The organism is Hyphomicrobiales bacterium, from assembly GCA_039973685.1.
Lineage (GTDB): Bacteria > Pseudomonadota > Alphaproteobacteria > Rhizobiales > JACESI01 > JACESI01.
In genome coordinates, this window is the sequence record JBDWKL010000019.1 from 1 (window position 1) to 57,671 (window position 57,671).

52 protein-coding genes, 1 tRNA gene and 1 other RNA gene (1 of these 54 running past the window's edge) are annotated in these 57,671 nt (G+C 47.2%); 24 read left to right on the plus strand and 30 right to left on the minus strand.

The features are described 5' to 3' along the window. From ABJO30_05545 to ABJO30_05560, 4 genes are all read right to left on the minus strand, one after another. Positions 1–481 (minus strand): Ldh family oxidoreductase (locus tag ABJO30_05545; protein MEP3232272.1); only part of this gene is annotated, 481 nt, incomplete at its 3' end. Continuing rightward, positions 481–1,698 (minus strand): FAD-binding oxidoreductase, encoded by a 1,218-nt coding sequence (locus ABJO30_05550; protein MEP3232273.1) that lies wholly within the window; start codon positions 1,696–1,698, stop codon positions 481–483. The genes ABJO30_05545 and ABJO30_05550, both read right to left, overlap by 1 nt. Positions 1,699–1,818: 120 nt before the next feature. Continuing rightward, complete coding sequence (locus ABJO30_05555) at positions 1,819–3,198, minus strand: hypothetical protein (protein MEP3232274.1); 1,380 nt, start codon at positions 3,196–3,198, stop codon at positions 1,819–1,821. 174 nt (positions 3,199–3,372) lie between these two features. Further along, positions 3,373–4,353 carry a diguanylate cyclase gene (locus tag ABJO30_05560; GenBank protein ID MEP3232275.1) on the minus strand — a complete coding sequence of 327 codons (981 nt, stop codon included), beginning with the start codon at positions 4,351–4,353 and terminating at the stop codon, positions 3,373–3,375. 355 nt (positions 4,354–4,708) lie between these two features. Here ABJO30_05560 and ABJO30_05565 point away from each other — a divergent pair, with 355 nt between their 5' ends. Further along, positions 4,709–5,422: a LuxR C-terminal-related transcriptional regulator gene (locus ABJO30_05565; GenBank protein ID MEP3232276.1), complete on the plus strand. Its 714-nt coding sequence runs from the start codon at positions 4,709–4,711 to the stop codon at positions 5,420–5,422. 150 nt (positions 5,423–5,572) lie between these two features. Here the strand turns inward: ABJO30_05565 and ABJO30_05570 are convergent, their stop codons facing one another. Both ABJO30_05570 and ABJO30_05575 read right to left on the minus strand, forming a co-directional pair. Continuing rightward, on the minus strand, positions 5,573–6,769 hold the full coding sequence (locus ABJO30_05570; protein ID MEP3232277.1) for a VanZ family protein: 1,197 nt from the start codon (positions 6,767–6,769) through the stop codon (positions 5,573–5,575). Between the two features lie 240 nt (positions 6,770–7,009). Beyond that, a complete protein-coding gene (locus ABJO30_05575; GenBank protein ID MEP3232278.1) occupies positions 7,010–7,888 on the minus strand; it encodes a hypothetical protein in 879 nt (292 codons plus the stop codon). A 640-nt stretch (positions 7,889–8,528) separates the two neighbouring features. Between ABJO30_05575 and rfbD the strand changes: the two genes are divergently transcribed. Beyond that, the gene (rfbD, locus tag ABJO30_05580) at positions 8,529–9,446 is read left to right on the plus strand and encodes a dTDP-4-dehydrorhamnose reductase (GenBank protein MEP3232279.1); all 918 of its coding nucleotides are present in this window, start codon (positions 8,529–8,531) and stop codon (positions 9,444–9,446) included. A gap of 64 nt (positions 9,447–9,510) precedes the next feature. Here the strand turns inward: rfbD and ABJO30_05585 are convergent, their stop codons facing one another. Genes ABJO30_05585 through ABJO30_05595 form a run of 3 tightly spaced genes read right to left on the minus strand, consistent with a single transcriptional unit; the run spans position 9,511 to position 11,794 of the window. Further along, positions 9,511–10,080 (minus strand): TetR/AcrR family transcriptional regulator, encoded by a 570-nt coding sequence (locus tag ABJO30_05585; protein ID MEP3232280.1) that lies wholly within the window; start codon positions 10,078–10,080, stop codon positions 9,511–9,513. A 36-nt stretch (positions 10,081–10,116) separates the two neighbouring features. After that, positions 10,117–10,785 carry a cupin domain-containing protein gene (locus ABJO30_05590; protein MEP3232281.1) on the minus strand — a complete coding sequence of 223 codons (669 nt, stop codon included), beginning with the start codon at positions 10,783–10,785 and terminating at the stop codon, positions 10,117–10,119. A gap of 52 nt (positions 10,786–10,837) precedes the next feature. After that, on the minus strand, positions 10,838–11,794 hold the full coding sequence (locus ABJO30_05595) for a pyridoxamine 5'-phosphate oxidase family protein (protein ID MEP3232282.1): 957 nt from the start codon (positions 11,792–11,794) through the stop codon (positions 10,838–10,840). A 170-nt stretch (positions 11,795–11,964) separates the two neighbouring features. Here ABJO30_05595 and ABJO30_05600 point away from each other — a divergent pair, with 170 nt between their 5' ends. The 3 genes from ABJO30_05600 to ABJO30_05610 all read left to right on the plus strand — a co-directional run bounded on the left by ABJO30_05600 (position 11,965) and on the right by ABJO30_05610 (position 13,728). Beyond that, positions 11,965–12,612: a glutathione S-transferase gene (locus tag ABJO30_05600; protein ID MEP3232283.1), complete on the plus strand. Its 648-nt coding sequence runs from the start codon at positions 11,965–11,967 to the stop codon at positions 12,610–12,612. Next, complete coding sequence (locus ABJO30_05605) at positions 12,612–13,250, plus strand: MSMEG_1061 family FMN-dependent PPOX-type flavoprotein (protein ID MEP3232284.1); 639 nt, start codon at positions 12,612–12,614, stop codon at positions 13,248–13,250. The genes ABJO30_05600 and ABJO30_05605 overlap by 1 nt, the downstream gene beginning before the upstream one ends. A 115-nt stretch (positions 13,251–13,365) precedes the next feature. Then, the gene (locus ABJO30_05610; protein ID MEP3232285.1) at positions 13,366–13,728 is read left to right on the plus strand and encodes a VOC family protein; all 363 of its coding nucleotides are present in this window, start codon (positions 13,366–13,368) and stop codon (positions 13,726–13,728) included. Positions 13,729–13,889: 161 nt separating this feature from the next. Here the strand turns inward: ABJO30_05610 and ABJO30_05615 are convergent, their stop codons facing one another. Next, positions 13,890–15,041, minus strand: coding sequence for a CoA transferase (locus ABJO30_05615; GenBank protein ID MEP3232286.1), 1,152 nt, complete (start codon positions 15,039–15,041; stop codon positions 13,890–13,892). Between the two features lie 135 nt (positions 15,042–15,176). Beyond that, a complete protein-coding gene (locus ABJO30_05620) occupies positions 15,177–16,127 on the minus strand; it encodes an MBL fold metallo-hydrolase (protein ID MEP3232287.1) in 951 nt (316 codons plus the stop codon). Between the two features lie 102 nt (positions 16,128–16,229). Here ABJO30_05620 and ABJO30_05625 point away from each other — a divergent pair, with 102 nt between their 5' ends. After that, a complete protein-coding gene (locus ABJO30_05625; protein ID MEP3232288.1) occupies positions 16,230–16,805 on the plus strand; it encodes a TetR family transcriptional regulator in 576 nt (191 codons plus the stop codon). 47 nt (positions 16,806–16,852) lie between these two features. On the opposite strand, the gene ABJO30_05630 is transcribed toward ABJO30_05625, so the two are convergent. Beyond that, a complete protein-coding gene (locus tag ABJO30_05630) occupies positions 16,853–18,109 on the minus strand; it encodes an alpha/beta hydrolase (GenBank protein MEP3232289.1) in 1,257 nt (418 codons plus the stop codon). 420 nt (positions 18,110–18,529) lie between these two features. On the opposite strand from ABJO30_05630, the gene ABJO30_05635 reads away from it, so the two are divergent. The 7 genes from ABJO30_05635 (at position 18,530) to ABJO30_05665 (ending at position 25,931) form a co-directional block, all read left to right on the plus strand. After that, complete coding sequence (locus tag ABJO30_05635) at positions 18,530–19,747, plus strand: sodium:proton antiporter (protein ID MEP3232290.1); 1,218 nt, start codon at positions 18,530–18,532, stop codon at positions 19,745–19,747. An 89-nt stretch (positions 19,748–19,836) separates the two neighbouring features. Continuing rightward, positions 19,837–21,447, plus strand: coding sequence for a glutamate synthase-related protein (locus ABJO30_05640; protein ID MEP3232291.1), 1,611 nt, complete (start codon positions 19,837–19,839; stop codon positions 21,445–21,447). Then, positions 21,444–21,833, plus strand: a complete 390-nt coding sequence (locus tag ABJO30_05645) for a hypothetical protein (protein ID MEP3232292.1) — start codon at positions 21,444–21,446, stop codon at positions 21,831–21,833. The genes ABJO30_05640 and ABJO30_05645 overlap by 4 nt, the downstream gene beginning before the upstream one ends. Beyond that, positions 21,830–22,888: a Rieske 2Fe-2S domain-containing protein gene (locus ABJO30_05650; GenBank protein ID MEP3232293.1), complete on the plus strand. Its 1,059-nt coding sequence runs from the start codon at positions 21,830–21,832 to the stop codon at positions 22,886–22,888. Before ABJO30_05645 ends, ABJO30_05650 begins: the two co-directional genes overlap by 4 nt. Next, positions 22,888–23,649: a hypothetical protein gene (locus ABJO30_05655; protein MEP3232294.1), complete on the plus strand. Its 762-nt coding sequence runs from the start codon at positions 22,888–22,890 to the stop codon at positions 23,647–23,649. Before ABJO30_05650 ends, ABJO30_05655 begins: the two co-directional genes overlap by 1 nt. Further along, positions 23,646–23,903, plus strand: a complete 258-nt coding sequence (locus ABJO30_05660) for a hypothetical protein (protein MEP3232295.1) — start codon at positions 23,646–23,648, stop codon at positions 23,901–23,903. Before ABJO30_05655 ends, ABJO30_05660 begins: the two co-directional genes overlap by 4 nt. A 51-nt stretch (positions 23,904–23,954) precedes the next feature. Then, positions 23,955–25,931 carry a thiamine pyrophosphate-binding protein gene (locus ABJO30_05665; protein MEP3232296.1) on the plus strand — a complete coding sequence of 659 codons (1,977 nt, stop codon included), beginning with the start codon at positions 23,955–23,957 and terminating at the stop codon, positions 25,929–25,931. A gap of 93 nt (positions 25,932–26,024) precedes the next feature. On the opposite strand, the gene ABJO30_05670 is transcribed toward ABJO30_05665, so the two are convergent. Continuing rightward, a tRNA-Thr gene (locus tag ABJO30_05670) sits at positions 26,025–26,099 on the minus strand. A 141-nt stretch (positions 26,100–26,240) separates the two neighbouring features. Here ABJO30_05670 and ABJO30_05675 point away from each other — a divergent pair. The 3 genes from ABJO30_05675 (at position 26,241) to ABJO30_05685 (ending at position 29,130) form a co-directional block, all read left to right on the plus strand. After that, on the plus strand, positions 26,241–26,408 hold the full coding sequence (locus ABJO30_05675) for a hypothetical protein (protein MEP3232297.1): 168 nt from the start codon (positions 26,241–26,243) through the stop codon (positions 26,406–26,408). Between the two features lie 146 nt (positions 26,409–26,554). Continuing rightward, positions 26,555–27,850, plus strand: a complete 1,296-nt coding sequence (murA, locus tag ABJO30_05680) for a UDP-N-acetylglucosamine 1-carboxyvinyltransferase (protein ID MEP3232298.1) — start codon at positions 26,555–26,557, stop codon at positions 27,848–27,850. A 1,130-nt stretch (positions 27,851–28,980) separates the two neighbouring features. Beyond that, a complete protein-coding gene (locus ABJO30_05685) occupies positions 28,981–29,130 on the plus strand; it encodes a hypothetical protein (GenBank protein ID MEP3232299.1) in 150 nt (49 codons plus the stop codon). A 17-nt stretch (positions 29,131–29,147) separates the two neighbouring features. On the opposite strand, the gene ABJO30_05690 is transcribed toward ABJO30_05685, so the two are convergent. From ABJO30_05690 to ABJO30_05700, 3 genes are read right to left on the minus strand one after another with little or no spacing between them, the layout of a single operon-like run. Then, a complete protein-coding gene (locus ABJO30_05690) occupies positions 29,148–29,912 on the minus strand; it encodes an SDR family oxidoreductase (protein ID MEP3232300.1) in 765 nt (254 codons plus the stop codon). Beyond that, complete coding sequence (gene hisD / locus ABJO30_05695) at positions 29,909–31,216, minus strand: histidinol dehydrogenase (protein MEP3232301.1); 1,308 nt, start codon at positions 31,214–31,216, stop codon at positions 29,909–29,911. Before hisD ends, ABJO30_05690 begins: the two co-directional genes overlap by 4 nt. A gap of 29 nt (positions 31,217–31,245) precedes the next feature. Beyond that, entirely contained in the window at positions 31,246–31,698 is a 453-nt protein-coding gene (locus tag ABJO30_05700) for an isoprenylcysteine carboxylmethyltransferase family protein (protein MEP3232302.1), read from the minus strand. 113 nt (positions 31,699–31,811) lie between these two features. Here ABJO30_05700 and ABJO30_05705 point away from each other — a divergent pair, with 113 nt between their 5' ends. Continuing rightward, positions 31,812–32,804: an aldo/keto reductase gene (locus ABJO30_05705; GenBank protein MEP3232303.1), complete on the plus strand. Its 993-nt coding sequence runs from the start codon at positions 31,812–31,814 to the stop codon at positions 32,802–32,804. Between the two features lie 160 nt (positions 32,805–32,964). Further along, positions 32,965–36,801: an AsmA family protein gene (locus ABJO30_05710; GenBank protein MEP3232304.1), complete on the plus strand. Its 3,837-nt coding sequence runs from the start codon at positions 32,965–32,967 to the stop codon at positions 36,799–36,801. Here ABJO30_05710 and ABJO30_05715 read toward each other — a convergent pair. The 4 genes from ABJO30_05715 to ssrA all read right to left on the minus strand — a co-directional run bounded on the left by ABJO30_05715 (position 36,798) and on the right by ssrA (position 38,333). Further along, the gene (locus ABJO30_05715) at positions 36,798–37,031 is read right to left on the minus strand and encodes a ribbon-helix-helix domain-containing protein (GenBank protein MEP3232305.1); all 234 of its coding nucleotides are present in this window, start codon (positions 37,029–37,031) and stop codon (positions 36,798–36,800) included. The two genes, ABJO30_05710 and ABJO30_05715, sit on opposite strands and share 4 nt — an antisense overlap. A 12-nt stretch (positions 37,032–37,043) precedes the next feature. Beyond that, positions 37,044–37,238 (minus strand): DUF4169 family protein, encoded by a 195-nt coding sequence (locus ABJO30_05720; GenBank protein ID MEP3232306.1) that lies wholly within the window; start codon positions 37,236–37,238, stop codon positions 37,044–37,046. Positions 37,239–37,250: 12 nt separating this feature from the next. Beyond that, positions 37,251–37,868 (minus strand): ClpXP protease specificity-enhancing factor SspB, encoded by a 618-nt coding sequence (locus ABJO30_05725; protein ID MEP3232307.1) that lies wholly within the window; start codon positions 37,866–37,868, stop codon positions 37,251–37,253. 102 nt (positions 37,869–37,970) lie between these two features. After that, positions 37,971–38,333, minus strand: a transfer-messenger RNA (tmRNA) gene (gene ssrA, locus ABJO30_05730). 432 nt (positions 38,334–38,765) lie between these two features. Between ssrA and ABJO30_05735 the strand changes: the two genes are divergently transcribed. Together ABJO30_05735 and ABJO30_05740 are read left to right on the plus strand one after the other, a co-directional pair. Next, entirely contained in the window at positions 38,766–39,590 is an 825-nt protein-coding gene (locus ABJO30_05735) for an MBL fold metallo-hydrolase (protein ID MEP3232308.1), read from the plus strand. A gap of 105 nt (positions 39,591–39,695) precedes the next feature. Next, a complete protein-coding gene (locus tag ABJO30_05740; protein ID MEP3232309.1) occupies positions 39,696–40,415 on the plus strand; it encodes a DUF2161 family putative PD-(D/E)XK-type phosphodiesterase in 720 nt (239 codons plus the stop codon). On the opposite strand, the gene ABJO30_05745 is transcribed toward ABJO30_05740, so the two are convergent. From ABJO30_05745 to ABJO30_05760, 4 genes are read right to left on the minus strand one after another with little or no spacing between them, the layout of a single operon-like run. Continuing rightward, the gene (locus ABJO30_05745; GenBank protein ID MEP3232310.1) at positions 40,412–41,290 is read right to left on the minus strand and encodes a glycine reductase; all 879 of its coding nucleotides are present in this window, start codon (positions 41,288–41,290) and stop codon (positions 40,412–40,414) included. The genes ABJO30_05740 and ABJO30_05745 overlap by 4 nt on opposite strands. 37 nt (positions 41,291–41,327) lie before the next feature. Beyond that, on the minus strand, positions 41,328–42,845 hold the full coding sequence (locus tag ABJO30_05750; protein ID MEP3232311.1) for a hypothetical protein: 1,518 nt from the start codon (positions 42,843–42,845) through the stop codon (positions 41,328–41,330). Next, positions 42,842–43,954 carry a glycosyltransferase family 4 protein gene (locus ABJO30_05755; protein ID MEP3232312.1) on the minus strand — a complete coding sequence of 371 codons (1,113 nt, stop codon included), beginning with the start codon at positions 43,952–43,954 and terminating at the stop codon, positions 42,842–42,844. Before ABJO30_05755 ends, ABJO30_05750 begins: the two co-directional genes overlap by 4 nt. After that, positions 43,951–45,480 carry a hypothetical protein gene (locus tag ABJO30_05760; protein ID MEP3232313.1) on the minus strand — a complete coding sequence of 510 codons (1,530 nt, stop codon included), beginning with the start codon at positions 45,478–45,480 and terminating at the stop codon, positions 43,951–43,953. The genes ABJO30_05755 and ABJO30_05760 overlap by 4 nt, the downstream gene beginning before the upstream one ends. A gap of 239 nt (positions 45,481–45,719) precedes the next feature. Here ABJO30_05760 and ABJO30_05765 point away from each other — a divergent pair, with 239 nt between their 5' ends. The 4 genes from ABJO30_05765 (at position 45,720) to ABJO30_05780 (ending at position 51,314) form a co-directional block, all read left to right on the plus strand. Further along, complete coding sequence (locus ABJO30_05765) at positions 45,720–48,062, plus strand: exopolysaccharide transport family protein (GenBank protein MEP3232314.1); 2,343 nt, start codon at positions 45,720–45,722, stop codon at positions 48,060–48,062. A 164-nt stretch (positions 48,063–48,226) separates the two neighbouring features. After that, the gene (locus tag ABJO30_05770) at positions 48,227–48,985 is read left to right on the plus strand and encodes a WecB/TagA/CpsF family glycosyltransferase (protein MEP3232315.1); all 759 of its coding nucleotides are present in this window, start codon (positions 48,227–48,229) and stop codon (positions 48,983–48,985) included. 26 nt (positions 48,986–49,011) lie between these two features. Continuing rightward, entirely contained in the window at positions 49,012–50,184 is a 1,173-nt protein-coding gene (locus ABJO30_05775) for a cellulase family glycosylhydrolase (protein MEP3232316.1), read from the plus strand. Positions 50,185–50,195: 11 nt separating this feature from the next. Beyond that, positions 50,196–51,314 carry a GNAT family N-acetyltransferase gene (locus tag ABJO30_05780; protein ID MEP3232317.1) on the plus strand — a complete coding sequence of 373 codons (1,119 nt, stop codon included), beginning with the start codon at positions 50,196–50,198 and terminating at the stop codon, positions 51,312–51,314. Between the two features lie 94 nt (positions 51,315–51,408). On the opposite strand, the gene ABJO30_05785 is transcribed toward ABJO30_05780, so the two are convergent. The 6 genes from ABJO30_05785 to ABJO30_05810 form a co-directional block, all read right to left on the minus strand. Next, entirely contained in the window at positions 51,409–52,353 is a 945-nt protein-coding gene (locus tag ABJO30_05785; GenBank protein ID MEP3232318.1) for a hypothetical protein, read from the minus strand. A gap of 148 nt (positions 52,354–52,501) precedes the next feature. Further along, positions 52,502–53,245 carry a sulfite exporter TauE/SafE family protein gene (locus ABJO30_05790; protein ID MEP3232319.1) on the minus strand — a complete coding sequence of 248 codons (744 nt, stop codon included), beginning with the start codon at positions 53,243–53,245 and terminating at the stop codon, positions 52,502–52,504. Positions 53,246–53,271: 26 nt separating this feature from the next. Then, positions 53,272–54,588, minus strand: a complete 1,317-nt coding sequence (locus tag ABJO30_05795) for a TRAP transporter large permease (protein MEP3232320.1) — start codon at positions 54,586–54,588, stop codon at positions 53,272–53,274. Positions 54,589–54,590: 2 nt separating this feature from the next. Then, positions 54,591–55,130, minus strand: a complete 540-nt coding sequence (locus tag ABJO30_05800) for a TRAP transporter small permease (GenBank protein ID MEP3232321.1) — start codon at positions 55,128–55,130, stop codon at positions 54,591–54,593. Positions 55,131–55,206: 76 nt separating this feature from the next. Continuing rightward, positions 55,207–56,238, minus strand: a complete 1,032-nt coding sequence (locus ABJO30_05805) for a TRAP transporter substrate-binding protein (protein ID MEP3232322.1) — start codon at positions 56,236–56,238, stop codon at positions 55,207–55,209. A gap of 156 nt (positions 56,239–56,394) precedes the next feature. Next, positions 56,395–57,671: the 3' portion of a SulP family inorganic anion transporter gene (locus ABJO30_05810; GenBank protein MEP3232323.1), read on the minus strand. Its footprint extends 949 nt past the window's final position; only the last 1,277 of its 2,226 coding nucleotides appear in the window; its start codon lies beyond the right edge, outside the window — the gene reads right to left on this strand; it ends in the stop codon at positions 56,395–56,397.

Below are 57,671 nucleotides of genomic sequence, written 5' to 3' on the forward strand. Positions count from 1 at the left end.
GATTGGTGCCAAACAGAGGTTTGATCCCGCCGCTTGGGGCAACGTAAGGGTAGGCAGATGTAACGGCGATGGCGCACAGGCCTTCATAGGCAAGCCGTTCCACCTCTGGCCACATGGCGGCGATGTGAAACATATTGGTGAAGCCAAGCACCGCAATGCCGTTTTGTTTGGCGCAATCAACAAGCGGTTGATGGGCAATTTTCTGGCCCAATGGTGCATAACCATTATCGCCATCAACGCGAATGGCAGCGGGTGCAAGCTGCTCCACAGTGGGCTTTGCTGAGCCATTAACACGGCCAGATTTCACGCCGTTGGCGTACCATGGCAAACGAAACAGACCATGCGAATGGCACGCATCGCGCTCTGCTTCAATCATCCGATCTGCAATTGCCTGACTGTTCGTTTCGTCACATCCATTATGAGTGAGGCAACGAAGAGCCAACGCGTGGGCTTCGTCTAGGCTGAGCGGAACGTTTGTCATTATATCACTGCTTTTTCTAAGAATGGTGTGCCGGTTTCAATGCGGTCATAATGGAAAGGTGTCAGGTCTAGCGTTCTAAATTCGCCATACGTCAAAAGCTCGGACATGCCGCGCCCCAAAGCAGGGGATTGCTGGAAGCCATGGCCAGAAAATCCATTGATGAAGAAGAAGTTTTCAACCTTAGTGTGTGGACCTACAATCGCGTTTTGATCAAACGTATTAAACGCATAATGCCCCGCCCAAGAATTCACCAATTTAATTGCTTCAAATTGCGGAATGCGGTTAGCGATGGCAGGCCATGCCTTTTCTTCCCATACGCGATGGTCTTCGACGTAATCATCATAATCAACAGGCACGTCATCCTCATCAAAGGGCGGGCAACCGGCCAAATAATAAGTGCCGTCTGTGCGCATATGAACGCCGGATGGATCTATGGTGAGTGGCAGGTCGCGGTCTAGCGGTTTGGCAGCATCAAAGATGAAGGTATAGCGCTTGCGCGGTTCCACGGGAATTTCGATGCCTGCCATGCGTGAGGTCAGCACTGCACGCGGGCCAGAAGCATTGACCACCTTGCCGCAGGAAACCACATCACCCGTTTTGAGTGTTATGCTCTCAACAGCGGTGCCTGCCGCGTTTAGGGTCATGTCGGTTACTTCGTTCGTGCAATATTCAACGCCTTTTTCACGGGCTGAACGCTTCCACCAATCAAACAGTGTGTTGCCGTCGAAATAGCCTTCGTCCTTAAGGTTATGGTTCGCGCCTATAATGCCATCAAGATTATAAAACGGATAATCACGGGCAATATCGTCGGCGGTCATGAATTTGGTGCCCGCACCGAGGTCTTGCTGGATTTTCTGGCTTTCGCGCAATGTATCTGCAAAACCCTGGTTGTCGGCCATATACATATAGCCATAGCTTTGCAGAACCACATCAGGCACGCGCTCATCATTGCCCATGAATTTTCGGAAGTTTTTGATGAACTCCGCACCAAATTGAGAAATGCGCACATTAATCTCGTTGGAGAATTGCTGGCGAATGCAGCTGTTCGTGTGGGATGTTGAGCAAGCCTCATAAGTTGGGTCACGTTCGACAACCAAGATAGAACCATCAAAGTCTGGATTGTTGGCTGTGAACCAAGAAACAGCCGAGCCATACATAGCGCCACCAACAATGACGATGTCATAATTTTTTTGTTTTGGCGTTTGAAAATCAACCACGAAGCTGCCCTCCTAAGCAACACAGAACCATGGGTTCTTTTGAAACGCTACTCTCTCAGAAATTCAAGCAGATGCAAGACTAGTTTTGAGCTTTTAACGGAGCAGATACGGGCTGGGTTACTACCAAGCAGAAAGCATTAAATCTGCACGGCGATCATAAAGCGTTGCTGCCTGTGTGTTGCCTGCAAGTTCTGCGGCCTTTGCACGGTCTCGCAATAGCCATGACACATTGGGAGCAGCGCGCAACTTTTCGTCTAAAAAAGCGCCAGCTTTAGCGTGGTTACTTGTGGCAATGAGGGCTGAGGAATAAGAGCGCTCAACAATTTGTCGTTGCACGATAGAGCCGCCCAAGCGTTGGAATGTTGGTAGCAAAGGTTCGAAAGCAGCCTGCGCTTTTTGCTTATCTTGCGGGTAAAGGCGAATGGCGTCGACCAGCGGGCGTACAACTGTGCGGAAGATATCGCCGACCTCGTGATCGCTATCTTGGTGCGCTGATTTTAGCGTGTCGAAGAAGCGCGTTGAGGCTTCTTTATCGGGGGTCGATGCAAAGGCGAGGGCTGCGTGCATATCGAGGAACGGGTTGGAATGGGTTTCAGCATAAGCTGCCCATTTGTCTGCTTCTGCGCTCCAACGATTGCCCACATCAACGCCACTAAGCTGCAATCGCCATAAGAGCGAGGTGCTGTCTGTTAGGCGAAACTGATTGTTGGCTGGAATATGGGCCAGCTCTTCATCAAAAAGCTCAAGTGCCGCATCAAACTCTTGCGCTTCCACAAGCCGCAGCGCCATGTGCCACCAGATATGTGCGTTGAGTAAATTTTGCTCTTTCCAAATTGGTTGATTGGCTTTGAGAAGACCCATCCCGTCTTGGTGTCGGTTTTGGCTTTCAAAAACATGGGCAAGACAATGCATAGACCAGCAATCTTCCGGCTCTAAACTCAAGCCCAAGCGTCCATAAGCTTCCGCGTCTGCATAGTGACCGTTTTCTTCCAGTGCGAAGGCATATTGGCCAACGGCAACATGATAGGCTTTACCCTCTGGGTTGGCGGCTTCAAAGGCTGATTTTGCTGAGCGCAACATATCGTCCAGGGCGCCGACCATGAAAAAACTCTCATGAGAGCCTTTCAGTGCCATAACATCATTGGGGCGTTTGGTGAGGCATGTGTCCCAGATGTGACCGGCGGCACTAAAGTTTCCTGCCGCCATCGCTTCCATCGCATTAAGATGCAGGCGCTCATCAGCGCTCACCCCTTCTGCGGCTTGGCGGGCATTGGTTATGTCTCTTTGGACAGTGCTTGAGTGTGGATCAAACCCGCTCAATAATTTCATCACCCCGCAATAGACAGGGCCAAGCAGGAAGTCTGGATCGTTAGCGTTTTTGAGGTCCCCGATAGGCGTGCCTTGAAATCGCAAATAGTCGCGCATGGCCGCATTCCAGATGTTGATGGTCTCTGGCTTACCAGTGGTGATCTGTGTACCGAAAGTGTCAAAGGATTGCATGGGGAGGCTCCGCGTCATGTTGAGCTATTTGACGGGTTTGGAGCGAGAAGATCAAGAGGGGTACCATTCTTTCCCTTCCATAGCCTCCCCAAAGTCGGGTTATCAAGTTTTGTTAGATTTCTGAGATCCTTTTCAATGTGTAGAGAGTTGATGATTTCTGGTAAGGAGCACGAGCTACATTGTCGCTAATTTTAGCGCATGGCTGGTGACCTGTGATTTGCCGTTGATGTGGTCATACCCTTGCACTGAAGGGGTTTCCTCGATGGAAGATTGATGATCGACCGACCCCCAAACAACAGTTCTGTTGCGACCCAAATTTTTAGCTGCATCGAGAGCTTGTCTTGCCTTTTTCAGAGCGGTTTCTTTGGAGTCATTAGCTGGCACAGAGCACGCACCTAGAGTAACTGAGACGTTTAGGCTGTTTTCGTTATGGGTTACGGTTAGCCTTGCGATTTTCTTTCTTATGGATTCCGCTATTGTTTCAGCTTTTTCAATCGGAACCTCATGCAAGAAAACACCAAACTCTTGACTGCCTAAGCGGCCAAAAATAATGGCTTCATTTTCGATTGCCCCCGCAAGAGCGACAAGCATTGCATCACCAGCCTCATAACCATATTTTTCATTGATCTGTCTAAGATGGTCAACGTCGAACGTAATCATTGAAGACGCTTTTTTCGCAGTAAACGACATCATCTTATTATCTATGCGCTGGAAAAAATCGCGACGATTGCTGATATTTGTGAGGTCGTCTTTTCTCGCCAAACGTAACAATTCGTTTTGAGCCGAAACTGTCCGTTCTGCTGCTCTTATGCGGGCATTGAGTTCTTGTTGGAGGAACGGTTTCGCCAAGAAGTCATCTGCGCCCGAATCGAGCGCTTCCACCAAGGTCTCTACATCTGAGGAGCTCGACATGACGATTGAGTAGTTGGAGGTTCCATTTTCTGCACAAGCGTTAGCCGCCCAACACAGCTCCAACCCTGAAACGTTTGGAAGTTCAAGTGACGTTAGGAGTATCTCAAATGGATGACCAGCTGTCACATAGTCATAAACGTCTTGGCCATCTTGAAACGTGGTGACTGTATTGCCACGGCTCACGACTTGTTTCGACACTATATCTAGGATTGATCGACTATTATCCGCTATCAAAATGTGCATTGTGATTACCCCTAAATTCTCTCAATATTGGTAAAAAGAGAGATACTAAAACTGTATGTAAAAATACGATATTCAACAAAACTGTAGAAAAGGTTATCGATAATTATAAGATTTTACGATGTTATTTACTAAATTTTGTATTTATTTTTTTAGCAATTTAAATTAAAATAAGGAATTAAATCACAATTGTATTTCGAGTAAATATAAGAATATATTTTGTTTAGCTCACGTGTATTCAAATATGTTTCACTGTATATGTGAAGTATTATCTATATATGGGGTTTATTGATTTTTAATAAAGATTTAACCATTGAGGAAGAATGTTTGTTTGAGTTGTATTTCAGGAGTGGATTACATGGTTGCAAGTCTAGAAAAGTATCTTGCGGATATAAGCAATATAGAAACAGGCTATGACGCCTTCAGGTCGTTGCGGAAAATTGCGGCTGACTATGGCATGGAAAGCTTTAGTTTCATGGGGCTGAGTGGTCAAACACATCAGCTTTGCGAAACTCTGGTTGTCAACAATTGGAACCCAGGCCTTGTGCAAGCTTATGATGAGTACAAGCTTGCAGAGCGAAGCTGTGTATGGGAAAAATTGCGTCATTCGACAGTGCCCTTTTATTGGGATATCGAAACGCTAAGCCAAGTTCGGCCCAAGGATGAAGCTAAGATTACCAATGAGCTGTTTAGTGATTATGATATGACGAAAGGAATATTCCTTCCGGTCCATCGTTGTCATTCAGAGCCATTGGCAATTTGTTTTACTTTCAATGAAGGCCGGCCAGAATTATCGCAACTCGCTGAGCTACAATTTTTGGCTTCGCATGCGGGTGCGGTTTTACATCCAAAAGTTATTGCAAAGGGTAAAGCAACCCCTTGTCTGTCGCCTCGTGAGAAAGAATGTTTAAAGTGGACTTCGGATGGTAAGACGAGTTCTGAAATCGGAAAGATTCTCTCCCTCTCAGAACATACAGTCAACCATCATCTATACGGTGGAATGCAAAAACTAGATGCTACAAATCGTATACATGCAGTCGCTATTGCTGTTCGTTCCGGTCTGTTAAATTAATTTGCCAAAAATTAAAGGCTTGCTCGGGCAATTATGTTCGGGCATTGCGTGACTAAGATCATTGCATACAAGGTATCTTTGGCGTTTTTAAGCGTCGTGAAATCGTTGTCTCAAAACGCGGCCTTGTTTTTATAAATTATCGAACTTTCCTTAATCTTGTCTGATTGGCTCTCCAGCTGCATGAATAGCCTTCTTGGCGTTCGGTTGGAAGCCGCACCATGAGGCTATCATAGAGCCCAGTGCGATCCCTACGGAGTTGGCAACCATGTCCAGAAGGCTCGCAGACCTTCCTGCAAACGGTTGCGTCAGCTCGATAAAGACGCCTATCGCGAATATCACTAAAACTAGATATTTCGACCAATGAAAACGATGGCAGGCCGCTAAGCCCATCGCGGTCAACGAGAAATAGGCGATCATATGCTTTACTTTGTCATGCGAGAGTTCCCACACTGCATTGAAATCGGGTGAGTAATAAGAGCCCACGACGACAACAAGAAAGGCGACAAAGAATAAGCAGGTCAGTATATTTGAGCGGCCCTTAGGGGATTTGCTGAACGTATCAACCAGCGGGTGGAACTGCTGTTCTTTCATTTTGAAGGCCTTGTATAGTAGGGCCAGTAGCAAAATGATGAGAACGCTGTAAACGCAATACCAAGCGATGAAGAACGATTGAGCTTCTGTTGTTAGCGGCACTAAACTCCGAATAAGCAGCATTGGGTGATTATGCGAGTTTACAGTTTGATAAACAGCAGCATAAGCATTTGGCAAATCGATTTGGTCGGTTTTGAAAATGAAAATATCATTGCTTCCGCCGTTCAATAAGGATTTGGCATTTTGAAAGTTTACAGGGACCTGAAACTTGTTGTTTTGTAGGTGCCCTTGATGTTTCTTCCCATCGTGTTGGTCAAAGAATACAGCCCTTGCCATTTCACGGTTGGGGCTTGTTGGCGTTATTTCATTGGATAATTTGCCTGCATAAGACCCTATTGAAATTGTACAGAGGCAATTTGGATTGATGTAATCCACCTGAAACAGTTGAGAACTTTCAACGATATCATTGGTCAGCCCTATCGTGTTTCCTACAGCGATGGCTGTAATGACCGGATCTGTTTCATGTGCTTGCAGGTCTACACCTAACTTTGGTAATCGCTTGATGAAATGTTGGGTCCAAAAGGAAGTTTTCGCTGAAGCTTTGGTGGCAAGGTATCTTGTTTCAAAAGACGCATATTGGCTGCTGAAACCAAAGATTGCGCCTAAAAGCATTATTAAAAATAGCGTATTTAACCGAAACACCTTTTTTTCTTCCTCTTGATTCGCATTTTTGTTGTTGAAATTAGAAATCAACACTCAAATATGATCTTATTCTTATAAACCCTAAGATAAATGTGTTTTGAATCAATTGTATTGTTTCAGTGATACTCACCTCCCAAATTCTCACAATTGGGATGAAATACTTTGTTTACCCTACGGAGGGTGGCTCTCATGAGTGAGACAATCAAGACTTGATCTTGATTGTTTGTGGTTGTTTCGAGCCTATGGCCTCTTTAAACCGCAGTATAATTGCCGGTTTTGTGGCGGCAGTTTAAATCACAACTCGTTAGATATGAGGCGTTTTGACAGGTATTGTCTCAGTGTTTGATGCTCATGGATTAAGTCTGAAGACTGCATCTTATTTAAAATTTCTGATACCCAAATATCCTGGTTTTCGGCCAGCTTTGTTGTTGGCGCGTTCATATAAGTCGGGTGGTTCGCAGCGATGACAATTGATCCGCTTTTGACAGCTTCAAAAAGCTTGGTGTCCGATCGAGATGCATTCAATTTAGTGTTCATTAAAGGGAGTAAGAAAATACCACCAGCAGGAAGTTGTTCGATGAAGCGGCAGTATGATGACACATTCATTTCTGGGTGGACTGTTACGCGGTCTAGTGAATTCCATTTTTTTGCCCATTGACCAATCGCAATGACGTCAAAGCTTGCCTTGGGGGATTTCTCTAAGACCCTTTGTACAATGGGAAATAGGAATTTGTGTTCATGCGAGTGCATTTTCGCAAAATAATAAAGACGGTTCGCGTCTATTGGTTTTGTGTTAGCTGGCGCAAGTTTCTCAATTGGTGGAAGAACTAACGGCGTTTGTTTAAGTGAGTATTTTTCAGCGAGTACTTTTGCCAGTGGTGGCGTTGACGCATAGAACTGGTCAAATTTAGAGGCATTACGTCCAAGAAGAAACTCAGTTTGAGCAGGGCGAATTTTGTGCTTAATCGGTATCGACGGATCATAGATCATTGCCTGCAAATCATCATCGACCAAGTAGCCGATGGACGTGATCTGTGACCTGTATTGCTTTATTGCGGTAAGAATTCGCCGATTAATATAGCGATTAATCAACAATGATATTTTGTCATTGTTATCGAACTGGTGCTTGAGTTCTTGAGAGAATTTCGACGCAGAAGGTTGTATAACAACCATATTCTCCTCTTCATGCCCGCCAAAAGCTTCCAACCTGTGTTTTATGTAAAAATCAAATGTGGAGTTGTAATCGGAGAAAACTATTAATTTTGTTGGCTTGGATATGGGAGGCCTCTTTCGGGCGCAAGAAAGATTGTTACCTGTGCAGATTGTATGCCTTCAAAAAACAAACGCAAGTCTATAATTGACCTTCTTTGTTTTGTGGCTCTTGAGCCGGAGCACGGTTCTTCAGTTGCAACTTTTCGCTCGATTTTTGGACAATACACAGGTTTGTGTGGCTCAAGCCTATACCGGTTAGATTGGCGTGTAATGGCCAGTCGATAAAGCTTTGGTGTAATTTTCAGCTAAAGATTTAGCGGCACTATTAGTCGCAGATATTGATGATGAAATTCAATTTTGGGGTCATTGAAACTCATAAAGTGAACACTTGAATTCATGTCCTCTCTCAACTAACAACGACAGCAATGAGGTTTTTGAAGCTCGACAAACACTCGCGGTAAAAATGAGCTGCATTGGTAAATGGCAGAAAGTTTGAGATGGGCATCAAGAAAACCCTCAAATGGAAATTTGAAGATGATGGCTGGTGGGAACCGTTGAGGCGCCGCTATTTTGGTGATCACCTTGGATTGAAAAGTTAATCATGCGCGTATTGGTGATAGGGCAATCGGGACAAATTGCACGGGTGCTTTCGGTGTTGGGCAGGAAGAGCGATCATCAAATTGCGACAAAAGGGCGCGCAGATTGCGATCTGATGCAGACCGCCAATATTCCAAAATGCCTTTTAATGCCAAATGGTGAAAAGCCCGAAGTGATTGTGAACGCCGCTGCTTATACGGCCGTGGATAATGCCGAATGTGATGGTCAAACTGCTTATATTTTGAACCGTGATGCGTGCCAAGCATTGGCGTTGGCCTGCAAGGATTCAGAAATTCCGCTTGTGCATATATCTACTGACTATGTTTATAAATCAGATGGAAGTGCGGCTTTATTGGAGACAAATCCTACTGGACCGATAAACGTTTACGGACATTCAAAATTAGCTGGTGAATTTGAGATCACCAAAGAACATGATCAACACATCATTTTACGTACGGCTTGGGTGTTCAGTTCGACAGGCAATAATTTTGTAAAAACAGTGCTGCGACTTGCTGCAGATCATGACGAGTTGCAGATTGTTGCTGACCAAATAGGTAATCCAACAGCCGCCAATGATCTCGGCGCTGCGATTATAACGATAATCGATCGTTTGAGCCGTAAAGAAAAAGATGATGACTTCTTTGGGGTTTATAACTTTGCAGGGCGTGGGGATATCAGTTGGGCAAATTTCGCACGCACAATTTTCTCTATATCAAAGCAAAATGGAGGCCCAAGCTGTGATGTGAGGGACATCCTTACGGATGAATTTCCGTCGCGGGCTTCAAGGCAACTCAATTCTCGGCTTGATACAACAAAATTTGAGACTGTATTTGGCCCTATACCGAGTTGGGAAGGACAGCTGCAGGAGGTTGTCAAAGAATTGGTTTCAACAGGTGGCTCCCTGTTGTCAAAACCTGAATAAGCTAACCACTTTAAGCGTTTAAACGAAGCCGCTATGCCGCTGTTTGCGTATATCTGCGCGCCATTTATTGCGTAAGGCGGCGTTTTAGGAGTTCTACTGCGTTGTCAAAGAGGCTTGGGTCTTCTTCCGAGCGTGCTGCAAGTTGTGCGCCTTCAAATAGGGACAGCGTTGCAGTGGCCTCCATGGTTGGGTCGGCTACATTTGAAATTGACCCATCAGATTGACCGGCATGAAAAGCTGCAACAAGCCATTCAGTCACCATTGTGCGAAAACGGCGAACGAGCTGGCTTACTTCATCGGGTAGGCTTTCACGGCTGGTGGTGAAAGAGACGCATAAGCAAACGCTTTTGCCTTCATCGATACCGTTGCGGTAGCTGTTTATCATCGCTGAAAGCTGTTCAGCCCCAGTTCTAGGGCTGGAGCGGAACTCCGCTCGTATCGCTTCAAACTTTGCAAGATAGCGTTGCATTAGCTCGACAGACAAATTTGCCTTGGATGGAAAATGATGATGGATACTGGCTTTACGAATACCGACTTCATTTGCCAAGTCAGCATAGCTAAATCCATCAAAGCCTAATGTTCTGGCTGCTCGTTCAGCCGAATCCAAAAGTGCGTTTCTGGTATCAGAAGCCATAGTGACTTATCCTCTTATACATCCTGCAAGTTTGCCTTATGTACGCGGCGGCTTTGCATGTTGCAAGTGACCTGTTTTCATCCATACTTTTGCGCCATCTTTGCCTGCAACCGCGTTGAGTGGTTTACCTTCTGGCAACCGTAGCCATCCACCCTTGGGAAGCTCTTCGCCAGACACAATTAAAGAGCCACCAATCATGAGCAGTTCAATGCCGCCAGCATCCGTATTGGCGAAGGCCGCATTTGCATCGACATGGTTGTAAGTCACGTGTTCACGGCCATCCTTGTGTAGTTCAGCCGTTGCCACACCATTGAGCGGAGCTTCGAGCTCATCTGCCATATTTTTGCGGAACTGGGTGCGGTCATCCAAGTCAAATTGCCATAATTTTACAAAAATCGTGCAACCCGGCTCGGAACCTGGCGTGTGCGACGTTGTTGGTGGATTGCGAACATACGTGCCGACAGGATAGTCGCCATGTTCATCTTGGAAGACGCCATCAAGAACGATGAATTCTTCACCACCTGTATGTTCGTGGGCGGAGAATTTGCTGTTTGGTACATATCGAACGAGGGACGTGGCGCGCGCCACTTCGCCACCAATGCGGTCCAGCATCCGTCGATCTACACCAGGCATTGGTGATGCGACCCATTCTAATTCTTCAGAATTAACAATGACTTGTTTAGTGAAATCAGCGTTTAGTTCCATTTTGACGTCCATATTAGTGAATCAAGTTTTTAGCAGCCTACCAATAGGTAGTTTATTCGGCAAGGTCTGTATCATCTGCCATAGTTGCCGGATTGCGATCAGAGTATTGTTCAAATTTGTAGCGATAAGGCAATCCACCTTCCACGCGTGTGATTATATCAACGTGAATGCGAAGGCCTCGCCCCATCAATGGCAATTCACCATTATTGATGTCTTCGACAAGCACAGCAGTGCCTTTAAGATTGAGGAGTGTGCCCGTTTCAAAATCAACAAATTGCAGGCCGACACGATTGTCAGTCACGATGTTTCCGAAGGTATTGTAAAAGCTATTACCTTTATAATCGGGGAACTGGATTGTGTTGTCATCTAAGACAGTAACGAAGCCCGGCATGCCGCCACGATGATTTATATCAACGCCTGCGCGGGGGTCATCGCCTAGTTGGGCCGCACGTGAAGCGATGAGCAAAGTGTCGGCACGGGTGATTTGAGCTTTGTCTACTTCACTAAGGGTGGTTGAGGCTTCTATGTGGGCGGGTTGTGTCGCAGTTGCCGATGCCTTTGTTCTGATTTGAATGTATTTGGGGCAGTTTCCATAGCTTTGATCCACATGCAAAGCCAAGGTGTCAGCTTCTTCGGCCTCAATCGTCGCGTTAAGGCGGTTGCGGCGCTGAGTTTCAAATTCAATACCAACAACACTGACTTTAGCACCAACTGAGAAATCAAGATCAGCAGGTTCACCCAAAAGGGGTGATGATGAAATGTTCAATGTTTTTTCATCGGAAGAAGCCATGAAACCTGCCGAGCCAACCCGCATTACAGCCCAAGGGTGGCCTGAACTGTCGAGTGCGCCGATATGGACAGAAGAAAGTGAAGCAAAGAATTCACGATGCTGATCAGGCATATGATCACGAATCATGCGTAGGCCCAATTGGTGTTGGCGTTCGCTGATATCTAGTTTTTCATGTAAGCTCTGCTCGCCTGCGTGGAAAACGCTGTCTTCATTTAGCATTTCAAATGTCCTTTACTATGGTCTGAAAGAAATATACCTTCCATTAGGTAGGTACACGCAATGAATTAAAAAAGCTATTGCGACAAAAGTAACAAACGCGTGTCCCAACGTTGGGAAGAAGGACCATGTTCGCGGAACAGTCCAGTTTGTACCATGATAAAGGAAAAGAAATGAAGTTTTACGATAGTTTCGGTTTGCCAAACCCTGATCGGGTCCGGATCGCATTGAATGAAAAAGGGGTTCTAGATCAAGTCGAGATTATTCAGGTGAACTTGTGGGAAGGTGAGCATCGTACTGCTGAATTTAAAGCCAAGAACCCAAGCGTAACCATTCCCCTTTTTGAACTTGATAATGGTCTGGCGATTTCAGAAACCACGGCAATTACTGAATATATAGATCATACTTTTGAGGGTATTTCATTGACTGGGCGCAGTGCTGAAGAGCGCGCCGTTGTGCATATGATGCAGCGCCGTGGTGAGCAAAAAATCGTTGATGCAATCGGTACTTATTTCCACCATGGAACACCTGGTTTTGGGCCGGAAATTGAGCTTAATCAAAATAAATCATGGGGCGAGGCACATTTGCAAAAGACGCTAGATGGCATGGCTTATTTTGATGAAGTGCTACAAGATACCCCCTATATCGCGGGTGAAAATTATTCCATGGCGGACATCACCGTTTTTACGGGGCTTAACTTTTCAGAGACCCATCCAAAGGTTATGGTACCTGAAACACTGAAGGCTTTGGCTGAGTGGCGTGCACGCATTGGTGCTCGTGAAAGCTGTGCATTTGTGCCTGAAACCATGAAAGTAAGCTAATGACTGATCCGGTTCGTTCAGAATATTTGATCAAGGACATCTCTGAATTCAGAGAGCGCTATGGTGATACGGGGCCAGCAATCTACGATAAGTCGGCGCCGTTTTTGAGCGAACCAATGCAGGATTTTGTCCGTCTCTCCCCCTTCTGTGTTGTGTCTTCGCAAGATGATGAAGGGCATACTGATATTTCCCCGCGGGGAGATCCGGCAGGTTTTGTTGAAATCGTTTCCGCAAAACATCTGCTAATACCGGACAGGCCCGGCAATCAGCGTTTCGACACCTTCCGAAATATCTTGGTCAATCCGCCTGTATCGGTGCTGTTCATCATACCAGGTGTGTTTGATACATTGCGGGTAAACGGTCGCGGGTTTGCCACGCGCGATCCAGAATTGTTAGCTAGATGCGCGATCAAAGATCGTGTGCCGCCAGTTGGTTTGTTGATCGAGATTGATGAGGCTTACGCTCATTGTTCCAAAGCGATTAGGCGCTCTGGTCTATGGGATGAAGAGACGCAGATTGATCGAAAATTAGCACCAAGCCTAAGTCATATGATGACTGCGCATCAAAGTTATTCGCAAGACAAATTGGATGAGTTGGTCGGCAAGATTGACCGCGATATTGTAAAAAATATGTACTAGCCGTCCCATGATTCGTTGGGAGAATAAAAATAAAGTGAGCCTGGTTGGTTTTTCCTTGCTATTTATCAGTCAACCTTCTAGTAGGTTTATATAAAACAAATCGAAGGAAAAACTCATGATTGGTTATACAACAATCGGTGTTAAAGACATCGCAAAAGCTAAAGAATTCTACACAGCATTGTTCGACGCAAGTGTGCTCGTTGACATTGGCCGTTTGGCAATGATCGGCAAATCTACAGACGCGCCAATGGTTGCTGTTTGTGAGCCTTTTGACGGCAATGCACCTTCATGCGGTAACGGTTCAATGATCGCATTTGGCGCATCTTCAAAAGAAGAAGTAGACGCAATGCACGCGAAAGCGATTTCATTGGGTGCGACAACTGATGGTGACCCAGGTCAGCGCATCGAAGACGTATTCTATGGCGCGTATGTACGCGACCCAGATGGCAACAAGCTTGCTTTCTTTATCTTTGGATAAGTGCTTCGGCCGCTTGGATATTCCAAGCGGCCAAGTTTCACGACGGTGCGGCGACGCACGGGAAGCAGGCAGGCAAGAGTGCCACCTACAGCTAGCCCTGATACTTCAAGGCAAATGCCCCAAAATCAAATCTCTTTAAAAAATCTAATATTGCGCGTAATTCAGCCCGCTGGCTCGATCCCAAACTCTGCTAAAATCTCATCCGTATGCTCACCCAATGCAGGCGCGGGGCGTCTGATTGATGCAGGTGTTTTGGAGAAATTCGCAGGGTGCTTTGCTTGGCGCAGCATACCGGCGGTTGGATGAAGCGTTTCCACAACAATGCCGTTTGCTTCAACCTGCGGGTGGCTGCGCATTTGTGTTCGCGATAGCACAGGACCATTCGGCACATTCTCAGCATCAAGAGCGGCAATAAGATCTGCTGATGCAAACCCAACCACCGCATCCTGGATGGCATTTAAACGTGCATCTTTGTTGAGTTCACGAAGTTCTGGCGTGGCAAAGCGTTCATCTTCCAGCAGGTCAGGACGGTTCACGGCCTTGGTGAAGCCTTGCCATTGTTTGTCCTGCATAACGGCAATACTCACAAAGCCGTCTTTTACCTCGTAGATCAAATCAATATAGGATTGAGCCTCTTCGCGCTCCAATTCGTCACCCACAAAGGTGTGACCGTTCATGTCCGAACTCCATAGGAACGCGATGATAACATCAAGCATTGAGATTTGAATGTGCTGGCCTTCGCCTGATCGCTCACGCGCAAATAAAGCGGCGGCGATGGCTTGGCTTGTTTGTATGCCTGTCAGCTTATCTGGCAATATCGTGCGAACAAGGCGAGGGCGGTCTTCGTCTGATCCTGCTTGCACAGAGGTCAAGGCTGAGATTGCTTGGATGAGCGGATCATAGACAGGTTTTTGGGCAAGCGGCCCTGTATGACCGAAGCCTGCAATCGACACGTAAATTAAACGTGGATTGAGTTTTGAAAGAGCTTCATAACCCAGCCCTAACCGCTCAGCGACACCCGGTCTGAAATTTTGAATGAAGACATCTGATTGGGCTGCCATGGTTTTCATGGCCTCAATGCCGTGCTCAGATTTTAGGTCTAAGGTTATCGAGCGCTTGTTGCGATTGTTATTGAGGAAAGAGGCTGAATAGCCCGCGCGCCGTGTTGCCACATGCCGCGAAAAATCGCCACCATTTGGGATTTCGACCTTGATGATGTCTGCCCCTTGATCGCCTAGCGTCATTGTTGCGAGCGGACCAGAAATCACCGTTGTTAAGTCGATTACGCGGATACCAGCGAAAGGGGCGGTCATATGTTTCTCCAATTATGCAGGGTGATGGTAGATGATTTGCGACAGGAGAAAACTTAAATCCTTATGAGCCACCAAATTTGGACCTGCCGCAGGCAGCATTAAATTTGTTTCGATGCGCATGCGGCAGGAAGTGTTTTATTTCTTTGGGAACAGGAAGAGGTTTTGGATGTCGACCAATCCCGCAGCAAGGTAGGATGGATAGCGTTCCAAAATTGCCGCTTTCAGCTCGTCGCCCGTGTTTGATTTCGCGAAGGCGCCTTGAACGTGATCAAGATAAACAAGCGCATCGTCCATTGCTTGGCGTGAGCCAGCTGTTGGACCGTGACCTGGCAAGACAAGATCATAAGACGTGTCGTTGCGCATATCTGTCAGGCCATTTTTCCAACCGTCAAAGTTACCGTGACCACAGAACAAGTGACAATTATTGTAGAGCATGTCTTGTGCAATCAGCACTTTTTGATCCGGCAAATAAATCGTCATCATGTTGTCTGATTCAGCATCAGTAACATGTGAGAATTCAAATCTCACGCCGTCGATAACTTCGCTTGAAGCATGTGGAATGACGCGGTTTGGAACAACCTTTGTCGGTGGCACATGTTTGCCTAATGATTCGAGGCTAATTTTGATAAAGAAGTCGCCAAGCTGATCAATTTCAGCTTGCGTTTCAGCAAAAGAGTAGATTGGAACATCGCGGAATTGATAAGCGCCAAACCAATGGTCTGGGTGCAAATGCGAGATAATCATGCGGTCCACTGGCTTGCCTGTCTTCTCAGCATAATCACGGACTTCTTGACCGTAAATGACAGAGCGTTGACCATCAACAAAGACGAGACGTTCAGGTGTTTCAATCACGTGTGTCGTTACGCAGCCGGTTAAATCAGGACTTTGGTAGCTGTGAATCTTCACATCTCCAAAGTCTGCAACGGTGACGATGCCATGCTCAAGCGGCTTAACACCCTGGCCCAAAGGACCTCCGCCCAGAGTGCTGGCTTTAACGATTGATGGGGCCGCGAGAGTTGTCGCAGCGATCGTCGTCGCGGCGCTGCCAAACAGCACAGAACGGCGGGATATAATGGGATTTGTCATTGTGTTCCTTTTATCTATCTAGTACTAGGTAGATTGCAGAATTGACATTTCTTGTTTATGCTGTCAAGCCTTATCTAGTACTAGATAGATAGTGAAGTTGTGATGATACCGACAAACACCAGCGACAAAGCAGTCGCCATTTTGAATTCAGCGCGCGTGTTGATGATGGACCGTGGCTATAACGGGTTTAGTTTTCGCGATGTTGCCGCAGAAGTGGGCATCAAGAGCGCGAGCATCCACTATCATTACCCGACAAAAGCAGATTTAGCTGAGGCGACAGCTAAGGCTTATCGCGAGGGTTTCTTAGACTCTGCAAATGGAATTGAAGCCGCGACGACGGCTGATCGCTTGCGTGGCTACGGCGCTTTGTTTATCGCAACATTGCGAGATCAAGGCGGATTGTGTCTTGGTGGTGTGTTAGCCGCAGACATCACCACGTTGCCAGAACAGGTTCGTGATGAGGTGACGCTGTTTTTCCAGCAGCAACATGACTGGGTCGCAGACGTTTTGCGTGAGGGGCAGCTTCAAGGGGAAATCCGTCAAGATATAGATGCGGACGCTTTTGCGAAAATGTTCGTCTCAGGTCTCGAAGGCGCAATGATGGTCTCCCGCGGGATCAAGCAGCCACAAAATCTTGAGACGGCGTTGGAGACATTGATTCAACTGGCAAAAGCGTAGGGCATACACAGCAACCACGATTGTATGGCCACCTTAATTGAGCAGCTTTATTGTGCTGGATACTCCAAAGGCATATTCCAGAAATTGCCTTCAATGCGGGTGAGCGGGCGCGATGGCGTTCCTGGCAGAGAGCCTTCTCGAATGATCGCGCTAATATCCGATAAAACATTTCGATTGGTTCGGTAATAAGCATGGCCGGTGAGGCCTTTAACCCCTTCGACGTTGACTAAATTCACGGTCTTGAGCTCTGCAAATATCTTTTGTTCTGCGGGTTGCAGTTTGTCCTGCGTTAATTTGCCCAATCGCTCTCCAGTCAATAGGGCTTGCGCTAATCCAAGGGCTGTGTCGCCGGGGTTCACATAGACGGTGATTTGTCCGATCGACGCGCCGAAACCTTCAGCAATCAAACGTTGGCGTACCACTGAAAAATCAAGATCAGGTGCGGCCATAACAAGGTTCTCGATTTTGAGAACGTCTTTAGGGTTTTTGTTTTGAGCACGCACAGCAATGATCAATTCACGCAAAGCCGTGGTTGTTACATCTGTGCCTCTGCTGTGCGCGATGATATGGATCTTCTCAAGCTCAGGGATCTGCGATAATTGGGTTATAAATTCTTTGAGGTGGAAGACTGTAAATTCACCAGATTCACGGTCTTTGAAATAGCCAAATGCACCCCCTGCACCCGCAGGCCAAGTATAGGCAATAGGCACGCCACGGCGACCGCTAAAATGCCAAATATCGGCGATCGAATAGACCGCGTCCTCAAATGAATTATTAAACCCATGAACAAAGATTACGACTTCGTTTTTGTTGGCAATCCGCATTTGTTCGCGGATTTGGGCTTGGAATAGCGACCGCTTGCGGTTGTAGGATGCGACAGCGTCAGGATTGCGAACAGGTTTACCATTCACGACCTTGAAAGCCGTTGGTGTTTCATCAAACCTCAAAATTTCGCGATTTTCTAAAACGTTGAGCGGTAGTTTTTGCGTCCGTTTAATCGCACCACTTGCCGCACTTAATGATTGCCAGTTTTGGTTTTTGCCAAAGGAAACCTTAGAGGCACCAAACACTGTGGAGTTTGATCGCTCTTCATTATAGGACAACTTTCCGTTTTCATGGACGGGTGCGCGGTCTGTCATATAAAAAATTGATGGAGTTGCGGTGCGATAAGCCGGTGGAACGTCATTATGAGGGTAGGTTCCATTCGCATAAATATTAGGCGTTGGTGCAAGAACCCTTGTTGAACCACAGGCCGACAGCGTCGCCAAAATTACGAAAAGAAGTAGGCGCTGGAAATAAGTCAACTAAGAGTTCCTGAACTTTATGGGCCAATTCTTGAATTTGCGCATCATCGAATGAACTGGAATACTAATTTGACGTGGCGTGATGAGGGCAGTCCTTCACAGCGACACAGTAACCTAGAAAGTATCAGTGATACAAGTGCTGGTTATCGCGTCAATTTCAATTGTAAATAGCTGTAAATAGCACCAAAATTTTGGCCAAAACGAGCTTGGTCGCGTTATTTCGGCGCATCAAGTATCAAGTTTTAGCAACTTAAATTGACTGTAATTGTACTGATATTCGGTTATTTCTATAGGGCAGCGCTCGCTGGCGTGGTTTGTTCCTTGCCAGAATCGTGTTAGTTAACAAGACTGCGACATTGCGAAACTTCATCTCAATGTCTTTTCTCAAGTTGAGATAATTACAACAAAACAAGCGAATAAATGACAACCGCACTGCTCATTATCTGCCTCTTTACCGTGTGCTTTTGCATGATTGCAAAGCGGATTTCCAAAACAATTTTAACGGCACCAATGGTGTTTATTGGTTTCGGATTTTTGATGGCTCAAACGGGTGTCATGCCGACCGGAGAAGCTGAGCACCTCCTTCATTTGGTCGCTGAAATAGCGTTGATCATTCTCCTCTTTCTTGATGCCGCACAAATTGATTTTAATGAACTTCGAAAGCGCCATGTTTGGCCAGTGCGAATGCTGGCTGTTGGGCTGCCTCTTTGCGTTGTCTTTGGCACGGCAGTCGCATGGCTATTTTTGCCAGATTGGCCAATTTTCGCCGTTGTATTGTTGGCTGCAATCTTGGCGCCAACGGATGCGGCACTTGGTCAGGCTGTTGTAACAAACCTAGCCGTACCAGAACGCGTTCGCCGTGCGTTGACGGTAGAAAGTGGTTTGAATGATGGGCTGGCTCTTCCGGCAATCTTATTGTTTGCAAGTCTCGCGGCAGGTGTCGCCGGACAAACGGATACAAATTGGTTTATATTTGGTGCGAAGCAACTCATCTTCGGGCCTCTTGTTGGCATTGCTGTCGGCTTTATAGGCGGGCATTTGTTGATCCGTGCACAGGAAAAGCAATGGACATCAGCAATCTTTGAAGGGATTGCCGCTCTCTCCATGGCAGGGTTTGCTTATCTTGCTGCAACGACTGTCGGCGGCAATGGGTTCATTTCCGCATTTGTGGCAGGACTATTGTTTGGCAACGTGGTCAAAGGGCGCTGTAAATTCATCTATGAGTTTAACGAAAGTGAAGGACAGATGCTCACATGGGGAGCGTTCTTCTTGCTAGGGCTTGCCTTGGTTCCTGAAGCCATTCACCACTTGAGTGTACCTGTCTTAGCGATCATCTTCTTGAGCCTTTTCGTTGTTCGGCCCCTTTCCATTTGGATATCTCTGATTAAGACCGATGCGCAGCCTACCACGAGATTGTTTTTCGGTTGGTTTGGTCCGCGCGGGCTGGCAACAGCGTTGTTTGCTCTTTTGATCGTTCCCATGGTTGGGCACGAATTAGCAGAGCCAATTTTGTATCTTGCAGTTAATGCGGTATGGATTAGTGCGCTTTTACATGGTTTAAGTGCGGTCCCAGGCGCAAATTGGTATGGCAGTTGGTATAGCAAGAAATCAAAATCAGATGAACTTCCCCCAAACTGACGCACCCGAACTGAAAAATGCGGACGAGTAAAACAAACAACCTCTAATATCGGCTAACAGCCTTCAGCTTACAAATTATGGAAAAACCTATGAATTTAGTATCCGTCGCAAAATATGACGAACTTCCAGACCGTGACCCACAATATGCGCTTGTTGGAAGCGTTGATTTGGTTGTGGTTCGTTTTGATGAAAGAGTTTCCGTCATGTATGGACGATGTCTTCACCGAGGCGCGTTGATGTCGGATGGTTTTGTCCGTGGTGATGATCTGATCTGTGGGGTTCACGATTGGGATTATCGTTTGGATGGCGGCGTCTCCGCTTACAACAACAAAGAAGCGCTGCCTGTGTTTAAATCATGGGTGGAAGATGGTGAGGTTGTTGTTGATGAAGATGAGATCAACGAATGGGGCAAAAAGCACCCGCAACCCTTTAATCGCGATAGTTATTTGGGCCTTTATGCAGACACCGAGCACGGCAATGCAGAAGAGCCATATACTGGATTGATCCAGCACTATGCGAAAAATGGCCTAACAAAAACGGGACATCACGGCAAATTAGATGCCATGGGTGTACCACGTGGTGAACTGCCTGATTGGGATGAAATCCAGCTTTTAACAGCACAGCTCCACAAAGCGCCGCTGCTTGATGAGGATGCAGTGGGCACCGAGGTAATCATCGGGCCAAATGCACAAAAGCCGCTGACATTGAAAATTCCGTTGTTCGTATCAGACATGAGTTTCGGTGCTTTATCCGAGCCTGCCAAAATTGCTTTGGCGCGCGGGGCGGAACTTGCTGGCACTGGCATTTGTTCGGGTGAGGGCGGCATGTTGCCAGAAGAGCAAGAAGCCAATTCTCGCTATTTTTACGAACTTGCCTCGTCCAGATTTGGCTTTAGCTGGGACAAGCTTGATAAGGTTCAAGCGTTCCATTTTAAAGGCGGTCAAGGCGCGAAGACAGGCACGGGCGGCCACTTGCCGGGCAATAAAGTACATGGAAAAATTGCAGAAGTGCGTGGGCTAAACCCAGGCGATGACGCTATTTCACCACCGCGGTTCCCAGAATGGACAGAGCCAAGCCAAATCAAAGAATTCGCCGACGAAGTGCGTGACCGTACAGGCGGAATACCAATCGGCTACAAACTTTCTGCTCAACACATTGAGAAAGATATTGATGCTGCCCTTGAGGTTGGCGTTGATTACATCATCCTTGATGGCCGTGGCGGTGGTACAGGTGCAGCGCCGATTATCTTCCGCGATAATATCTCTGTGCCAACCATTCCCGCACTTGCTCGCGCCCGTCGTCATCTCGACAATCTTGGGCGACAAGACATAACGCTCGTCATCACAGGTGGTTTGCGTAAGCCAGCAGATTTCATCAAGGCATTGGCGCTTGGTGCTGACGCGATTGCGCTTTCAAATTCTGCCATGCAAGCGATTGGCTGTATTGCTATGCGCGCTTGCCACACCAATAACTGTCCAGTTGGTATCGCGTCACAAAAACCGCATTTGGCGAACCGTCTGATTGTCGAAAAATCAGCGCGTCAATTGACCAACTTTTTTGATGCGTCCGTAGAATTGATGCAAGTTATGGCGCGTGCTTGCGGCCATGACCATCTGTCTAAATTCAACAGTGACGACCTCACAACTTGGAAGCGGGAAATGGCCGATCTTACCGGCGTTTCTTATGGTGGTGTAGCATGAACCAAGCGGAAGTAATCCTTTACGGCCTCCAAATCTGGCTGACCATCGGCGCCGTCATTGCCGTAGTGTTTTTGACAGTTGGCATTGACCGTATTGATGAAGATGCACAAGGCGCTTATGTATTTCGTCCTCTACTTGTTCCTGCTGTTTTGATTATTTGGCCGTTGATTCTATGGCGTTGGTACATACTTGAGAGCGGTAAAGATGCATGGGATAAACGCCATAAATCGCCGCGTAATGCTCATTTTTGGGTGGCAATTTTGTTTGTGGTCGCAATTCCTTCCATCATGGTTGCAGGCCTTTCACTGCGCCAACAATGGCCAGCTGACTTTACACCGCAAAAGATTGCACCTGCTGAAACTGCCGAACAGGAGCAAGCTCAATGAGTGTTAAATATACCCCCGTTCAGTGGAACCCTAATAAATGGAAATACAACGCCGTTATGCTGGTGAGTGTATTTGCCTATCTCTACTTGTTCATCAACTACACACCAGCCTTGTTGGACAATGCAGGCCGCATTGATGGCCGCGTGCATAATGCCCGTGCTTTTGGATCTTGTGCGTTTTTGATGCTGACGGTGATTTTATGTATCGGGCCGCTCGCTCGTCTCGATCAGCGCTTCTTGCCGCTTCTATATAACCGTCGCCATTTCGGTGTGATGACTGCTTTTGTCGGCATTACCCACGCGAGCTATATCATCAACTGGTATTTTGCGTTTTCATCATCAGACAAATATGAAGCACTTTTGAATGCCAACACCAGCTATGGGCAACTTTCAGGTTTTCCCTTTGAAGTCTTCGGCATATTTTCTCTGAGTTGCCTCATCATTTTGGCTGTGACGAGCCATGATTTTTGGATGAAGTTCTTTACGCCACGCATTTGGAAAAGTGTGCATTATCTTGTCTATGCTGCCTATATATCCGTGGTCGCTCATGTGAGTTTCGGTATCTTGCAAGATCAGCAAAACCATACCTTCACGGTGATCTTCATCTTGGGTGGTTTGATCGTTGCTTTGTTGCATCTGCTTGCAGCCCTTCATGAACGCAAACATGGCGATCGGTTTGTTGACCGTAACGCTGAATGGGTGAAGGTTTGTGATGTCGGCGAAATGAGCGAAGGATATGCCAAGATCGTGCAATTGTCTGAAGGTGAGCGTGTTGCTGTTTATCTACAAGAGGGCAAATTGTCTGCTATCTCAAATGCCTGTGCTCACCAAAACGGGCCGCTGGGCGAGGGTAAAGTGATTGATTGTCTCGTCACCTGCCCATGGCATGGTTTCCAATATGATGTGAGAAGTGGCCGTTCACCGGCACCGTTTACTGAAACCGTTCCGACCTACCGTGTCAGCATTCAAGGGGACGCCGTGATGGTTGACCCGAACGCTAATCCACCAGGCACCTATGTTGAGCCAGTCCCTCTTTCACTTGCAGGAGCACAATAATGAGCCCAGAGAATAAACCCTTTTTCGTTGGATATTTGGGTATTCCAAAAGGCCTAGGCGTGTTCTTGGGCTTTATATCGATCATGCTTCTAACGGCTTTTGCCACCAGTGCAGCCTTGATTGGCGGCACCCAAGATGATCCGGGTAAAGCAGGTTTTCGCTTTGATTATGGACGCCAAACGTTAGAAGGCGTGATTGAAGCAAAGCCTTACCCGCTTCTTTATGTAACAAAAGGCAATAAGCGCATCAAAGCCGGACGCACGCTGATGCTTTCTGGCCAAGGTAAATCCGGCGCCATGAAATCCGTCATTGCCCTTGATGGACAACTTGTGGAAGCAAAAGGGATCATTTTGGAGCGCGGCGAACTTGATATGCTGCAATTGTTTCCTCGTAAGCGCGGTATCAAAAAGCTTTCAGACCAAGCCAATATTCCACAAAGCACACCCATTGGCACATGGCGTGTTCAAGGGGAAATCTGCGATGGGAAATGTCTTGCTGGCGCCATGAAACCAGGCCGAGGCCTTGCCCATAAGGCCTGTGCAAATCTTTGCCTTGAAGGGGATATTCCACCCGTGTTCGTGAGCAGCCAACCTGTTGAAGGCCACGAGTTTTTGTTGATTGGCAATGTCAACGGCGGCCCGCTTGGTAAAGAGCTTTATGATTATGTTGGTCAGTTCGTGGATATTGAAGCGAAAATTGAAAAACGCGGCGACGTGCTGGTTCTGCTTGTTGATCCGAACAAAGTAAGGTTGATCCCATGAGACGTGTAATCAGTCTTGCAATTGTAACCTTTGTTGGCTTCGTTTTGTTTTATGTATCCCGTTTTTGGGCCTTTAGGTTGTGGGATCGTCCAGGCCTTTTTGAGTGGAAAGAACTCAGGCCTCAAGGAGACCTTGTTGCCAAATGGTTGCGCGGTACGGATTTTGCGCCTTTCGAATTGATGATATGGGCGATTGGCGTCTTTTTGATTTTGACTTGGCTTCAAAAGCTATTCGACAAAACAAGCGGCCACTGAATGCATTTTGCATTTGAAAATTAAACCATTGGAATTGTGCGGAGACGAAAAATGAATAAAGAAAATCTTGAGTGGATCAGCGTCGGCCATGTGGAAGACCTTCCCGAGGGGCGTGTCAAAACAGTGACAGCCCGAACGGTTTCTATGTGCCTCTCCCACTTTGATGGACAATGGGCTGCAATGGACAATCGCTGTCCTCACCAAAATGGCCCGCTCGGCGAAGGCTCCATTGAAAAAGGCGTCGACGGCAAGTGCTGGATCAGATGTCCTTGGCACGGCTGGGACTTCGATCCGCTCACTGGTGCTCCTCCAGGGGGACACGAAGACACAGGCCAAGAGCTTTATCCCGTTGATATTCGCGATGGCGAAATCTTTGTCGGCCTTGAGGCAGAAGAACCTCGTGAGCGCACTGTTACTGACGTAATGGCCGAAACGATGGTCAACTGGGGCGTGAAGCGCGTTTTCGGCATGGTTGGTCACTCAAACCTTGGTCTTTCAGAAGCCATCCGCCAACGCGACATTGCTGGAGAATTGAGCTTTGTTGGTATTCGCCACGAAGGTGCGGCGGCTTTTGCAGCGTCAGCCTATGGTAAGTTGACCAACAAGCCAGCCGCCTGTTTGACGATTGCAGGCCCCGGCGCGACGAACCTGATTACAGGCCTATGGGACGCTAAAGTTGACCGTGCGCCTATCTTGGCACTTACGGGTCAGGTCCAAACTCAAGTGTTCGGCCCCGGTGCGTTTCAGGATATTGATCTGAAATCTGCCTTTGATGCCGTATCCCGTTTCTCACAACCCGTTCTTGATACATCCAAGCACGCAGAGCTTATGTCACTTGCATGTAAGACGGCATTGGTAGAGCGCGATGTTGCTCATTTGATTTTCCCAGATGATGTTCAAACCAACCCAAGTGATGCGCCTGCAGGTACGTCTGATGGCCGAATGGGCAATCCGGTTGTCATCCCAGTAGATGAAGATGTTACAGCTGCGGTCAATCTTATCAAACAATCCAAACGTCCAATGGTTGTGATCGGCCACGGTGCTGTTGAAGCGCTTGACGCGATCATTGCCTTTGCAGAAAAAATCGGCGCGCCGGTTGTTACTACCTTTAAAGGCAAAGGTTTGATCTCAGACAGCCACCCTAATGCTGCTGGCGTTATCGGTCGCTCGGGTACGCCTATTGCCAGTTGGTTTATGAACGAATCTGATTTGATTGTTGCCCTTGGTACGTCGTTCTCTAATCACACGGGTATCGAGCAAGGCAAGAAGATCATTCAGGTCGATTTTGAGCGTATGCAGCTTGGTAAATTCCATCCGGTTGAATTGCCGATATGGGGTGAGTTGGGTGCTTTTTGTGAGGCTGTCGCGCCGAAACTTAAAGGCTACAAACCAGCTGTTGATCAATTGCCAGAATTGGCAGAGCGCTGGAAAATTTGGCGTGATGAAAAACAAACACGTCTTGATGAAAGCCGCGGTAAAGGCATCCATTCAGTTTCAATCTTCGACGCGCTTACCAAGCTTTGCCCTGAAGATGCGATTATTGCTTGTGATGTGGGCAACAATACTTATTCCTTCGGTCGCTATTTTGAAACCAAAGGTCAACGAGTGTTGATGTCTGGTTACCTTGGCTCAATCGGCTTTGGTTTCCCTGCGGCCATAGGCGCATGGTCTGCAACACAAGACTTTGAAGAATATGCAGGCCGCAAGGTTATCTCAATCTCTGGTGACGGTGGTTTTGGCCAATACCCAATGGATTTCACCACAGCGGTGAAATACGGCATGAACATCACGCATATTCTGCTCAACAACTCCGAGCTTGGCAAAATCTCGAAAGAGCAAAAAGCAGGTGAATGGGAAGTCTGGGCAACCGATCTCCACAATCCATCCTTTGCAGCCTTTGCCAGACTATGCGGCGGCCACGGAACCCGTGTGACGGAAACAGCGGAAATCGAAAAAGCAATCGCAGAAGCGCTTGCCTATGATGGACCATCATTGGTTGAGATCGTGACAGACGCTGAATTGGTATAATTTGAGAAATGAAGCCACATCACTGCAGGCGCAATCCTCGCAGTGGTGTGGTTTTGATCGCACCAGAACAAGACATAAAGTGTTGAGAGAAAATGGTGCTGCCGGAGAGAATTGAACTCTCGGCCTCTCCCTTACCAAGGGAGTGCTCTACCCCTGAGCTACGGCAGCAAATAGTAAACACGTTGGGTGTTGAGCTTCGTTTGCCATAGGGCAGCACTTGTTGCAAGTGGGTTGTTGGCAAAAACGCTACACTTGACTTTATTGCCGCAGGATTTGATACCAAACCTCACAGTAAATTCGATCAAGATCATGGCTGAGACGAAGCAAGAACGAGAAAAACGGTTGGCTGCTGCCCTGCGTGAAAACTTAAAACGTCGGAAGGTGCAGACGCGTGAAGCGTCCCATAGTGATGGCGACACCGCAGAAGCACGAAAGTTTCGTGAAAAGCCAATTCAGCCACCAAAAAAAAATAAATAGTAACTTTCTCCGCTTAAATTAATCTCAAACGTAAGCATGCCTTGATTCTGCCCTTAAACATGGGTTAGCAGCTTGGCTGACAAGTAAAACCATAATGAAATACATCAACCAGCAAGTTGAAGCGGTTGATCACGGGGTAGAAGACAATGGACAGCATTCGTGTAGTTGGCGGCAATGAGCTTAATGGGACGATCCCGATTTCTGGCGCTAAAAATGCTGCCTTGCCGTTGATGATCGCAAGTTTGCTGACTGACGGTACGTTGACGCTGGATAATCTCCCGCGCCTTCGCGATGTTGAACAGTTGATCCGCATTCTCGTTAATCACGGTGTGAACTATTCCATTGACGGTAAACGCGCAGGTGCTGGCATGTTGAAAGGTCAACGTGTGCACTTCACCGCGAAGGATATCGTGGATACGACAGCACCTTATAATATGGTTTCAAAAATGCGGGCCAGCTTTTGGGTTATTGGCCCAATCCTAGCGCGGATGCACGAAGCGAAAATTTCGCTGCCGGGCGGTTGTGCAATTGGTACGCGGCCTGTTGATTTCTTCATTGATGGTTTGCGCGCTCTCGGCGCTGATATTGAAATTGAAAACGGCTACGTATTGGCATCTGCCAAAGGTGGGCTTGTTGGCAATCGTTATGAAATGCCAACCGTTTCAGTTGGTGCCACTCATACGCTGTTGATGGCGGCGACTTTGGCCAAAGGCGAGACTGTATTGGAAAATGCAGCCCGCGAGCCTGAAGTAAAAGATCTCGCTGATTGCCTCATTAAAATGGGTGCAAAAATCTCTGGTGCTGGTACATCAACGATCACCATTCAAGGCGTGAACGAGCTTTACGGTGCCCACCACCAAGTGCTGCCTGATCGCATTGAAGCAGGTACTTATGCCATGGCTGTTGCGATGACGGGTGGCGACGTGATGCTAGAAGGCGCACGTGGCGATCTCTTCCAAAATGCATTGGATGTTTTGGGTCAAACGGGTGCAGAAATTACTGAAACCAAAGAAGGCATTCGTGTGCGCCGCAATGGTGGCGGCATTCAGCCTGTGGATGTGGTGACAGACCCATTCCCTGGTTTCCCAACCGACCTTCAAGCTCAATTCATGGCTTTGATGACGAAGGCAAATGGCACATCAAAAATCACCGAGACAATTTTCGAAAACCGCTTCATGCACGTTCAAGAACTCGCCCGCTTCGGTGCGAATATCTCGCTTGATGGCCAAGTAGCAACGATTGAAGGTGTTGATACGCTGACCGGTGCTGAAGTGATGGCAACCGACCTTCGGGCTTCGGTGTCGCTGGTTATTGCGGGCTTGGTTGCTGAAGGTGAGACGACGGTTAATCGCGTTTATCACCTCGATCGTGGCTTTGATCAGTTGGAAGATAAATTGTCTGCCTGCGGCGCCAACATTGAGCGAGTCTCGGGCGAGCACTAGGGGCAGTTTTGTCATATTAGTTCAGTGGCAATGGTGGTTGGTCTAGACGCTTCGGCATGAGCTAAGTAGCTGTTCGTTACAAACGTCGGTGGTAAGAAACATTGGTTGCGGCGTGCCGTTGATGAAGATGGCGCGCTCCTCGAAGAGGACGTTCGATCCCGCTCAAAACACAACGCTCTTCAAGCTGACATTCATCGTCTCACCGCGATGGCCGAGTGAAAAGCCGTGACTAGAGCTGCCGCTTGATCCATGTGTTGACATCTCAATTAACGTGGCAGCGCCCTAACAATTAACTTATTTACAAATAAAATTTCTACATAAAATGAAAAATAAAACGAAAAATGCGGCCACCCCCCCATGATACATAATAAATTCAAGAAAATAATAAAAAGGGCCGTAGTATATACCCCTAACAGATGCCGTTAAATAAATATAAATAAAAGCAATAAAGATAAATATAAATTTATTATATCTTCCCTTTTTTTCAAATATTTTTATTTCCGTTATATTTGTAAGAAATAAAATTAAACAAAAATTAACTAATGTGCTTGCGTACAAACTAAGAAAATTCAATTTTCTGAAAATAAATTTATTCATCGCAATAATTTCACGTTGCGGAAGTGCTTCAACTAAAATATGAAAATTTTTTTTGTTATTCCAAAATCAAAAACCGGAATATTTAAAACTTTATTGAATAAAAAAACTGAGCCCTCTTTTGGCAAAAATAAAAAAATAAAAAACCATGAAAAAAATATAATTGGATAAATTGAAAATAACATAAACCATAATTTTTTTTCAAAATTTTTGATCCCACTATAATCTACAGGCTCCATCACCCAAAAATGATTGTATAGATACTTATCAATAAATTTCATCGGCATAGCATGCGAGTCCAGTCTCGTATATCAATGGGTGATTGACAATCCAACTTTAAATTTTCGAAGGATAAAATTATAAAAATCACTTTATCTGATTGCAATTGATTTAGTTATAGAACCCTTGCACGAAAATAAAATATAATTTTCAAGTAAATTTTAAAACTCAGATTACCTATTTTGGTCCTTGTCACGTTAATTGATACTGTCCGCAATTAGATTTTTAATGCATGGATCAAGCAGCAGCATCACACCATGGCTTTCCACTCGGCTATTGAGGGCTTGGTTGCTGAAGGTGAGACGACGGTTAATCGCGTCTATCACCTCGATCGTGGCTTTGATCAATTGGAAGATAAATTGTCTGCCTGTAGCGCCAACATCGAGCGGGTCTCTGGCGAGCATTAGGGTCTCGCCCCTGAGGCTTAGTCAGCGGTCCAGCCGCCATCCACTAACAAAGACGAGCCTGTAACGAGCGCTGACATATCGCTTGCAAGGTAGAGCACGGCACCCATAATATCTTCAATCTCACCCACACGCCCAAGCTTGATTTTGGACGTGAGCCAAGCAACGCGTTCTGGATCGTCAAATGTGGATTGCGTCATCGGCGTTCTAATGAAGGTGGGGCAAATGGTGTTGACCCTGATTTTATGTTCCGCCAACTCAAGAGCCATGGTTTTCGTCAAGCCTTCAATGCCAAATTTGGTTTGGCAATAGACAGAGCGATCCAGACCACCCACATGGGCCATTTGACTAGATGTGTGAATGATCGAGCCACCTTTACCTGCCGCTATCATCTTTTTCACAACGGCTTGCGCTACGAAGAAGGCCGCGCGTGAATTGATGTTTGAGATCGTGTCATATTGATCTGGTGTCACATCAATGAATGGCGTGGGCTTGTTGGTGCCTGCATTGTTAAACAGAATGTCAAACGGTGCTTGATCGTTGATGAAAGCATTGAGCGCATCAAGGTCGGTAACATCCAAAACCACCGCGTCCGCGTTATAGCCTGCTTCTCTGATTTCAGCAGCCGATGCGTTCACCTCATCCGCCGTTCTGGCGGTAATGACAACATGTGCCCCCGCTTCCGCAAGCGCTACCGCACCACCAAGGCCGATGCCGCGAGAACCACCTGTTATAAGGGCGCGTTTGTTGTCTAATCTGAAAGATGGCGTTTTGGGTAAGGTCATTTCGCGGCTTCTCCATAAGGGACATTTTGGCCACCATATCGGCGTAGGCGCACATTGGCTTGTTCAGCATGTCCAACAAAACCTTCTAACATGCAAAGTCTAGAGCAATAGGCACCCATTTGGGTGGCGGCTTCATCGGTGAGTACTTTTTGGTAGGAGTGCGTTTTCAAAAACTTGCCGACCCAAAGCCCGCCCGTGTATCGGCCCGCTTTCTTCGTAGGCAGTGTGTGGTTTGTGCCAATAACCTTGTCACCATTGGCAACATTGGTACGCGGCCCTAGGAAAAGTGCTCCGTAGCACACCATGTTTTCTAAGAACCAATCATCGCGGTCTGTCATCACTTGAACATGTTCGGAGGCAATGTCGTCTGCTACTTGAAGCATTTCGTCATAGGTATCGCATAAGATCACTTCGCCGTAGTCTCTCCAAGAAGCACTGGCTGTTTCAGCTGTGGGGAGAATTTTCAGCAAGCGCTCGATTTCGTCCATCGTATCGCGAGCAAGTTTTTCGCTATTAGTGAGGAGGACCGCAGGCGAATTGTAACCGTGCTCGGCTTGTCCAAGTAGGTCCGTTGCGCAAAGCTCAGCGTCCACGGTCTCGTCAGCGATGACCATGGTTTCTGTGGGGCCAGCAAATAGGTCAATTCCAACGCGGCCAAATAGTTGTCGTTTGGCTTCTGCAACATAGGCATTGCCCGGTCCAACAAGCATGTGCACGGGGTCAATTGTTTCCGTGCCAAGCGCCATTGCACCAACCGCTTGAATGCCACCAAGGACATAAATTTCATGGGCGCCGCCCAAATGCATCGCGGTGACAATTGCTGGATGTGGTTCGCCGTTTTGTGGTGGGGCAGAGGCGACAATACGAGGCACACCAGCGACCGATGCTGTGAGCACAGACATATGCGCGGACGCGACCATTGGGAATTTACCGCCTGGCACATAACAACCAACCGACTGCACGGGGATGTTCTTATGCCCCAGTATTACGCCCGGCATCGTTTCAACTTCAATATCCGTCATGGAGGCACGTTGAGCTTCTGCGAAAGTTCGGATTTGGGTTTGGGCAAATTTGATGTCTTCCATGTCGCGGTCAGAGACGCGGCTCATGGCAGCTTCAATTTCTGATTGGGTCAGGCGAAATTGCGGCGGACTGTATTTATCAAATTTTTCTGAGAATGCACGGACAGCCTGATCGCCGTTTTGTTCAATGTCTTTCAACGTTGCTTCAACCACAGCACGAACAGCAACGTCATCTTCTGCCCGTTCGTCCGCTGTCTTGCTGGATTTAAGATAAGTAATCATGGTGGTCTCCTCCCAAAGCCCTCAAATAATTAAAACCAGCGGCCAACGCGGTCGTGGTATTCAATATATTCATTGCCAAATTTTTCGCGCAGAATTTCTTCTTCTGGCTCAATTTGAAATTTGTTGATCCACCACACAAAGCCCAATATCACAAGGGTAGACAGCGGGTTGGAAAGCCAGACTGCATAGGCAATCAAGAGGAACGCAAGGCCAAGATACATGGGGTTGCGGCTGTATTTATAAAGGCCGCTTACCACTAGGCTTTCCGTTTTTTGCGGAGAAAGTGGGCTAACGGTGGTCTTTGCTCGCAAGAACATGAACATCGCCGCAAACTCAATAGCGAGGCCGAACGCGCCAACAACAATTGCTAATTTAAGGCTGCCATTAAACGGTGTGTTGAGCGCTGGAACGAATTTAGCAAATGCCCACATTAAGACGGCGGCAATAACCCCTTGAACGGGTGGTGGAATGACTAGACGCATGATGTTTTCTCCTCGTCCTTCTCAATATCGCGAACTTCGCGCAAAAACCAGTGGAGGTCGTCATGGAAAAGCTGATAAGGGTATAAACTGAATAAACGGGAGGGTTTAAGTTCATGAAAAAGCGTCAGTTAGGGCAGGGCGGACCAATGGTGTCCGCGATTGGTTTGGGATGTTGGAACATTACCGGCGCTTATGGCGAGACCAATGAAGAAGAAAGCCGCGCAACGCTTTCTAAGGCATTAGACCTTGGCGTGGATTTTCTCGATACTGCCAATGTCTACGGCGGCGGTTTATCAGAGCAGATTATCGGACGCTTTATCAAAGACCATCCCAACAGGTTTAAGATTGCCAGTAAAGTTGGTATTTACCGCGACCCTGAAACCAATGTTCGTGGCTTTAACAATTCGCCGGAACATCTGCGGGCATCACTTGAGAAAACGCTGACCCATCTGGGTGTCGATTATATCGATCTTTATTATATCCACCGTCGTGAAGCCGAGCGTCCGATTGAAGAGGTGATGGATACCTTGGGGCGGTTTGTTGATGAGGGTAAAATTGGCGGGATTGGATTTTCTGAAATTTCGCCAGGGTCGCTGAGACGCGCCCATGCGGTTCGTCCTGTCGCGGCTGTTCAAAGTGAATATTCTTTGTGGGTAAGAATGCCAGAACTTGGCGTTATTCAAACCTGCAAAGAATTGGACGTTGCCTTTGTTCCGTTCTCACCATTGGGGCGCGGTGTGTTTGCGGAAAAGACGCCTGATCCATCAAGTTTTGCCAATGATGATTTCCGTAAAAACAATCCGCGTTTTTTGGAGCCTAATTTTTCTTACAATGCAAAAGCCATCGAGCCGTTTAAAGAATTGGCCCGCACCATGGGCGTGACCACGCCAGCCTTAGCGATTGCTTGGATTTTAGCGCAGGGGGAGCACATGATCCCGATACCGGGCACACGTTCACCGACCAATCTGGCTGATGATGTATCCGCCATTGATATTGATTTAAGCAGTGACGACCTTGCTGCAATCGAGAAAATCTTGCCCGTTGGATTTGCGCATGGTGATCGTTACTCGCAAGCGCAATTGGCGGGCGCGGAGCGCTTTTGTTAAATCTCGCGCAGAATTCATTGCTTTAGGCTAAAATCCTTATTGACGACACAGTTAATTGCTTGCTTTCATGAGTGTTCGTATCAGGCAGTTGTAAGCGGCGGTTTATATGTCTGAGTAATTTTTATCGAGGAATGGTTAGCTGAATCAATTATTTATTACAATTGGCGGTTTGATTGTCGTTGCTCTCGTTGCAGTGCTTGTCGTCCCGTTTTTTATTGATTGGTCAGATCACCGCGAAACTTTTGAACGTGAAGCCAGTGCTTTGATCGGGCACAAGGTTACTGTGAAGGGGGAAGCGGACGCGAAGTTTCTACCGATCCCGACCTTTACCTTTACCGATATTGAGGTTGGTAAAAAAGGCGAACAGCCTTTGATGAGCGCTGGGCGTTTGAAAGTTCGGGTCGAACTTATTGCGCTCTTAAGTCGAAAAATAAACGTTATCGACATGGAGCTGGATGCGCCGCAGGCAAGTTTTCGTGTTGGGACGGATGGCAAAACAAACTGGGCTTTGAATAATGCTAGCGCGAGCCTTGATGAGGGGTTTCAAGTAAAGCTTGGTCCTGTCGCGATCCGCAGTGGAGCGATTTATTTTGTCGATCAAAAAACCCTACGTTCTTTTTCCGTTGAAGACATCGACGCAACGGTGACTGCCCAATCGTTGATTGGTCCATGGAAGCTTGAAGGGCAAGCAAAGCAGGGCGATGATCCTTTTGATTTCAAGCTTGCGACGGGCAAGTTTTCTGACAATAAAATACGGGTCAAAACAACCTTGTTGCCTAAAGACCTTGGTCTTGATGGAATTTTTGATGGCGATGTGTTGTTGCCTGCTGCAGGCAAGCAAGCGACTGGTTTAACCTATAAAGGTAGTATGCTGGTTCGTCCTCGCCGCACACCACGTAAAACCGGTGAAGATGCCCCCGAACCAAGTTCTCGTTTTGAGTTAGCTGGTCTGTTTGAATTAGATCGGACGAAGTTCTTATTAAGCCAAGCAATCTTTGAAGACGGTGCGCGCGAGGCACCTCTCAGTTTGAACGGATCATTGCGTGTTCCTTTGGATGGGGATGTGCGTTTTCAGGCAGTTGTTTCTTCGCGGCAAATCGATCTTGATCGTGCGTATGGTAAGGGGGTCGAAGAGCCAATTTCTCTGCAAGATGCCAGCACCGTCGTGATGAATATCATTCGTGGTCTACCAAAGCCTCCAATTCCAGGTACGATCAGTTTTGATGTTCCTGGCGTCGTTGTGGGTGGTGATGTTGTGCGCTCTGTACACTTTGATGCAACGCCCAATGAGCAAGGTTGGAAGATCGAGGATTTCGGTGCGATTTTACCCGGCACAACGCGGGTTGGATTTGAAGGCCTTGTTGAAACAGGCGATGCATTCTTGCTCGACGGTGATCTGGAAATAAACTCGGACCGTCCAATTTCGCTAGCGCGCTGGTGGCGGCCAAAAAGTGGCGATGATGTTCGACGCCTTCGTGTGCGTGATTTTCGGCTTTCAAGCAAAATTTCTGCTGAAGAAAATGCGGTTCGCCTATCTGATCTAAAAGCTGTAATTGGCCCTTCTGACCTTGGTGGCAAAATGGCGTTCAGCAAAGTATCAGAACGCCAAAATAGATTTGATGCCAACCTAACTGCAAAGAGCCTTAATCTTGATGTAATCCAGGCATTGACCGCGCTATTTGTTGGCGAGGGAAATGTTTCTGGCTTCGGCTCGCAAGATGTTGTGACGGTGAAGTTGCAAGCCGACACCATGATCACGCAGGCTGTGCAAGGTCGTAATGCGCTCATTGATTTGAAAATCTCAGATAATGAGATTGATATTGGGTCCTTGAAAATTGCAGAGTTTGCTGGAGCTGAAATTGATATTTCAGGGTCTATCAAAGATGTTCTGACTAATCCTGCTGGCAGACTTTTAGGATCGATCAAGGCGGATAATACAAAGGGTCTGGTCAAACTGGGTGACGCCTTGTTCCCTAATCATGAGATGCTCAACCACTTAAAGCGATATGGCTCTGCCTTCGTTCCGCTCGATGTGCAGGTCAATTTTTCTGGCGATCAAAAACAAGACCGAAGCGCCAGTGATTTTGCGGCAACGATTACCGGATCACTTGGTACTGGCGACATGCGAGCGGGTATGCGGTTTGTTGGTGATTGGCAAAAGGCGCGTGAGGGCGATGTCGAGCTTTCTTTTGTTTCCACCTATGATGATGGCACGGCCCTCTTAAAGCAGCTGGGTTGGCCAGCGTTTGATGTGGGCACATCTGGGCCGGCGGAAATTGACATTATTGCCCGTGGCAAAGGGACAACGGGCATCGCGCTTAAAACGGACCTTCTGCTTGAAGAGGTTCGCACGAAATCCGACGGTATTGTTTTCCTCGAAGAAGCAAAGCCACCGCGCTACGAGATGGATGCAAGTTTGGACGGGCAAAACGTTGAGCCGATGTTGCAGATGCTCGGCTTCACGCTGCCTGCAAGTGGGCTTGGTTCATCAGGCAACTTTTCTGCAAAGCTCTCAGGTGCAGGACTAAAGGGCGAATTCAAGGAATTAACAGGTTCGCTTGAAGGCCAAGAGGTTTCTGGTGCGCTTAGTTTTGTTGGGCAAGCTTTAAATTCTGACAAACCGTGGCGTTGGAACGGTGATTTGCAGGTTGAGAAATTATCTCTTAACTGGCTCTCGGCCCTTGGTACAGGTGAAATCATCACGCCAGTCGATTTGTCGATCTCACCTGATGGTGTTGGAGAAGCGCATCTTGCTGCAGATGACCCCAACGAAGAAAACGGTGACGCCATATCAAATTGGTCGCAAGCCCAGTTCAACGAACCTTATCTTGAAAAGGTTTCAGCGGATATCAAACTATCAGGGCAAGCTTTTGAGATTAGTGAGAGTATCGAACTGAACAAGCCAAGCGTCATGCTGCGGTTGCGGGAAGATAGCCTAGTTTTCAACGATTTGAAGGCGCAATTTGGCGGTGGAGAAATCAGTGGTTCCATGCGGTTTGAAAATGCGGGCGGCGCGGTCACAGTGTCTGGCTTGATGGAGCTTGCCAAAGTCAGTGCATCTGATCTTTTTTGGCAAGACGACCAGCGCCCTTTGGTTGAAGGCGATGTATCTGGGTCCATTCAATTTGAAGGAACAGGCCGCAGTGTAGACGCCGTGGTGAATACGCTTGGCGGTGGTGGTTCTTTGAGCCTAAGTGATGGTCGGATCAGACGCATCAACCCCTCTGCTTTCGGTCTGATTTTGGAAGCTGCTGATAAAGATGGTCTCACCCTTGATGATGAAACCCTGCGCCCTCTTATCGAGAGCCATCTTGATGCAGGCGTTTTGGAGGTGAAGAAGGCTGAAGCATCATTCACGATGACATCTGGTGTTGCGCGGGTTGCTAATACATCTTTGAATAATGCGGATGTGCGCTCTAATGTTTCAGCAAGTTTTGATCTGCCTGAACTCACTATGAAAGGCAGCATGGCTTTATCTGTTGATCCAGCAACGGTTGATAAAACGCCGGTTAGTGGGTCAACGCCAGAGATTGGTGTGTTGTTTGAGGGGGCTTTAGAAAACCCAGCAAGGAGCCTCGATCTTCAGCCATTGCTCAGCTATTTGACGGTTCGTCGTTTTGAACAAGAAGTTAAACGTGTCGAGATCTTGCAAGCAGATATTTTGGAAAAGCAACGCTTGTCCCGCTATGCCCGTTGGGTCTCATCTGAGGTTGCCCGTGAGCAGCGATTGTTAGAGGAAGAACAACAACGCCTTGAAGAGGAACAAGAACGGTTACGTCTTGAGGCGATTGAAGAGCAGGCAGCGCGTGAGCGTGCGGCGAGAGAGAAGGCGCGCAGCCAAGCTCAAGCCGCTGCCAACCGTGCTGCCGAGCGCGAGAGACTGGCCAATCAACCAATCAATATCGATGAAGAATTACGGCGGCTTGAAGAAGATGCACGAACGGATATTCCAGCCGCCAGCGCACCGCTTGAGTTGCGTCCAAACTTTGGCAACTAAGCGCCTAAGTGCTCCGTATTTTTTAGAGCTCGTTGCTGATAAGTTTTGAGGATGTGCACCCGAATTGCCGACGATAGATTGTCATCAGGCAAACGCTGATTGTCGATATCTGCAATCAGGTTCGTTGGGGTTGTATTTTGTTCTTGAGCTAATGCGCCCAGCGCATCCCAAAACGGTTTTTCCAAAGATACACTGGTTCGATGGCCACTTAATGTGATGGAGCGTTTCATCGCAAGCGCTGCCTATTCTATTTCAGATTCTGGCTTGTCGAGCTTGTGACCATCAAGATTTTTATTGAGCTTGTTCCGTGTGAATTCAACGATGTCGCGCTCGGATTTTTTTATGCCAAATTGCACACGTTTAACCGCGCTGTTTTTTTCTTTGTTGTCACGATCACGCTGTTTTCGTGCCTGTCTAAGATTGATTACGTCTGACATGGCGCGACTTCACTATTCCGCTTTTTTGCGAAAAGCATCTAACGATACAACATCAGCTGATGCTGGTTCGCCGTCATTTTTAGTGGAAGCGTCTTTTTCTTTTGAAGAAGCTTCTTCTTGCGTCGCCTCAAGGGATGCTTCCGTGGTTTCTTCAGCCTCAGCGGCTTCATCGAGATCTTGGCCCGCGATAGAAAGAGCTGTCGGTGCAATGGCGCCTAAGGCCGTTGAGGTTTTCTCGTCATTTTCAGTCAATTCTTCGTCGATATGCTCGTCTTCCAACAAATCAAATTGCAGGCCGAATTGAACAGATGGATCAACAAAGCTTTTGATTGAACCGAATGGTACAAGGAGCCGCTCTGGAACACCGGAGAAGGCAAGACCAATCTCAAAGGACTGGCTGTTGACTTCCATGTCCCAAAATTGGTGTTGAACCACGATGGTCATTTCTTCAGGGTAACGTTCACGCAGACGCGATGAAATGCGTACGCCAGGCGCTTGCGTGTTGAAGGTGATGTAGAAATGGTGCTCGCCAGGAAGGCCCACACGCAAAACCTCGGTCAAAACTTTTTTGACAACGCCACGCATCGCTTCTTGAGCTAGCACATCATATCTAATTAAATCTTCAGCCATCGTTCAATCATAGGTTATTTGTTTGCAATGTCGAGAGAGACATTAACTATTTCAAGGCCAATCCCACAGACAAATGCAAGAGTGATCCACAAAAAAGAAAAAAGTGGCAGCTTCTGTTGCCAGGTGCCGCCGGACCCCGCCCAAAGGTGCTAAACCAAAGGGACTTTAAGTCGGCTTTTTAGGCACCGCATTACGCAGCGACTGCAAAACCTTCAGCTGTGTTGTCATTTGCAACTACTGATTTGACCCGATAACGGTGGTATCATACCGAGCAAAAGCTCAACCTTTACGCCCTCGTCGATCCTATTTCGCCCCCGCCAAAAACCAGCCAATCATTCAACTGGGTTTTGGTGGAGGCGCCGGGTACCGCCCCCGGGTCCGATAGGTTTATTACGCAGGCCATTTATTGCCATAGCTGCAAGCAGCATCGCTAATATAGATATAAAAAGCCCACGATGCAAAAGGTGATTGCGTTGTAGGCTGAAATAAAATGATGAGTTGTTTAAAATGACACTCTTTATGACGCCAATTATAGATGAGCTTTGCGATTGGTAATTGGCCTTAAAAACGGGCTGGAGATTAGCACAAGTTGCATTGTTAGCGATGTGCAAAAAGTCACATCGTTCTGCTGATTTTTGTGAAACAGTTATCAAGGAAACTTCACTGAACTATCCTGATAGTTCGTGAATGTCGTTGCCGTGATGATCTCGATCGGTGGTTGAGCAGGTGGGGCACCTGAAACTGTTTACTGCATAAGTGATCAAATTCGTCACATAGTCAGATGATGCCTGTATATTTTTTGGGAAATGTGCGGTTTAGTCAAAAAGTGCTCTTATTAGGCATTTAAGCCATCGAAGTGGGGGAAGCTAAGGTGGTGTTGAGTTTGGAAGTTTGAATATGACATTTGAGGTATCAACCTGGGGGGCGCGCGGGTCGGTAACTGTTGGTAAGAGTGAACCGAGCATTGTTGGGGCAAACACCACCTCCATCATGGTAAGAAGTTGCGACCGTGTCATCATCATTGACGCAGGCAGCGGCATAATACCTCTTGGAGAGTATTTATTGACGCAAGACGTGCGCAAAATTGATCTGCTTTTTACGCATTTCCATTTTGATCACATTAGTGGCCTTCCATTTTTCGCCCCATTATTGAATCCAGAATTCAAAACAACCATATGGTCAGCAGGCTCTGAAAAGCATGGCAGTACGCTTGATGTTTTGCATGCATTCTTAAGCCGTCCGTTTTTCCCTATTTCCATGGATATTTTCAAAAACACGGCATCATATGAGACTTTCAGCAAAGGCGATGTTTTGCAGATAGGCGAGCGCGTTTCAGTGCAAACGTCAGCTGTTAATCATCCTGGTGGGTGTACCGCTTATCGTGTGAACAAAGACAATGGCAAGAGCTTCGCATTTACCGGCGACTTTGAACATGATGACGGTGAAAAAGATGCGACCCTTGTGGACTTTCTATCAGGTGCTGGGCTGGTCTTTGCAGATTCAACTTATGCCCCTCATGACTATGAGCAGCATCGCGGGTTTGGACATACTCATTGGGGCAAGGCTGGTGAGATTTGCGAAGCAGCCAATGTGCAAAAATGGCGTTTGTTTCATCACATGTATTCACGCACCGACGCTGAGCTGCTTCAAATTGAAAAAGATGCAAAAGCGCGCTTCCCAAATTGTGGCCTTGCTCGAGAAGGCGATGTCTTTAAGCTTTAGGGCTGTGTCCGCTGCATCCATGTTCCGTAAACCGCTCTTTGCTATCCTTGTTGTCAGATGATTCGCCCCGCACACGGCGAATGACCGACGGAGCATGTGAACTGTATGGCGAAGAAGCCGAAAATTGCTGAAACCGATCTCTACCAGCCCGTGAAGACGTTGCTGGAAGGGCAGGGTTATGAGGTTAAAGGCGAAGTGGCTGCTGCTGATATCGTTGCGATACGAGGCGAAGAAGATCCGATTATTGTTGAGTTGAAAACAGCTTTCTCGCTCACACTCTTTCACCAAGCGATCGAGCGCCAAAGTCTTTCTGACCATGTTTATATCGCGGTCCCGCGTGGCACGAACAAAGCTTATTTGAAGAGTTTAAAGCGCAACAAAACGTTGTGCCGACGGCTTGGTCTTGGCTTGATGACCGTGCGGTTGAAAGATGGTTTTGTTGAAACCCATCTTGATCCCGAACCCTATAAGCCGCGCCCTTCGAAGGTCAAAAAAGGGCGCTTACTGCGAGAGTTTTCACGCCGTGTGGGTGATCCCAACAAAGGCGGCGCTGCTCGAACAACCATTATGACAGCTTACCGTCAAGATGCGCTTCGATGTTTGGGGGCTTTGGATCAAAACGGTCCAACGAAAGCAGCCGAGGTTGCCAAAATGACCGCTGTTGAGACGGCGCGGCGTATTATGGCTGATGATCATTATGGTTGGTTTGAGCGGGTAGATCGTGGTGTTTATGCACTCACGCCAAAGGGCAAAGAAGCTGTTAAAACCTATGCTTCAGATTTGACCGAGCTAACAAGGGCAATTGCACAAGCGCCTGCTGCCTAGCGAACAGATTTGGCGGCTTGTTTACCTGCATCAAATGCCGCTCGCTTTTGGGCAAGCTCTTCTGGGCTCAATTTTTCTGGATTAGAATAATCCTCTTTCCAAGTATGGTCGCGAGACCAGACTTGTGAATTGTTCACGGTTCCAGGGCTGGTTGCTTGATCTAGCAAGTTTAAAGCAAGCGCTAAGGTTTCTTTTTGAGACGCTTCATCGTGCGGTTTGCCCGCGCCATTGCCGAGCGGAAAATCAGAGAAAACAAATCGTGGTGCGCCCGCACTTTCAACAATATCTTTCGCGCAACCCATCACCACAGTCGGCATGCCTGCTTCTTCCAGATACCGAGCTGCAAGCGTTGCGCTTTGATGGCAAACTGGGCAGTTGGGAACGATAATTGCGGCGTCTGCTTGATCACGCTTGAGCGCCTCAAGCAGGAGTACCGCATCGTCTTCAATTGTTGCTCGTTGTGATCGGTTTGTTGGTAGGCCGTGAAAATGCTTTGTGACCCCACCAATCAAACCATCGTTCGCCGCTTGCTTTAAAGTATTCAAAGGTAGCCAAGCTTGTTCGTCTGTTGCAGGGCTGTGCTTGCGGTCATAGGCAATATGAGAGATGCCTGTTTTAGGCGCATCTTCAACAGGAGCTAGGTACGGCGTATAAAATTTTGCGCCACCATTATAAGGAGCGTTCGGGCCTTGATCCCCTTTTGCAGGATCAAAAAGAGCGGCTGTCGTTACCAGTGCAACCTTGGTTTTTGACAATGGTTTTTGTAATCGCGTGAATGGGATGTCGGAATTTTTCGCCCATACATACGGCGCGTCATAGCCGAGCGCTAAATAATAGGCGCGGGTGCGATCAATATACCGAAGTGGATCTGTCATACTTCGACTTTAAAGAAAGAGCGATCTAGCGGCAATGTTATCTTGGCTTGTATAAATTATCAGAAAAATTGCCAAGCGCTTTCATGCGCGGGCGATAGATGCAACCATCAATCACTTCTAACCGTCCAACGCGGTTGAGGGTGTGGATTTTACGCCCTGGCCATTCTGGTCCACCAGGTTGAATAACCGTATCGATGCGTTGGTCAAAGCCTTCGTCATCTAACTGCGTCACCTCAGCCAATCCTAATGCGGCACCATAGCCTGCTTCACAATCTTGAACAGGCCGCCAAAGTTTGTCGTTTTTAATCACCATATTGCCTGCAGGGCGGGCAGATTTATGGTCGATCAAAACGGGGTTTTGTGGGTGTGCTGTCCATGGGCCAAGCGGGTTGTCTGCTTTATAAATGCATAGGGTATCTGAATATCCGCCAAGCCCTTCGCGCTCAACAACAAACATCCACCATGCTCCGTTGAACTCAATAATCGTAGCATCCGCAGCTTCAAGCCCGCTCAACAACGTTTCGTGCCGTTCCCATTTTAGCGGAAAGTCCGTTGCACGGTAAACCGCGACATCGTTGTTGTTTGAACTTTCAGGGATCATCCAAATATCACCCTGCCATTTGAACATGAAGGGATAGGATAAATGCCACGGTTCTTCCAACACAGGCTCAGTTGGCCCCGGATTGCCGTTTTCATCAAAGCGGATAACGGCCAAAGTGCCTTTGCCGACATGATGATCGAGCATTTCAAAAAACAAGTAATCACGACCCTCATGATTGAATAAAACAGGGTCAGCATAAAAGTGATTGTAAGGGTGATCGATAAGTTGCCACGGTGCCCCAGTAAGGTTCTTATTCTCTAAAACACCATTGCCATCAATAAACCGATAGCCAATGCGCCAATGGCCAGAATAGCAACACAGCTGATAGATTTCACGAATGATGTAGTTCGCGACATTTTTAGCAAGGTGCTTTGAATGGTGAATAGAGGACAAAGGGGTGAAATATTGAAACGGCGTGATCGTCGTTTCATCTTCTAAGCCTTGCAAAACACGTTTTAGCAACATGATAAATCGTGAATAAACGGCTTCCAATGCCCCGCTCAACCCTTGTGCAGCTTCGAGTGAGGGCGTGCCGCTTGCAATGGTTTTATGGTTCGTCAAATCATCAATTGTCATCAATGGTGCGCCTTTGGAAAGGAGCAAGCCTGCAAGCGCGGGCTCACCTCGTGTTCCATCATAGGAAGGAGCAAGAACGCGGGTGTTGTTATCTGGTACGAACGGGCGAGATGTAAGATCGATGATCAGGTCAGGCTTGGTTTTGCCTGCAAGCTCAAGACCGAGTTCACGCAGCGTCCGTCTTTCGCAACTGTTTTCTCGGTTACGAAACACGATCATTTTTTCAAGCGTCAAGAGCGTTTGTAGCCCAGAGCGCTTTTCGGCGCGTGGCGCAATGTGGAGATAGAGCGAATGATCGCCCATGCTGTGAATAGCGCGGACGAGGTGTTTCAACCAATCGCGCAACTGATGGCCTTCGAGGCGAATATGGATGATCATGATGCAACCTCGCCTATTGCTAGTTTTTCATAAACATCGACCATATGGTTCATTGAATACTTGCTTTTCAATTGTTGTCCATGAAAGCTCAACCGTGCAGATAGCGCGTCATCAGTGAGAATAGTGTTTACCGCCTCGGCAAAGGCAGCTTGATTTGTAACATCAACAAATTGTGCCGCAGCGTCTCCGTCTATATCAAGCACTTCACGCAGAACTGGTAAATCATTTGCAACGATTGGAATGCCTGCTTGTCCAGCTTCAACTGCCGCAAGACCAAAGGTTTCAGCTCGTGATGGGAAGACGAAAAGGTCTAACGTCTTTAAAACGTCACCGATATTGGTTTGGCTCACTTCGCCAATGAAGTGGGTTCGCTCGCTTGCTTGTAGCTCGCCAACAAGACCTTTGAGGCGTTCTTCGTCTGGTCCTTGACCTGCAATCAACAAATGCCAATCAGGCTTATCTTCGAGCAACTTGATTGCGCAATCAATCTGTTTGGCTTCATTCAACCGTGCGACAGTGCCGAGCAAAGGAACATCTGTAGGAATACCGTATTTGGCACGCGCTTGGTCTTTAGTAAGGGTTGTTGTCTTTTCTTCAAAGCCATGAGGAACCAGCACGATTTTCTTCGTGTAGCGGTTTGGGAAAACGGAGTAGTCTTTTAGCAAGTCATGTGAGTTCACGGTGATCGCTTGATAAAGGCCTGAAAGCCCCATCAGTAAATCAGCATAGCGTAGAACAGGATGAATGGTTTCGCGCGCTGACACCTGATTAGCGACGATGAGAGGAACACCAGCAAGCTTTGCAGCAGGTGCGCCAACAGTATTGCCGAAATGTTGGAAGGTGAACACCACGTCAGGTTTCACAGCTTTAATATCGGCTACCAGTTTTTTGAAAAACCCAAACATTTGAAGCGGACCACTGGGGCGCTCTTGGCAACAAATTGTTGTGTTTTCTTGCCCATCGAACCCATCGGTTTTGCGATAGAAAAACAAGTGATGCACATCATGGCCGCGCGCTGTGAGCTCTTTGCCAAGCAACCGTGATATTTCTTGTGCACCGGCATTTTCAGCCTGTGTTTGGACGAATAAGATACGTTTTGAGACTGTCATCTAAAGACGCCCCCAGCTTTGCAATAAGCACCCAAGATCATCCCGTTAAAGGCCATGATGAAACCAAAGGCGAGCGGTGAAAACAGGGCTTCTTCCTGAAAAACTCCATTTGCCAAGATCACAAGCAACATAAAACCTGCAACAAGATGAACCGATTGACCTGTTTTTGCGCCAACTTGAACCGTCTTCCAAGCAAACCAACCGCAAATACCAAGATATAAAAACGCCCCAAAACCGAGTTGATAAAGGAGCACTCCGACCGCGCTTTCAATGGCTATTGGTGTGCGTCCTGCTGCTTGATAAGCACTCCAGTCAAGTTCGGCAAAGTTGGTGGCAAGGTTGCCGCCAGTGCCAATGCCGCGTCCAATTGGGAATTCAAAGAAGTTATAAACACCGCCCATAAAGCCGAGCACATGATAGTCGCCAATGGACAGTCCAACAATCACACCAAGGCATATGTAGGCGAAAACGGCGGCTAGCAAGCTGAAGAACGCAAATCGATGTCCAAAAAGCTGGGCGGCAATCCAAGCAAAAGAGACCAGAACAAGCAGAATGATAGGACCTTTGGCATTTGTGAAAATGAGCAATGGTAATAGCAATGCCGCCAGAATGAACTTTCCGCGGTACAGGGAGAATGCGAGGAAAAAACCGATGATATAGGCAAAGCTGATTGGGTGAAGGTTTGGTCCTAAAAGGCGTCGAATAGAGATTTTTAAATCAGCCAATAGGGGGGTGTTGAAAAGGTCGACGGTGAAAACATCGAAGATTGATTTAACGACAATCCCGCGCTCCCTCGCATCACGATCCCAGATGAGTGAATTACGGCCGTCAATGAAGGTTAGATTCCAAAAAGATTCACCGTTTATCAGGCGGTTCCACTCGTTGACGAAGAACAGTTCAACATAACCGATAAGAATGATCGCCAAGGTTATCATGGTCATGACAGGCGTAAATCGAGGTTTGAAGAAGCCAAATATGATCAGACAGACGTGGAACAACATAACGGCTGTTGCAACACTCCTAAGGTAGATCACAGCACCCAATGGATTTTGGACAAAGCCGATTAGAAAATACACGCCGATAATGCCGAGCAGAATAAAAACAACATTCGAAAGGCGGTCAAGCTCGCTGTTTTGCCCCTTAAAATGGAACAGATACATCAAGACAGAAATACCCCATGTGCCGCACAAAATTAAGAAGTTATAGCCGCGAACAATGTTGAAGCTCGTCGTGGTGTCGATGGAAGGTGAGACCAACGCTACAAAGGTGTTTTGGAAAATCATCGCGATTAGCACAGCAATTAATGCTGTTTCGGGCATCCAGCGGGCCATTGCGGCAATCAAAATGATGGTCATTCCGATTGCGAATATTGGGCTGACGATGTGACCCGAAACAGCAGTAGCAATAACGATCGTGCCGCACAACAATCCGAGGAAAGCGCGGACGAGGTCGCCAGAACTATCAAGCGGGTTTTGGGCGCTTGCTAGATGATAGTTATTTGGAGGTGAGAAAGCGGATTTGCTCAATTCTTTTATCCAATTGCGCAATCGGCCACAACATCCGTTAGTATTAACTGGATTTCGTTGCTTTTTTGCTAACGAAAGCTGAGACCCAAGCTCCCGTTGCTCGTATTTTGGTCATGTAAATCGGGCCTAAACTCGTGTGAGTAAAATAATTAACGACGTTAATCCATATTTCATTAACTATAATTTATTCTACCGATCGTGTCAGTCGGCGTTTATCTCGAGCGCTCAAGACGACAGCTTTGACTAATAAAGGGAATGCAGAAAATCTCATGAACGATTGGGGTAGTTTTGATTTAGGCAAGCATAATGAACATGCTCGCCCACAACCAAAATCTGATGCAAGCGCAACGGCGCGGCATGGGGTAGGTGCGCCTGTTGATGGCTTATTGGACCCTATAGCTTTCCTTCGCATGATTGGGCGTAACTTTTTCAAGATCATAATCTTGACTGTGTTGCTAACCACTTTGGGTGTTGTTGCGTTCAAATTTGTTTCGTTTCCCTACACGGCAAAAGCAATCGTATTGGTTGACCCTCGCCAACAAGGGGTAAAAGTTTCAGAACAAGTGGTTGGTGATATTGGTGGTGACGCGGCTGTCTTGGAAAGTATCATTGAGATACTCAATTCCGACGGATTTTTGCGACCGCTGATAAAGCAATTGAAAGTTTCGGAAGACCCACAATATAAAAATGCTATTTCTGGCACGAGCGGTGATACTCGTTTGTTGTTGGCTGAATTCAAAAAATCATTGAAAATTCAGAGGCTTGGCGCGACTTACGTCATTGAGATTTTCTTTACGTCCAATGATGCAGAAAAGTCCGCTTTTTATGCCAATGCTGTGGCAAAAGCTTTTGTTGAACAACAAAAAGATTTTCAAACTTCTGCAACAGCAGATGCTGCAAATTCATTGTCGGAACGATTGATTGGCTTGCGTAAAGCTCTCCAACAATCGGAAGAGGCTGTTGCGCAGTTTCGTTCGCGAAACAATATTATTAGCGTTGATAATGCCAGCACACTATTACAGCGTGAATTGCAAGAACTCAGCGCACAGGTTGCTATTGCCAAAACCGCAAGTGAAGTGGCGCGGTCGCAATATAATCAAATCAGGAAATCAAGCCCCGGTGCATTTAATACATCAAATGCCCAAAGCGAAACGCAACAGCTACAAGCATTACAACTTCAAAAAAGCACCATCACTCAGTCGCTCGCCCAATTAAATCTCACATTTGGTAATCGCCATCCCCGCATCGCCGCAGAGCAGAGCCGATTAAACGCTCTTGATCGTCAAATCGAAGGAGAGCGCCGTCGTCTTATCTCATCAAGTAAACAGCGCCTTGATGCTTCCGTTACTACGCTCAATGCGCTTGAAAAAGACATGGCTGCTTTGAGTTCTAAGGCAAATGCAGGCGAAGAACAGCTTGTTATTTTGAGCGAATTGGAGCGGGAAGCTTCTGCTAACCGTGCGATTTTTGAGGATTTCCTTGGTCGATTTAAGTCGGCGGAAAAGCAACAAGGATTGCAAGGTCAAGAAGCAAAAATCGCGTCACTTGCAACCCCACCCTTAAGATCGACGCGCCCTTCATTAGCACTGGTTGGTGGTGTCTGGGGGCTGTTGAGCTTTGCTTTGTCGATTTTGATTGTTGCTTCAATTGAAGCGCGGACAACGCGAGGTCACAGCGTGGATCATAACGGTGTGGATTATGAAAGAGCAGGGGCTGGAGACGGTCCTTCACAAGACCCTCATTATGTCGACCCAGCTTTGGCGCCAGCGATGGCTTCTGAAACCCCACCGCCGCCGCTGGCATGGTTGAACAAACCGCGCGCGCAAAATCATCAACCTGAAATGCCTGCGCAAAATATTGAAAATACTAAGCCAACAGTCCCAGAGGCCCCGCGGACTAATTTTGAGGCGCAAACGGGTGCGGTTGCTGAGCGACTGCAAAAAATCAACGCGCCGCATTCGACGAATCTCCAAGAAGAAGGACGGTCAAAAAAATCGACAATCAATCCGTACACGCCAATTCTTCCTAATTTGATGGCGGCGGATTTTGCATCGCTTTTTGATATGGAGCGTGCACTTGCCTCGCACATGAAGTCATTGCCACTGTTTAAGAAAAACAGAATGCCTCGGCTGATTCTTGTTGGCTCTTGGATGCCGCAAGAAGGTAAGAGTTTCGTTTCTCAATCAATTAGTCACCTAGCAACCATTAACGGTGCAACGGCGGCCATTATCAAGACCCCTTATAATGGCGAAGTGGAACGTAGGGCCGGTATTGATCATGGTCTATTAGAGCGCCCATATGATTTTATTGATCCTGAGGCCATGTCTACAAATAGGCAGCAATCAATGGTTAGTTTTGCAGGCTTTAAAGCGCTGTTGAAAGCAAGTTTACAATCATATGATGTGGTCGTTATTGATGCTGCGACCGTTCAAGAAGAAGCTGATTTTGAAGCATTAAGTAGCTTGGCAGATGCAACTTTCTTGCTGCTTGATCGCCCTCAACAAGAAGAAGTACCTCGGGTTGTTGAACGTACTATTGAGGCCGGTTTGAGCAAGGTCCAGATTTTGCTGAACCGTATTTGATCGCCATAATATTTACTGAATTTATGGTAACTAAAACTTCAATTAAAAGTGCAAATTTTTAGGTTTGCATCAATCATTTATTTATTCAAAAGCGATATACTGTTTCTAAGTTAAGATAGGGAAATATCGTGTCACCATTAAAGCAAAACTCTGAAGAAAATATCATGTCGACTTGGCCTGTCCGCCAATTGGGTGGCCTGCCAATTACGGTTGCTGATCGTAATGAGATTGCTGACGCTTTCGTCGAATGGGCTCTCGCAGCAAGAGACAAAGATGCGCGTCCGTTTTATTCTACTTCTGCCAATGGTCAGGTTATGGCCATGTGCGCTGAGGACAAAGATCTTTTGGACGATTTTCTGTTTGCTGATCAAATCGTAGCAGACGGCATGCCAATGGTGATTTATTCCAAATTATTTGGAACAAACCAACTCCCAGAACGTGTCGCAACAACAGACTTGTTCCATGATGTTGCGGCTGTCGCTGCTGAACATGGCGCCAGTTACTTTATGTTTGGCGCCGACGAAATTTCCAATCTAGTCGCCACCCAAAAAACGCAAGAACGCTATCCTGATTTGAAAATTGCAGGACGTCGTAATGGGTACTTCTCCAAGGAAGAAGAGGCTGACATTGTTGCTGAGATCAACGACGTTAAGCCTGATATTTTGTGGGTGAGCATGGGCGTGCCCCGTGAACAACGTTTTATCCGTGAGCATATTGATAGTTTGAAAAATGTCGGTGTGATCAAAACCTCTGGCGGCCTATTTGACTTCCTATCTGAGCGTAATTCTCGCGCACCAGCTTGGATGCAAAGTTTAGGTTTCGAATGGGCTTATCGCGCGGCTCAAGAGCCAAGCCGGTTAGGTCCGCGTTATCTTTTGACCAATCCGCAAGCTTTAAAACTACTGTTCACACGCTCGCGATAGCACCCATTTATTGGGCAGGGATAGTGATGCTATTTTTTGGCAAGACTTGTTTCGCTTTACTAGCATCCCTTGTGTTTTTGCAGGTGTCTGCAACCCGTCCATCAGTTGCTGCGGATGTATCGGCTGTTTGTCGTCAACAACCAGCCTTTGAAAATCATCCCAATAAAGCCTTCGTTTCAAAAACACGACGCGGATTTAATCTGCCAAATTGGCATCGTAACGATCCAAATGACAGACCAGATTGGCGTACGCTCATTGCCCTAAAGCATGAAGGTTTTTCCCACATCCGATTGCCGTTTTTTCATGATGCCTTCGTGCAAGGGGATTTGAAAGCTGGCGCCGTGCAATCGTATCTTGATTGGATGGTCCGCGATGTCGAACGGCTCAACTTAATAGGCTATGCAGTAAGCCTAGACCTTCATCCCTCATCTGACTTTAATAGCCTGCTCAAAAACCATCCTTTATTGGGGGTGAACAGATTGCGTGAGGTTTGGTCTGCGGTAGCAAAAAAGATTGCTCATTTGCCAGTGGACCATGTTGGCGTTGAATTGTTAAATGAGCCGGACAGCGACGATAAAATCTGGCAAACAGCGCTGCCAAACTTGGTTCGAGCACTGCGTTATGAACTGCCAAACCACACGTTGATCATTTCACCTTCTGGCCCGCAGCGCCATGAGGCTTTGTTTCGAATGAGGCCTGTTGAAGATAGCAATGTTCTCTACGCGGTTCATTATTACGACCCCTTTTTCTTCACCCACCAAGGGGCGGAGTGGTTGCCGGATGCGGAGCCAGTGCGGGCGTTTAAAGGCCTTTCATTTCCCTTGCATAGCAATGAGCCGAGCGTTGTTGAAAATCGCAACCGTTTGGTGCGTAACAATCAGCGTGAGGCGCTAACATTCTTAGAGCGCCAAGTGCTGGTGCCTTGGGATGAAAGCATGATCAAAGATGCTTTTGAGGCGATGGGGAAATGGTCTCGAGAAACGGGGCGTATGCTTCTTGTCAATGAATTTGGAGTACTATCCCATCACGCGCCCCACCATGCGCGGCTTCGTTGGTTGGGTGAGATTGCTCGTGCATCCACGGAGAACTGCATTGGTTGGGTTCATTGGGAATATTCAGATGGGTTTGGGTTTGTTGATCCATCAACCAACAGACCGGATGCATCAATAGTGAAAACCTTGCTTGAAAAAGAAAAGTAGAAAGAGTGGTTATGGGTATGGCTTCAGCGCAAGCAAGTGCATCGCAATCCTATGAAATTGACGTGCTTTCTTCTTTTGATTTTAAGAGTGAGGAATACGCAGCATTATTTGCAAAATCTGATGGCACAGCGTTTCAAAGCCCGCGTTGGCTTGATGCATTTTATGAAAGCCTATGTCTGTCGCTCGGTGTTGAGCCGTTTATCATTATTGCTCGCGATAGCAGTGGCACTTTACAGATGGTTTTGCCGATGGTGCGCAAGGCTGTATCGTTTGCCAAAATCATCCAGCCTGCCGATTTAGGCATCACGGATTATAACCAGATCATAGCGAGCGCCGAAACGCTCGAGACAGCTTCAAAAGACCCCGCGTTTAAATCCCAACTCATAAAAGCGCTAAAGCCGTTTGATTTATTCCTCTTCAGAAAGGTGCGCTCAGACAGTTTCGACATTGTACGTTTGTTTGATAATGCCACGAAGATTGATGGTGATAGCGCGGCCCATGATTTGCCGATGCCGATGCCATTTGATGAGTGGAAGCAAGCGACATTATCGAAATCCACTCGCAAAGGGTTGGATCGCAAGCGCCGCAATATTGAAAAGGACGTTGGCCCTTTAACATTCAAAACGTTGATTGATGAAGCAGAAATTGAAACGGCTTTTGAGATGCTGCGCTTAGAGCGTGGCAAGAAATACCCAGGTGATCTGCTCTCGCAAGACGCCTACTATGACTTTTATCTGAAAGTTGCCAAAGAGGGGGCTGCGTCTGGTGATGCGGTAACGATCATTGGGCAGGTTGAAGGAAAAACCCTAACCGTCGATTTCGGCCTTCATCAAGACGGCCGTCATTTGCTGCTTTTGGGCGCATTTGATTCTTCTGAAGAATTCAAAAAATATTCGCTCGGCCTTCAAGGCATTTTAGATGTGATGAAAGGTCGTAAAGAGATCGGCATTGATATGTTTGATTTCACAACCGGTGATGAAGATTACAAAGCATCATTGCACACCACACCGGTCCCCATGCATCATTATATCTTGAGCAATGGTGTTGTTGGTCGCATCGGCCAGATGGCCTATCAAGACAATTCCTTTGCAAGAAAACTTGTCCAACGTCTTTTGCCAAATCTCAAATAAGACCGCTTTTATAGCGCCCCATAAAACGAAAAAGGCCGGATCAAAATCCAGCCTTTAACTCATTGTTTTCGCAATGCTGTAAAGCAAGAGCCTCTTAAGCAGCGAGCTCGTATGGATCGATCGAAACCAAACCATCTTTAGCTGATGGATCAACACGGAAGTCGATCATGTGTTTGAACTCACGCGCCTTTTGAAGTTTCAGACGTTTCCAAAGCAAAGATGCCGCCGCCTTTGGATAGACGTGCATGCCTTGTGGAACGGTTGAAAAATTGTTCAAACCTGTTGTACGGCGCAACACACCATTGCCGAAGTTCACGACATATGAGTTCCAAATGGTCTGTGTCCAGTGCTCTGTTGTCACTGAAATATTCATGCAGTCGAGGTTCTCAACGCGGTGCGGTGCATAAAGTGGCCAGTGAACCATTTGCCCTGCTTCAAGCTCATACACTTCCGCATATTCGTCATACCAAGGCTCGTAAGGAACCTCTTCTTCTGTCTCGCGAAGCAGAACCTTTTCAATGGATTCTGGAGAAATGAATGCAGGTGTCGGTGGGTAAACATAAACGCGTTTACGTCCAGCCAATTGCCATAGGCTTTGGCCTTGAATATCTGCATGATAGTAAACTTGGATGTTCGGTGAAGAGATCAGCAAAGTCATGTTGCGTCTGAATGTTTTCAGACCCGGGATTTTGCCTTCAAATTCACTGAAGATTTGGTCGAGAACTTTTTGATAAACTGGATCGCGGTCCATGATGCGGTGCAAGTTTAGCCACATACGGCCATTCTTAATCGCTTGAATAACCTCAAGACCAGAGATGCCAACGATCTCGCCATTACGCCATTCCTTCACCTCTTTATTGGTGCCCATGGTGCTGACGATGTAGTCGTCTGGGGAGCATCTATCAATCAATCCACCCAGTGCCTCTTCAGAGAATAGGCCTGTCTCTAAAAGCTTGTGTTGGATTAAAATCGTCTGCTCATCGAATAGGCGCGAATGTTTATCGCTGAAATTGCCAAGGATATTTGATGTTTCAATCATTGTTCTCAAAACCAGATAATTACGAATAACTAATTTCAGCAATATGCCATAAATGTCTTAAATCTGGGTTGAACTTCTTGGTGTATAGTTAACTACACAGTGTCGGAAAATTTAGAGATTAGCTTGGTCTTTTGTTAACGATGACCCTTCAAATAAGTGCGTTCACGATCAAATTAGTACCGAGCAGAAAGAAGATGCCGAGCAGTATTTTTCGAAATTGTTCAGCCTCTAAAAATGATCTTGCCCATTCCCCAATGGCAAATCCTGCAAGGGTTGGGATGACCATCAACAAGGAATAGAGCAGGAGCGTAGGCGTGGTTAGTCCAGCGCTTATATAACCGCCGAGCAGGGGGATAGAGCCTGCCATCAGCAATACCCCAACAGAGGCGACGAACTCGTCTTTAGATACGCGTTTTGAAAGCAAATACATTACAACAGGCGGCGCCCATAAGGATGTCATTCCTCCCATGATGCCAGCAGCGGCACCAAAGCCAATTTGATATGCTTTGTCGTGATTGTCTGAAATTGTAAGTTTCTTGAGAAACAGGTTGGTTACAACAAAAAGCACAATCATTATGCCGACTGAGAGCGTTAGCGCTTTGGTCGAGATGGTGGCTGCAAACTGTGATGTGATGAAAATCAAAGAGCACATGAACAAGCTAAAGAGCCAAAGCTTCTTGAACATTTTTACCGCCATGCCACTGCGATAAATTTGCCATGTATTAGAAATCAGAATGGGCAAAAGCAATAGAGCAATCGCTTGGCGTGGATCTGTGAACTGCGCCAGTATGCCAATAACTGTTGTTGGTAAGCCAAGACCAACCAACCCTTTGACGGTGCCCGCAAACAAGAAGGCCACGGCTGCAACAACAAGGAGCATTTCAAACGACATGTAACGTCCTTATATTGTGGCCTTGATCAATAAAGGACACGGACCAAATAGAGCGTGAGACTTGGGAATGCGATCAGGATGGCGACCCTGATAAAATCAGAAATCAAGAAAGGCATCACGCCTTTAAAGCTCTCCACCATGGGCACATCTTTGGCAAGCTTATTGATGACAAAAACATTCAGGCCAACCGGTGGCGTAATCAGCCCCACCTCCACGACGATCAGCGCAATAATACCAAACCAGATGGCTGCTTCTTCAGGCCCAAGCCCAAAATCCAAAACTTGAATGATGGGAAAGAAGATAGGGATCGTGAGCAAAATCATGGAAAGGGAATCCATCACGCAGCCCAAAATGAGATACATCAACAAGATTAGCATCAGCACGAGCATCGGTGAATAACCACTGTCGCCAATCACCTGCGCAAGCGTTTGGGGCAATTGTGTTTGGGTGAGAAACGCATTGAAGATGTTCGCACCAAGCAAGATCATATAGATCATGCCTGTGGTGACTGCCGTGCCGGTTAGGCTCTCCGCCATTTCTTCTTTGTTGATACCATTCCACCATGCAAGCAGCCCTGTGCCGAGCACGCCAAAGGTGGCAGCTTCCGTGGGCGTGAACACGCCAGCATAAATGCCGCCGATCACGACCACAAAAAGAATTGCCGCTGGTATAACGCCAATTAAGGCATCAATTTTTTCTTTGGCATCCGCTTTATCACCAGCGGGGCCAGCTTCAGGATAGATGCGTACATAGATTGACACCGTGATCATGTAGCCAAGTGCTGCAATGAAGCCTGGAATGAAGGCTGCAAGAAACATCTTCGCGACGTTTTGCTCGGTAATGATGGCGTAGATTACCAAGATCACGGAAGGCGGAATTAGAATGCCAAGCGTGCCACCTGCAGCTAACGAACCAGTTGCCAAAGCGCCTGAATAGTTAAACCGCTTCATTTCTGGCAGGGCGACTTTGCCCATGGTGGCAGCCGTTGCAAGCGAAGAGCCACTGATGGCGCCAAACATCGCGCAGCCGCCAATTGAGGCAATCGACAGTCCTCCGCGCCATGATCCAAAAAAGGCATTGGCTGCCCGAAATAGCGCTTTAGAAATGCCAGCATGGGTTGCCAAGTGCCCCATGAGCAGGAACATGGGCACCACGGAGAGTGAATAGGATGAAAGCTGCGAATACGGATTGCTTTTCAAAAAGCCCAAAAGCGGCGTGAGGCCTGCGACTGAAATATAACCAATAGAGCCGGAGACGAACATGGAAACGGCGATAGGCACCCGCAAGAACATAAGGACGAGCATGCCGCCAATACACAGCGTGCCAATAAGTGGACCTGACATGACTACTCCTGTTCCGCTGTAAGGTGCGGATCGACGCCATGGGTGCCCTTAAGCGATCGCCAAGCGGTGACGAGCCCAGCCAAGGTCAGCAAACCAAGACATGGGACGATGATAACAAAGGCTTTCCATGTGTTGAACTGGAGGATCATTGTTTGATCATTGTAGCGATGCAAATCCATGCCGCTGAGACCAACCCGCCATGTCATTAAGCCTGCCATGATGGCGAGCAAGATGCAGCCAATGGCATCGAGGATATTTTTAAAGGCTTGCGGCGCTTTAAGGGTGAAGAGGTCGACAATCACATTGCCTTGTCTGAGTTGGCAATAAGGCAAGAAACAAGCGACCGCGATGGCGCAGCCAATCTCAACAATTTCAAAGTCGCCAGAAACGGGCGTGTTAAATAGATAGCGGCCCAAAACACTGATCACTGTTGTCAACGCTAAGGCGATAAGCACGGCCGCACCGATTAGGGCCAACACCCAGCATAGCTTTTCTAGAACACGCACAGCCCCATGCTCGTTCTTCAATGATTGTGTCTGCACCTTGTTCCCTACCCAAATAAAAACCCGACCGCGGCATGATGTCCGCGATCGGGTTTAAGTTCAACTGATTCGATGCTTAGTTTGAATATTTATCCAAAAGAGCGTTTGCATCATCAAATAAGGCTTGTCCGTCAGAGCCTTGATCAGCAATCCATTTATCCGTCACAACTTGAGTTTTCTCTTTCAAGATCGCGATTTCAGAATCGGCCATTCTATGAACAGGGTTGCCTTTCGTATTCACAACGGAAAGGCCCGTATTTTCTGCATCATCCCAAATTTTACCAGTGCTTTTCGCCATGGCAATGCCAGAATTATCATCAATGATTTTCTTCAAGTCATCAGGCAAAGCGTTGTACTTATCTTTGTTCATGGCAATCACGAACACAGCTGTGTAGAGGCCACGTGCACCCGGTGTTTCCGTGTGGTTTGGCGCAAGGTCTTGCACTTTAAGCGGTGGTACGATTTCCCAAGGGATCACGGCACCATCAACAACGCCTTTTGACAAAGCTTCCGGCAATGCTGGAACAGGCATAAAGACAGAGGCTGCCCCCAACGCTTCCATTGCTGTACCGATGCCACGGTTTGGTGCACGAAGTTTCATGCCATCAAAATCGGCGGCTGTTTTGATTTGCTTTTCACGTGTGTGGATTACGCCACGAGCATGTGTGTGGAACCAAAGCGGTTTTACGTCAGCAAATTCTTCGGTTGCATATTTTTCATAAAACTCTTGAAGCGCTTGCGATGTTGCTTCTGCTGAGGAAACCATGAACGGCAGCTCATAGGCTGCAATACGCGGGTAACGACCGGCAGTGTAGCCAGGAAGTGTCCACACGATGTCAGCAACGCCGTCACGTACTTGGTCCATAAGCTGCGGCGGCTTACCGCCAAGCTGCATACGCGGGAAGATAGTCATTTTAATACGACCACCAGATTCTTTTTCGATCTTCTCAGCCCACGGTGCCAAAACTTTAGCATGTGTGTTGTGCTTGTCAGATAAGAAGTGGTGAACCCGAAGGTTTACTTCTTGCGCCATTGCGCCAAAACTGGCCAATCCAAGCGCTGAACCCACGAGAGCCGACAGCCCTAGTCGTTTCAAATTGAACATCATAATTTTTCCTCCCCAAAATGTCTAAACCGTGTTTTGAGTCAAACACACAACGAATAATCCAGCAACTAGTTTTTTTTGTAACTAATTGGGGCCTCGTTGCAACACTCTTGCATTACCTAGGGTAAGCGTAAAGAACCTTGAGTGGATGGAAAGAAATTAGCGCGAAAGGGCGACGACTTCTCTATTGGCCCTGCTTAGGCGGTCTGACATCAGTTGAATAATATAAGTATGGAAAATACCGGCTTGTGCTGGATGTTGTTTTTGCAGATTTTGATACGTCTGGACGCTCAATTTGCATAAGGTGCATTCTTCTTTTGCTAAGGCTGTTGCGGATCTTGCGGCACCTGTGAACAAGGCCATTTCGCCAACCACAGCACCAGCGCGCATGGTGCGCACCGACAAGCTGTCTCCGTCGCCAAGGTCGATACTGATATTGAGGGCACCCTTCAACAGGAAGTAAAGCGCATCACCGGGATCACCTTGCTCGAAGAGCATTTTGCTTTCTTCAAGCTCAACAATTTCACCGTAGTCAAGAATAAGCTTTGAGGTGAGCTCGTCGCCCAAAATGCTCAGTGTGAGAGCGGCGATATCAGCAGTTCCCCCTAGATTATTTCCTTCAAACGTTTCCAGTCGTTGGTCATCCATCCATTCAATGCCACTATTAATGTCATCAAAAAACACGACGCGGTTGCCGGCTATTTTAATGTCTTCAAGATTTTGAAGCTGTTTCGTAATTTTATAAGAGCAGCCTGTAAGGATAAGGGTGAGATCAGCGTTTGTGCAAAGTTGTGCAAGTTTTGAAAAGCTGTTCGCGGCTGACGTGTCGAGGGCGTCCACTGCGCGAAAATCTATGAGGACGTAGCGAAGATTTTCTTGATCAGACGACTTTAAAAGCGCTTTCACTTCATCAACAAAGCGACTGGCTGACCCGAAAAATAGGAAACCTTGTAGGATGAAAATTTCGCAGACGCCCCTTTGGCTATCCAAGAAGGCTTGCTCTTGCGGATGACGATCCACTGAGCTGCTGAACTCATCAGCCTTTAACTGGGATCTCACGATGCTAAGCCGACTGTATTGGTGGACGAACAAGAAGATCGCCATGACAACACCAACCGCGATGCCTTCTAAAATGCCGAAGTTTATCATCACAGCCAAAATGACCAAAACCACAAGATAGTCACCCAGAGCCACCTTTTTACGCAGATCCCAAACCCACACAATCAAAAGACCGCCACCGCTAAAGAGCAGGACGCTGCCTAAAACAAAATTAGGTATCCAAGTAATGAGGGAGGGGCCAACGGCGATGGCGGCGAAAACGATCAAGCTGTAAGCCACAACCATAATATGGTTGGTGCCACCAAGCTTATGGGAAACAAGCACGTCAGATACACTTTGGAAGGTGAGCGGGCTGCCAACAAAGCTGCCGATTACAT

Excerpts from the sequence above, each read along its gene's own strand:
- ABJO30_05555 (MEP3232274.1), bottom strand. The coding sequence starts at position 3,198 with ATGCAATCCTTTGACACTTTCGGTACACAGATCACCACTGGTAAGCCA.
- ABJO30_05560 (MEP3232275.1), bottom strand. The coding sequence starts at position 4,353 with ATGCACATTTTGATAGCGGATAATAGTCGATCAATCCTAGATATAGTG.
- ABJO30_05565 (MEP3232276.1), top strand. The coding sequence starts at position 4,709 with ATGGTTGCAAGTCTAGAAAAGTATCTTGCGGATATAAGCAATATAGAA.
- ABJO30_05575 (MEP3232278.1), bottom strand. The coding sequence starts at position 7,888 with ATGGTTGTTATACAACCTTCTGCGTCGAAATTCTCTCAAGAACTCAAG.
- rfbD (MEP3232279.1), top strand. The coding sequence starts at position 8,529 with ATGCGCGTATTGGTGATAGGGCAATCGGGACAAATTGCACGGGTGCTT.
- ABJO30_05585 (MEP3232280.1), bottom strand. The coding sequence starts at position 10,080 with ATGGCTTCTGATACCAGAAACGCACTTTTGGATTCGGCTGAACGAGCA.
- ABJO30_05590 (MEP3232281.1), bottom strand. The coding sequence starts at position 10,785 with ATGGAACTAAACGCTGATTTCACTAAACAAGTCATTGTTAATTCTGAA.
- ABJO30_05595 (MEP3232282.1), bottom strand. The coding sequence starts at position 11,794 with ATGCTAAATGAAGACAGCGTTTTCCACGCAGGCGAGCAGAGCTTACAT.
- ABJO30_05600 (MEP3232283.1), top strand. The coding sequence starts at position 11,965 with ATGAAGTTTTACGATAGTTTCGGTTTGCCAAACCCTGATCGGGTCCGG.
- ABJO30_05605 (MEP3232284.1), top strand. The coding sequence starts at position 12,612 with ATGACTGATCCGGTTCGTTCAGAATATTTGATCAAGGACATCTCTGAA.
- ABJO30_05610 (MEP3232285.1), top strand. The coding sequence starts at position 13,366 with ATGATTGGTTATACAACAATCGGTGTTAAAGACATCGCAAAAGCTAAA.
- ABJO30_05615 (MEP3232286.1), bottom strand. The coding sequence starts at position 15,041 with ATGACCGCCCCTTTCGCTGGTATCCGCGTAATCGACTTAACAACGGTG.
- ABJO30_05620 (MEP3232287.1), bottom strand. The coding sequence starts at position 16,127 with ATGACAAATCCCATTATATCCCGCCGTTCTGTGCTGTTTGGCAGCGCC.
- ABJO30_05625 (MEP3232288.1), top strand. The coding sequence starts at position 16,230 with ATGATACCGACAAACACCAGCGACAAAGCAGTCGCCATTTTGAATTCA.
- ABJO30_05635 (MEP3232290.1), top strand. The coding sequence starts at position 18,530 with ATGACAACCGCACTGCTCATTATCTGCCTCTTTACCGTGTGCTTTTGC.
- ABJO30_05640 (MEP3232291.1), top strand. The coding sequence starts at position 19,837 with ATGAATTTAGTATCCGTCGCAAAATATGACGAACTTCCAGACCGTGAC.
- ABJO30_05645 (MEP3232292.1), top strand. The coding sequence starts at position 21,444 with ATGAACCAAGCGGAAGTAATCCTTTACGGCCTCCAAATCTGGCTGACC.
- ABJO30_05650 (MEP3232293.1), top strand. The coding sequence starts at position 21,830 with ATGAGTGTTAAATATACCCCCGTTCAGTGGAACCCTAATAAATGGAAA.
- ABJO30_05655 (MEP3232294.1), top strand. The coding sequence starts at position 22,888 with ATGAGCCCAGAGAATAAACCCTTTTTCGTTGGATATTTGGGTATTCCA.
- ABJO30_05660 (MEP3232295.1), top strand. The coding sequence starts at position 23,646 with ATGAGACGTGTAATCAGTCTTGCAATTGTAACCTTTGTTGGCTTCGTT.
- ABJO30_05665 (MEP3232296.1), top strand. The coding sequence starts at position 23,955 with ATGAATAAAGAAAATCTTGAGTGGATCAGCGTCGGCCATGTGGAAGAC.
- ABJO30_05675 (MEP3232297.1), top strand. The coding sequence starts at position 26,241 with ATGGCTGAGACGAAGCAAGAACGAGAAAAACGGTTGGCTGCTGCCCTG.
- murA (MEP3232298.1), top strand. The coding sequence starts at position 26,555 with ATGGACAGCATTCGTGTAGTTGGCGGCAATGAGCTTAATGGGACGATC.
- ABJO30_05685 (MEP3232299.1), top strand. The coding sequence starts at position 28,981 with ATGGCTTTCCACTCGGCTATTGAGGGCTTGGTTGCTGAAGGTGAGACG.
- ABJO30_05690 (MEP3232300.1), bottom strand. The coding sequence starts at position 29,912 with ATGACCTTACCCAAAACGCCATCTTTCAGATTAGACAACAAACGCGCC.
- hisD (MEP3232301.1), bottom strand. The coding sequence starts at position 31,216 with ATGATTACTTATCTTAAATCCAGCAAGACAGCGGACGAACGGGCAGAA.
- ABJO30_05700 (MEP3232302.1), bottom strand. The coding sequence starts at position 31,698 with ATGCGTCTAGTCATTCCACCACCCGTTCAAGGGGTTATTGCCGCCGTC.
- ABJO30_05705 (MEP3232303.1), top strand. The coding sequence starts at position 31,812 with ATGAAAAAGCGTCAGTTAGGGCAGGGCGGACCAATGGTGTCCGCGATT.
- ABJO30_05715 (MEP3232305.1), bottom strand. The coding sequence starts at position 37,031 with ATGAAACGCTCCATCACATTAAGTGGCCATCGAACCAGTGTATCTTTG.
- ABJO30_05720 (MEP3232306.1), bottom strand. The coding sequence starts at position 37,238 with ATGTCAGACGTAATCAATCTTAGACAGGCACGAAAACAGCGTGATCGT.
- ABJO30_05725 (MEP3232307.1), bottom strand. The coding sequence starts at position 37,868 with ATGGCTGAAGATTTAATTAGATATGATGTGCTAGCTCAAGAAGCGATG.
- ABJO30_05735 (MEP3232308.1), top strand. The coding sequence starts at position 38,766 with ATGACATTTGAGGTATCAACCTGGGGGGCGCGCGGGTCGGTAACTGTT.
- ABJO30_05740 (MEP3232309.1), top strand. The coding sequence starts at position 39,696 with ATGGCGAAGAAGCCGAAAATTGCTGAAACCGATCTCTACCAGCCCGTG.
- ABJO30_05745 (MEP3232310.1), bottom strand. The coding sequence starts at position 41,290 with ATGACAGATCCACTTCGGTATATTGATCGCACCCGCGCCTATTATTTA.
- ABJO30_05750 (MEP3232311.1), bottom strand. The coding sequence starts at position 42,845 with ATGATCATCCATATTCGCCTCGAAGGCCATCAGTTGCGCGATTGGTTG.
- ABJO30_05755 (MEP3232312.1), bottom strand. The coding sequence starts at position 43,954 with ATGACAGTCTCAAAACGTATCTTATTCGTCCAAACACAGGCTGAAAAT.
- ABJO30_05770 (MEP3232315.1), top strand. The coding sequence starts at position 48,227 with ATGTCGACTTGGCCTGTCCGCCAATTGGGTGGCCTGCCAATTACGGTT.
- ABJO30_05775 (MEP3232316.1), top strand. The coding sequence starts at position 49,012 with ATGCTATTTTTTGGCAAGACTTGTTTCGCTTTACTAGCATCCCTTGTG.
- ABJO30_05780 (MEP3232317.1), top strand. The coding sequence starts at position 50,196 with ATGGGTATGGCTTCAGCGCAAGCAAGTGCATCGCAATCCTATGAAATT.
- ABJO30_05785 (MEP3232318.1), bottom strand. The coding sequence starts at position 52,353 with ATGATTGAAACATCAAATATCCTTGGCAATTTCAGCGATAAACATTCG.
- ABJO30_05790 (MEP3232319.1), bottom strand. The coding sequence starts at position 53,245 with ATGTCGTTTGAAATGCTCCTTGTTGTTGCAGCCGTGGCCTTCTTGTTT.
- ABJO30_05795 (MEP3232320.1), bottom strand. The coding sequence starts at position 54,588 with ATGTCAGGTCCACTTATTGGCACGCTGTGTATTGGCGGCATGCTCGTC.
- ABJO30_05805 (MEP3232322.1), bottom strand. The coding sequence starts at position 56,238 with ATGATGTTCAATTTGAAACGACTAGGGCTGTCGGCTCTCGTGGGTTCA.